We start from the raw sequence: 57,671 nt of genomic DNA on the forward strand, positions 1-57,671 counted from the left end.
TATCAATTTCAAATTAACAGGTTCATGCCTATGAATGATGGCGTTATCAATTTAGGACAAGGTGCTAACAAATGGAATACAGTTTTTGCTCAAAATGGAGCTATCAATACAAGTGATGTAAGACAAAAGAAAAATATTAAAAATTTATCGTATGGTTTAGATAAGCTAATGCAACTTAGACCAGTTAGCTTCGAATGGATAAAAGATGATGGTAGCGGGATGAAATTGGGGTTAATTGCACAAGAATTACAACAGGTGATTCCGGAAGTTGTTAGAGATTGGGATTGGGAAGAAGATGAACAAGGCAACCGCAAAAAAGTAGCTTCGTCTGTTTTAGGTGTGTATTACAGCGATTTGATTCCGGTGTTAATTAAAGCTACACAAGACCAACAGAATATTATTGAACAACAAAACAAAAAAATTGAAAGTCAGAAAAATGAAATAGAGTTATTAAAACAACAATTTCAAAAACAATATACGGATGTGTTGGAGAAAATAAAAAAATTAGAGGAAAGTAAATAATTGGAAATTAGTTTTAGTGGTTGATCCCCTTCTGGCGAGTGGTTTGCGGAAGGGGATCTTTTTTATATTAACTGAGCCATAAAATAACTTTTGTACCTATAGGTTTATTATTTTCATCTTTTAAATCGATAATTTCTAAAGTATATGTCAATTGATTTTGCAGATTAAAATTGTTTAATCGTTCAAGACTAAATTCAATTCCCAAAGAGTCTTTTTTAAAGGAGTTCATTTTGTTTTCTTTCGCTTTTTCTCGACCTATTCCATTATCTTGAATAAAAAGTCCGGTTTTATTATTATTGCTTATACATCCAATTTTTATCTCTTTATGACCCTCTTTTCGCATTAAACCATGCCAAATTGAGTTTTCAACAAAAGGTTGTAAAATCAATCCGGGGATTCTTTTTTCTGTCATTTTTGCATCATCCAATTTTTCAAAAATCAATGAAATAGCATTGTTAAAACGAATATTTTCGATGGTTAGATACAGTTCAATAACTTCTAATTCTTCCTTTACAGTAATGTATTCTCGTTTGGAAAATTCTAAAATATTCCGAATGAGTTTAGAAAACTTATTCAGGTAATACACCGCTTTTTCTTTATTGTTTTCGATAAAGTAAACTTTAATTGAATTTAAGGCATTAAAAATGAAATGAGGATTCATTTGACTACGTAACGCATCTAACTTGAGGTTTAGAATTTCATTTTCATATTGTGATTTCAGACGCTCAATTTTTTCACCTTCAGATTTTTCTAATGTAGAACGAAGAAGTTTTTCTTGTATTAATAATTTGTCTTCTAAGTCTTTTTGATGTTTTTCTTTTAGCTCATTAAGTTTGGTTTTCTCTAAGATAACGTTTTGTTGCATTATAATTTTTTCAGAATAGATGTTTTTAATTTTAAAGGCCAATGCTGTCATGAAAAGCAATGATTCAACAAAAACACCAATTAATAAATAGGTTATTGGTGCAATAGAGTAATCATTGATTAATGTTTTATACAATGCAAATAATACAAACACTGTGTAAATCAGTGTTCCGCAAAGCACTAACTTAGAAAGTGTATTTTTTATAACATAGACATTTTTTAAAAAATAAAGACCATAGATAGTAAGTAAAGGTGTAAATAGATATAAAAAATAATTCTTGATAAAAGCGGTATCGTGCAAAACAATCGAAAGAAAAAAAAGAAGGATAGCAATAATTAAATTAACAGTTAAAAATCTAACAAAATAGGTAGTTTGTTTTTTGTAATGGTTGTATAAATCCAACAGATGAATATAAAAAAACACCATCATTGTATTATATATGATTTGATTCATCCAATTAAGAGCAAAAAAACGACTATTGGCATACCAAGATATAATAGGTTCAATGTAAACCGTTTTTGTAGATAAGTAAAATAGTAAAAAAAGATTGTAAAGAGCGTAATATTTAAATGCTTTCTCTTTCGTTTGGTTGTAAATAATTAAACTTAATATAAAAAAAACAACTAATGCAGAAATGACAATATGCCATAAAATAAGTCTTGCTTCGTGCATTACAACTTGTTTAAAAGTTCATCTTTTTTCTGGCGAGAAACAGGAATAATCACATCATGATGTAAAACTACATATTGTTCCGATTTATTAAACTCAATCAATTTGTTCAAATTAATAATAAAACTGTTATGAACTCTGGCAAAAGGATAATTTAATAGTTTTTCCTCAACAGCTTTGAGATTATGATTAATTAATTTCTTTTTCGTTTTGTCAAAATAAATAAAACTATTATTGCCCTCGCTTTTTGCATATAAAATATCATCAGCATCGTAAAAAAACAATTTACTATCTGAATTAAAGCTTAATCGCTGATAATTTGGATTTGTTTTACTCGTAAAATCAAAAAGTATTTTTTCAATATCAATTTGTGATTTCTCTTGGTCTATTTCAAATTTAATTTTGTCAATACAATCCTTTAAATCATCACTGTCTATGGGTTTTAATAAGTAATCAAACGCTCTTTTTTTTATGGCTTGAATAGCATATTGGTCATAAGCCGTTGTAATAATTATTTTTATGCTTTTTTGAGGACAAAGATCAATAAATTGAAACCCATTTAAACCCGGCATTTCAATATCTAAAAAAACAATATCAATAGTGTTTTTTTCGAGATATTTTAAAGCGTCAAAAGGATCTGAGAATTGACCAACTACTTTTATATCAGTGCAAAAAGTTTCAATTTCCCATGCCAAACTTTTTAGGGCATTCAATTCATCATCGATTAAAATGGCATTCATACTGCTTAAAAAAGAGGATTAACTATGCAATATACTAAATAATGTATTTGGTTTTATTGTTTTGTATGGATGGTTATTATTAGGTGATAAATGACAGGGATAATAGTTTTTTCAGGGATTTAAATAATTAGCTTTAAGAGCAAGTAGTAAATCAAATTATCACAAATAACTGACCAATCAAGGTTGGTTTTTTGCCTAATTTCATTTTATGTTATTAAGATAGTATGTATATTTTGAAATTTGAAGTAAAATTTAACCACATTCATTACTAAGTCAAATTTGTTCAATTAGTCCATTATTCATATTTATGAGAATAATTAAGATAAGAAAAAATGTTGTGCTGTTTTTTTTGTTAGCTACTAGCAGCATTTTTGCTCAAGTAGGAATCAACACAACAGTACCCAATGCTCAATTAGAAATTAAATCGTCAAGCGAAACAAATCCGGCAAATACGGACGGAATATTAATTCCAAAAGTTGATGCTTTTCCATCAACCAATCCGGGAGTCGCTCAACAAGGAATGATGGTTTATTTGACCACAACTTTCGGCAGTAATCCGCCCGGATTTTACTATTGGGACAATGGGACTACAACATGGATGGCCGTAAAAGGAGCAGATGGAGGTACACTTGACCAAGCGTATGATTTTGGTGGATCCGGTGCAGGAAGAACAATAATTGCCGATAATGGAGCAGTTACCATTTCTGGAACGGATGGTTTTGTTTCAACAGGCGTTTTAAACAATGGGATTGTAGCACCTCTTGGTGGGGGGGTAAAAATGTATTGGAATCCAAGAAAAGCAGCATTTAGAGCTGGTAGTATAGGTAGTACTCAATGGAATGATTCTAATGTCGGAACGTATTCTGTAGCTTTTGGAAGAAGCACTATTGCGTCTAGTAATTCAACAACAGCATTTGGCGATAATACCGAGGCATCTGGATTGAATTCAACAGCATTTGGTTATCTTACACGAGCGTTAGCAACTAATTCAACAGCTTTTGGTAATAATACAACCGCGTCAGGTATTAATTCGACGGCTTTTGGACTTGATTCAACAGCTAGCGGAACAAATTCAACAGTTTTTGGACAAACAAACGGTGCTTTAGGAGCAGCTTCAACGGCATTTGGCAACGGGAATCTTGCTCAGGGCAGTAATACTATTGTTTTTGGAAATAATTCAACTGCAAATGGCGAATATTCAATCGCATATGGCTTTGAGAACAATTCCTTTGGGTATAAATCTATTGCTTCAGGGGTTTCCAATTCTACAGCCTCTTTCGGAGAAACTGTTTTGGGAGTTGGAGCAACGTCATATACTCCTTCAACTGGTGGTGTAGGTTTGTTTCGAACTGCAAATGCCACTGACAGATTATTTGTCATAGGAAATGCTATTGATGCAAACAACAATAATGTTGTTGATAATGCTGAACGCAGTGATGCAATGATTGTATTAAAAAATGGTTTAACTCGTTTACCTTCAACCACCAATGCCCTGATTGATGGATCTGACGGTAAAGCGGTTGTTACAAAGGAATGGGTTGAAGCAAATACAAACAATACGGCATGGAGCTTAACAGGAAATTCAGTAACTTCTACAGACTTTATTGGAACTACAAATAACCAAGACTTAGTGTTTAAGAGAAATAATAGTGAGGCCGGAAGAATATCTTTACAGAATACTTCATTTGGAATTTATACGCATGAAAATCTTTCCACAGGTTTATTCAATGTGGCTTTTGGTCATGAAGCAAGTCAAAATATTACAACGGGCTCCTTAAATACAGCAACAGGTTACGCTGCCTTAAACAACACGACTATTGGTGACTCAAATACTGCAGTAGGTAGTTTGTCAATGGCAACAAATACTTCGGGGGCATTAAATTCTGCCTTTGGCAGAGAGACTCTATATTATAACACTTTTGGATCTCAAAATAGTGCTTTTGGTGTATATGCACTTCATAGTAATACCACGGGTAATTGGAATGTAGCTATGGGAGCATTTGCACTGAATGATAATTCTACAGGTCAGAGAAATGTTGCAATAGGAAATAATGCATTAAACCAAAATACAATTGGTGGAAATAATGTAGCCATTGGGTTACGTGCTTTAACAAGTAATACAACGGCAAGTAATAATACTGCTGTGGGAACTTATTCTTTAGAAAACAATACTATAGGACAGAATAATGTTGCATTAGGAGTATATGCTTTACGTGATAACATTTCAGGTTCTTCCAATAGTGCTATAGGTAATAATGCATTACTTAATAATACGATAGGAAATTCCAACACTGCTATTGGGATTAATGCCTCTTATAACAATACAACTGGTATTGGAAATACTGCTCTAGGATTTAATACTTTATATTCAAATAGTATAGGAGGCGGTAATGTGGCTGTAGGTAATCAATCTCTTTTTTCTAATACGGGCGGTAATAATACAGCAATAGGAAACTTAACAATGTATGATAATACTACCGGTGCAAGCAATGTTGCAGTAGGTCTTGCGGCTTTAAATAATAATACTACTGGGAGTTCAAATGTATCTATTGGTAGTGAAAGTTTGTTATATAATACTACCGGGTCAAATAATGTAGGAATTGGCCAACATGCACTCTTATTTAATACCGCATCTGGAAATACTGCGGTTGGATTTAATGCATTGCGAAGTAATACTACTGGAGTAAATAATGTGGCATTCGGGAGTAGATCGTTATTTTCTAATGTAACAGGTAATGCAAATACTGCATTGGGATATGACAGTCTTACAGACAATAGAGCAAATAATAACACAGGAATCGGAGCAGGATCTTTACAGTATAATACCTTGGGAACAGGAAATACTGCTGTTGGTAGTTATAGCTTAAATCTTAACACAACGGGATTTCAAAATGTCGCTGTTGGAAGTGGAACGCTTAATTCTAATACAACCGGAATAAACAATACTGCGTTGGGTTTTAGTGCTCTAGTTTTTAATACTTCGGCCAGTGACAATGTGGCTGTGGGGTCATATGCTCTAGGAACAAATAGTTTAGGTGTAAGAAACACTAGTGTTGGAGCAGCCAGTTTGCGATTTAATTCAACAGGCAATAATAATGTAGCCTTAGGATATTTTTCAATGTATAGTAATACCACAGGCTTTAATAACGTTTCAATTGGTACTGAATCTTTGCGAAGTAATACCACCGGAATATACAATACAGCGATAGGAAATAATGCACTTTATGGTAATTCTACTGGGACATACAATACAGCAATAGGAAGTCAGGCCTTAGGGTCTAATACTACAGGAACCCAAAATACTGCAACAGGGACAAATGCACTTTTACAAAATACTACGGGTAATTACAATACCGCAAATGGAAATGGTTCACTACAATTAAACACGACAGGGTATAATAATGCTGCATTTGGTTCAGGCACCTTGTATAATAATACACTCGGATTTGAAAATACAGCGTTGGGTTACCAAAGTTTATGGTTTAATACATCAGGAAATAATAATACAGCTGTAGGTAATCAAGCGTTGTTTAATAATAGCTTGGGAACAAACAATTCAGCCTTTGGAAATGATGCATTAGGGAATAACACCGTAGGAACCTTTAACACAGGTGTTGGATATAATGCGGAAACAGGTACAACTAATTTAACGAACGCAACTGCCATAGGGGCGAATGCTTATGTGCAAACAAGTAATAGCATGGTGTTAGGCTCTATTGCAGGAATTAATAGTGCTACTAATAATACTAATGTTGGAATTGGCACAATAGCTCCAAATGCCAGATTACAAGTAGAAGGTGGTTCAATCTTTAACGAAACGGGAGCCGATGTCGATTTTAGAATTGAAGCTGACACGGAAATCAACATGTTTTTTGTAGATGCTAGTGACGATGCTGTAAAAATTGGCACCAATACCGGGACAGCAGAGCTCTTAAAAGTAGGTGATATTACCGGTGACGGCATTCAGATTGGATCTTTTGAAGTAATTGAAGACGGCGGTGCTTCTACTTTACAAGTAAATTCAAATTTTATTCCGGATGCCAATAACCTTTACGATATTGGTAACGGAACCAATAGATGGCAAGATATTTTTGCAACCAATGGCGTCATTCAAACTTCCGATAGAAATACAAAAACGAACATCGAAAACATGAATTACGGGTTGGAAGAAATTTTAAAACTTAGACCGGTATCCTTCAACTGGAAAGAGTATCCCAACGGTGCAAAGAAACTTGGATTTGTTGCACAGGAATTATTACCGATTTTGTCTGAAGTTGTTAAAACGGAAGACTTGGTATTACAAGAGGATGGGACTGTAAAAACCGAAAAATTACCCTACATGGGGGTTTATTATTCAGATATAATACCTGTTTTAGTGAAAGGAATTCAAGAACAGCAGGAAATTATAAAAAAACAACAGGACGAAATAGAACGACTTAAAAATGTTGAGGTAAAACTCCAACAAATTGTACAACGGTTAGAAGTTTTAGAAAAGAAATAAGTTTTGGAAGTTTGGTTAGTGGTTGTCCCTTTCGTTAGTGGTTTGCGAAAGGGATTTTTTATATTTTTTTTATTATATACGTTACTATGCCCCAAATGATTAATTGGTTTTCTTCCGTGATTTTGATGGGTTCAAACAGTTTGTTTTCCGGGATTAAAAAAACTTCTTTTTGGGTTACTTTAATGCGTTTTACAGTGAATTCACCGTCTAAAAAACAAACCGCAATTTTGTTGTTCTTTGGTTCCAAACTGCGGTCGATAACCATAATATCGCCATCATCTATGCCCGCACCAATCATTGAGGTTCCTGAAGCTTTTGCATAAAAAGTAGCTTCTTTGTTTTTGATTAAAACAGCATCCAAGCTAATTTTTGTTTCATCAAAATCCGCCGCCGGTGAAGGAAATCCGGCCTTAATCCCCGCTGTAATAAACGGAAGTTCAATCGGATTGTCCAGATCGGGACGAAAAAATATAAGTTTGGTCGTTGTCATAAATTAATTTTCAAATTGTCTAATTCTCCCTCATTGGCTAATTGACATATTATCCCATTGCCACATTAACCAATTTTCACCTTAAACACATCCCGAATATCCGTCGTATATTTCGGCGAAAGCAAATTTTGTTTCATTTTCCAAGTCCGTTGCAAATCCTGATTGGCCAATCGGATTTTGCGTTCGCCAGTTTTTTTATGAAAAGCATCCATCACTTCCATGATTTTTTGGTGTTTCGGATTTTCTTCTTCAAACAAATGAAATTGCTTTTGGTCTTGCGGAATAATTTGCGTGACAATCACTCCCGCTTTTTTATAAATTTCACCCTCTTCAAAAATTTCTTTCAACATTTTAACAACCAATGTACTTATTGTTAAACTGGAATTACTCGCAAAAGGCAAGGTTTCCATTCTATAAAAATTATATTTTGGTTTATCGACTTTGTATTTGTCTTTCCGCAAATATAAAATCACGCCATAACAACAGGAATTTTGTTTGCGAAGCTTCTCCGCACAAACGGAGGCAAAAGTAGAAACACGTTCTTTCATTTCATCAAACGTAGTAATGTTCCCATCGAAACTACGCGTGATAGCGATGTTTTTACGGTCTTTCGGCTCCTCGAGTTCTAAAACGGATTGGCCCAATAATTCCAATCGCAATCGGTTACCTACTACACCCATTTCTTTTTTGATAAATGCTTCGTTGTGTGGCAAGGTAAAATCATAAGCGGTATGAATGTTTTGGGCTTTCATCTTCTTGGTTAACCGAAAACCAATGCCCCAAACGTCTTCAATTTTAGTCCATTTTAAGCCTTTGATACGTTTTTCTTCGGTGTCAATCACATAACTTCCCATGGTTTGTGTTGGAAATTTTCTAGCAATTTTGTTGGCCACTTTTGCCAAAGCTTTAGTAGGAGCAAAACCCACGGAAACGGGAATGCTTAACCATTTCAACGTTCGCCTTTTTATTTCTAAACCATATTGTTGATAGTTAGTGATAGGTAGGCCGTTAAAGTTTAGAAAAGCTTCATCAATACTGTACACTTCTACATGAGGGGTGAATTGTCCTAAAACTGACATCACCCGGCTGCTCATATCGCCATACAACGCATAATTGGATGAAAAAACGGTGATGTTTTTCTGTTTGAGTTCTTTACGTACTTTAAATTCCGGAGCTCCCATCGGGATGCCTAATGCTTTGGCTTCGTCACTGCGAGAGATAATACAACCGTCGTTGTTCGACAAAACAACAATGGGTTTTCCGTTCAGTTGAGGTTGGAAAACACGTTCGCACGAAGCATAAAAATTGTTACAATCCACTAAAGCATACATGATGTAAAGTTAATCGATTCTTCTTTTTATAGGAAGCAAACGAATGTTAATATTGATAAGAATTTAGATATTGGAAGTTGGGAGTTTTCAGTCACAGTTTTTAGTCACCTGACAACCGACAACTCACAACACCTTCTCATACGCACGTCTCGGACTTCCTCTAAAATGTACAATACCACAAAATACAAAACCTGCTTTTTCAAAGATCTTCATCATGGCAAAATTGTCGTGGTTAGTGTCGGCTTTCAAGCTGTGTATGTTGTTGGTTAACGCAAAAGCTTCGATATGTTCGATCATTTTTTTGGATAAGTTTTGTCCGAGATAATCTTGAGCAATCGCTACCCGATGAAAAACGACAAAATCACTATTTGTCAACCATTCGCCTTGCAAGTTGTCATATTCCGGTTCGTCGTTGATTAAAACAGCAGTATAACCTACAACAATTTCACCATCAGTCAGTACATAACCAATTCCTTTTTCAATATCGGCTTGAATGATTTCCGGGTTGGGATAACCGTCTTGCCATTGGTTACTGCCGTCGACTTTTCGGCGGAGAATTGCGTTTTGTAGGATGGTCCAGATTTGTGAAGCATCGGTGTGAGCGGCTTTTCGGAAGTGGTTGTGCATTGTGCGTAGAATTCTGTTAAAGATTAAAGGTGTGAAATGGAGGCGGTTTTTAATAGTATCCTTTTTTTCCAATACCAATAGTCCAGAAAAATTCATTTCCTAGGTTATCCACAAGTTCTTGTCTCCAAAATGACAAGTCTAATTGTTTGAAAATAAAAGAGTAAGGGAGTTCTTCGTTGCTATGGTCATAATCCGTTTGATATGCTGATTTTACCTTTTCAATCAATTCCGGAACAGGTGTTTTGAAAACGTTTACATCATCTAAAAACACGTTTAGATGTTCGGCTTCGTTACCGTGAAATTCAAGGTATTCTACTTGTAAGTTGGCATCATAATGTATCTGAAATTCATTTTCAAAATAGGTGTCTTTGGCCGGATTGTCTATTTTGATGTCGTCAAATTCAAATACCGATGCTTCTTCAGTGTGAAATGGCGTTCCTAAAATGCTTCTGACGGTTTCTCTATCCATCCCGAAATGAATCTCGTTTGTTCCAGAATGTAGAACTATTTCAATTTTTTTAAACATTGCTTTCAATGGTTAGTTTTACAACCGTTTTTAAGATTTCGTTTTTATATCTGATGGCTTCATATTCAAAATCAAACTTCATCGTAATTTCGAGTTCGATAAAATCGTTTTCCAATTCTAGGAACTTCATTTCTGGTACATCCACCGGATTGTGAACATTTTTCAAATAGACCGAGCCGTCAATATAGCCATCGTTAGGATTTAAAGGAAAAGAAACGGTTTTTCCGATGTAGCTTGACAAAGTTTCGGGTAATTCAATCGCGTATAAATCCACAGAAGTAGAAACGATTTCATTATTCAAAACAAATTTTGAAACAGGCAGAATAATGTTATAATAATTCCCTTCTTCTTTGTTGAATTCTCCTTGCAGAAATTTCCATTTTGTCACCGAAAAATCAGCAGTCAAATCGGGATAATCATTTGGGTTTTCTTCTGGTTCTTGTAGATCGAGATAGGTTTTTCCGTTTTCAAATTCGGCAACAATGTCTTCAATATATTCAGTAGTTGGTTTGGCACCGTATTTCCAGAAAATTTCCATCATCCGAAAATCATCGGTATAAGAAGCCCATTCGATACCCGTGACATCATTGTTTACAATGGCATTGGCATCAAATCCGTTTTCTAAAGCGTTTTCAACGGCTTGGTAGTTTTGTTCTACAATGAAATTTAGTATTTCTTTAGGTGTCATTTTATTGTAATTTGTGTATTAAAAAGTTGGTAACATATTTAAATATAATTTTCAGAATCCTCTCTGTAATAACCTAATTTTTCTTTATACGATTTTAAATACTTATTGAGTTCAACAGAATCCAGTTTACCACCGTTTTCAACTTCCGATAACCAGTCCGACCATTCTATGGATGATAAGACTAATCCCATTATTCTTGTTGCGGCATAATATTCGGATTGAGTGAGTTCCGGAAAACGCTTTGCTACTCTTTTGGGGATTTTATGCTCTGATTCCCATGTTATATAATCAAATAGTTCAGGTAGAGAAATGTTTTTATCTTTGATTTTTAGTCCCTGACTTATAACTTCATCGCTCTCATCCGCTATTTCTTCTCCCCATTCAATCGTATCGACAATTTGCCACATTTCTTTAGATGTTGAGCCATGTAAAAGAAATCCAACTCTTAGGTTTTCAGAAGCATCTGCTAAATCTTCTTTTTTTGTTTTTTGAAGAGAATATTTTTTTAAAAAATGGATTAATACTTGTTTGCCGCTTGCCATTTTGTATGTATTTTTTATTCTGTTATTTCTTTCTTTAGTTGTTCCACACCAATTTGTGTGAGTTTGTTTTGGAGGTTATCAAAGGTAAATATAATTTTCACCTTATCGATATGGTAAAACAAACTCGTTACATTCCCGAAAAATGGATTTTTAATATTTCTTTTATCCTTTGGCTTTCCTGCTTTTTGCTCTATTTCTGCTAAACTGTCTTGGAACGTAACATCAAAAGGTAAACTGTCAAACACCTTTTCGGAAGCGTCATAGATGAAAAAATTGGTAAATACAGGCTTTCCTCCACGTAGAGGTTTTTCAGAATCACCTTCACGAATCATTCGTTCGTTGGTAAACCCCAATTCTAATTTAGAATCTTTGCATCGGATGAATTGAAGTTGGCTATTGTATTTAGTTGCATTAGGAAAATTTTCTGTTCTGAATTGTTCAAACTCAGGATTGGATAAGTATTTTCCAAAATAGTTAGTTAATTTATTCATTGAATGTATTTAATTCATTTTTTTATCAAAATGAGGATTCTAAATTGATGTAAAAATAATAAAATGACTACAAAGGCAACAGGTTTTTTGTGAAGCACTACCCTTGTGGGCACGCCCAAATTATTTTGCTGATTTTTACAATTTTTTAAATCTGCGGTCAAAAAAATAACGAACTGATGAATGGTGAATAACGAATGATGAAATAAAAAAAACGTCCCGATTGCTCGAGACGTTTACCATTCATTCGGTAATCTAAATAATTGTATATTATTCGATCACAGCTACTTGAGCTGCTACTTTACCTTTTCTTCCTTCTTCTTCTTCATACGAAACTCTGTCTCCCTCTCTTAGCTCTTCAGCTTTGATTCCGGTTGCATGAACAAAGATGTCTTTACCGGTTTCTTCATCAGTGATGAATCCGTAACCTTTTGACTCATTGAAAAATTTTACTGTACCTGTACGCATTGTGTAATAAAAAAAAATTAATAATGCCCAAAGGTAAACTATAAATAAATACGAATGTTAAAACAATGTTACTTTTTTGTGAAAATTATTGATTTTCAGTATTTTCAATGTTTTTGTTATCGTTTTTTAAAACGAAGTCGGTTAATTTCTTGTTTTTATAACGATGCCACAAAAAGAGCGGCATAAGTACCAATGCAATGATTAAAACTCCTATACCAACCCATTTATCCCCTTCATTTCCAGCAGCGTTTTTAATGTAGTAGCCATAACCAATAAAAGCTAAAGCCGTACAAAAAATGATTCGGATAGCAATTTTCATAACTTATTTCACATTTAGTTTGATGTGCAATTCCTGTAGTTGATGCTCATCAATTACCGATGGAGCATCTATCATTACATCGCGACCACTATTGTTTTTTGGAAAAGCGATGAAGTCACGTATGGTCTCTTGACCGCCTAAAATAGCAACTAATCTATCCAAACCAAAAGCCAAACCTCCATGAGGAGGAGCTCCATATTGAAATGCATTCATCAGGAATCCGAATTGATTTTCGGCTTGTTCGGGTGAAAAACCCAACAGCGAGAACATACTACTTTGTAAATCACGGTCGTGGATACGTATCGAACCGCCACCTATTTCATTTCCGTTTAACACCATATCGTAGGCATTGGCACGCACTTTTCCTGGTTCGGTTTTAATCAATTGCATGTCTTCCGGTTTTGGTGAAGTAAACGGGTGATGCATGGCGTGGTAGCGTTGCGTCTCTTCGTCCCATTCCAATAATGGAAAATCGACTACCCAAAGTGGAGCGAATTCGTTCGGTTTTCGCAAGCCTAAACGAGTGGCAACTTCCATCCGAAGTGCTGATAATTGTGTTCTGGTTTTATCGGCTTTTCCGGAAAGAATTAAAATTAAATCGCCCGGTTTTGCATTGGTGATTTCGGTCCATTTTTTTAAATCGGTTTCGTCATAAAACTTATCCACAGATGATTTCAAACTGCCATCCAATTCATATTTAACATACACCATCCCGGAGGCACCGATTTGTGGACGTTTGACCCAATCAATCAACGCATCGATTTCTTTTCTGGAGTAGGAAGCACATCCGGGAACGGCAATTCCGACTACTAATTCGGCTGAATTAAATACGGCAAAATCTTTATGTTGAGCCACAGCGTTTAACTCGCCGAATTTCATTTCAAAACGAATGTCCGGTTTGTCGTTTCCGTATGTTTTCATGGCATAATCGTAGGTAATTCTTGGGAATTTCTCTACTTCAACTCCTTTGATTTCTTTTAATAAATGACGCGTTAATCCTTCAAAAACATTTAAAATATCTTCTTGTTCAACGAATGCCATTTCGCAATCAATTTGAGTGAATTCTGGTTGACGGTCGGCACGCAAATCTTCGTCTCTAAAACATTTTACGATCTGAAAATATTTATCCATTCCGCCCACCATCAACAATTGTTTGAAGGTTTGTGGCGATTGCGGAAGTGCATAAAATTGACCTTCGTTCATGCGACTGGGAACGACAAAATCTCTGGCTCCTTCCGGGGTAGATTTAATCAAATAAGGTGTTTCAATTTCACAAAAACCTTGTTTTGATAAATAATTTCGAACTTCCATAGTCACTTTATGACGGAAAATCAGGGAGTTTTTGACTGGATTTCTTCGGATGTCTAAATAACGGTATTTCATGCGAATGTCTTCGCCACCATCTGTTTCATCTTCTATTGTAAAGGGAGGAAGTTGTGCTGCATTCAAAACGGTCAATTCCGAAACCAAAATTTCAATATCTCCGGTAGGAATATTTTTGTTTTTGGCTTCACGTTCGATAACTATACCTTTTACTTGAATCACAAATTCGCGACCAAGCGTTTTAGAAGCTTCAAAAACGGATTTTTCAGTGCGACTTTCATCAAATATTAATTGCGTAATACCGTATCGATCGCGTAAATCGACCCAATTCATAAATCCTTTGTCACGAGATTTTTGTACCCATCCAGCTAACGTTACTATCGTATTGATGTGTGTACTGTTTAATTCTCCGCAAGTATGACTTCTATACATGTTAATTCTAATTTTTTGAGTTGCAAAAGTACTATTTTGTTTGAAGATTTTTAGTTTTTTAAGACAAAAGGTAATTGGATGAGGAATAAAAGAATTCATCGATAATCGTTTCTTAATGTTAAGTTTTATTGTAATGTTACCAAATTGTTAAGCAAAAGTTTTTTTATTGTAAAATAATATGTATATTTGTTTAGTAATTGTTAACCTACTAAAAAGAAAGAATATGAAAAAGTTATTTGTTACAATGATGTTAGTGTTCTCAGGGGTTGTATTTGCTCAAGAGAACAATGCAAAACATGAAGTGGTTGACCAAATGGTTAAGTCAACGTTTTATCACGATAATGGTCTTGTGCAACAAGAAGGTTTTTATAAAGACGGAAAAGTACATGGTCAATGGGTTTCGTATGATGAAACTGGTAAAAAAGTGGCAATGGGTCAATATCAAGACGGAATGAAAATTGGTAAATGGTTTTTTTGGACAGGTACCGATTTAACGGAAGTTGATTATTCTGATAGCCGAATTGCACAAGTGAAAAAATGGTCGCAAGGGGCTATTGTGCAAGTGAATAAAAATTAACTATATCTAAACTCAACCTTAAAAGAGCTTCAATTTTGAAGCTCTTTTTTATTGTATTTTCTTTTTGTTGCGATTAAGTTCTTTAAAGGAGGAAATTATTTTTGCCATTTTTTCGGTGTGGTCATCTTTCCGCTTGAGCTCGGTCCAATTCACTATTTGATAATAATGTTCTTTTCCTTTGATAAAGCCAAGTTGGTAATAAACATTTAATCCGTCAACTGTTCCACTTACGGTCATTAGTTTTGCTTCTAAACCATTAATTTTAGTGCTTTCTAAGGGTGATAACTTTCCGTTTTTTATTGCTGCAGACAAGTTGTCTTTCAATAAATAAGCATATCCGTTTAAATCAGGAGAATAATTTCCTTTGAGTAGAAAATCAAACTTTACCATGTCGTTAAAGTCGGCAATAGGTTCATCAATCACAATCGTATAAAATTCGTTAAAAATATTTTGGTATTGCAACGAAGCATCTTCATGCAAATTATCGGCTTTGGAAAGTGTTTTGGGTAATTTAATTTCATATTGCCCTTTAATTTTGATGGATTGAATTTCTTCATTGGCACAACTTACTATCAAGAAGGAAATTAAAATACAACAGCTCATTCTGATTTTTTTCATATAAAAATTTTATGCAAGATAAAAAAAACCACGCTTTCACGTGGTTTAATTGGTTGATTTGTTTGTGGAATTAAAAATAGTTTATGAATGTTTTGGCGTGAACCCGTCATCACTTAACTCCTTATGCTCATAATCAGCAATCATTTCTTGAGCATAATCTGTTTTTTGTTTGTTTTTTCTGAACCTGTTTGTGATTCCTTCAAATACAGAATATACAACAGGAACAATAACAAGAGTAAGGAATAATGACGAAATAAGTCCTCCGATAATTACCCAAGCCAGTCCGTTGTTCATTTCAGCTGCAGCTCCTTTGGCAATCGCAATCGGAATCATACCGAAAACCATCGCAATAGTAGTCATCATAATCGGACGTAACCTTGCGTGATTCGCCTGAATAAGAGCTGTTTTTGTTGTCTCTCCTGCTTCTTTTCTGTGGTTGGTAAAATCGACAATCAAAATTGCGTTTTTGGCAACCAGTCCGATTAGCATAATCATACCCAATATAGTGAATATGTTTAGCGAATTATTTGTAAGTGCCAGAATTGCCATTACACCTATCAGAGCAAGCGGAATTGAAAATAACACCACAAACGGATGCACATAACTGTTATACAAAGCAACCATTACCAAATAAACCAAGATGATAGCAGCCAGTAAAGCAATTCCTAATGTTCCGAAACCTTCTCCTTGCATTTCCATATCTCCACCCCAAACATAGCTAACTCCTGTTGGTCTTTCTAATTGAGAAAATGCTTTTTCCCATTCTGCTGCCACGTCTCCAACAGCACGTCCGATAACTTGAGAACGAACCGTTACAGAAGGACTTTTGTCTCTACGTTCCAAAACACTTGGTCCTGAACCTTGTTTTACATCGGCAAATTGTTCTAAACGGATTTTTTCTCCGTCTTTATTGACAAATATAATATTGCTTACATCATCAATGTTTGAGCGGTTAAATTCATCATATCTGATGTTGATGTCATATTCGTATTCTCCTGCTCTGAATTTTGCATCAGTATTTCCTGAGAAAGCGGTTTGCATTGTCATACCGACTGTTGATAAATCCAGACCTAAACGGGACATTTTATCTCTATCTACTTTTACTTCGATTTCCGGATTTCCGTCTTCGACAGAAAGTTCTACTTCTGATGTTCCTGCAATTTTTAATAATTCTGCTTCTGCTTTTTTGGCAAAATCCATAGCACTTTCAAGATCAGAACCCACCACAACCAACTGCAAAGGTGCATCATCAGCTCCCATAATTCCGATAGGTACAATTGTGATTTTGGCATCAACTAAGTATTCTTGTAATTCTCTTTTTAGTTTGGCTGCATAAATAAACGTGTTTTCAGCTCTCAAAGATTTATCGACCAATTTTACGCTAACCTCAGACTTATAAGCAGTAGCTTGGGTAGAACCAAATCCTCCGCTTGTTTCTCCGACTTTGGTAATCATATTAACAATTTCGGGCTTTTCTTTAAGATACTTCTCTGTTCTTTGCGTAATAAAATTGGTTTGTTCGATTGAAGCATCTTTCGGAAGTTCTATCTGAACCAAGAATTCTCCTCTGTCCATTTTAGGGAAAAATTCTCCTCCTACAAATCCTCCTAATCCAAAAATAGAACCAAAGAATAAAAATACAGCTATCAATAATGTGGTAAGTTTGGTTTTCCAGCTTTTCAAGGCCCATTCCAATATTCCTGAAATCCAGTGTGTAAAAGCAGTAATTCTTGCTTCAAACCAAAGGATAATTTTTCCGAAAATGGTTTTGTCTGATACGTGTTCTAATTTTCCGAATCTTGAAGAAAGCCAAGGAACGAGTGTAAATGAAGTCAAGAACGAAAAAGCTGTTGCAATCATTACCGTTACCGCAAACTGACGGATAATATTTGATACCAAGTCGTTACTCAAAGTAATCGGTAAGAATACTACAATAATAACGAGGGTAATACCCACAACGGTAAATCCGATTTCGGAAGCTCCGTCATAAGCAGCACGAACCTTGTTTTTACCCATTTCCATATGCCTGTGAATATTCTCCAAAACCACAATAGCATCATCGACCAAAATACCTACAACAAGAGAAAGAGCAACCAAACTCATCAAGTTCAGGGTGAATCCCATAAAGTAGATTCCGATAAAGGTTGCAATAAGCGAAGCAGGAATCGTAATCATTACAATAAAAGCATTTCTTAAACTGTGTAAGAACAAAAGCATTACGGCAGCTACCAAGAAAATAGCCAGGAAAATGTCAAAAATTACGTTGTTGGCAGCAGTTAGGGTAAAATCACTTGTGTCATCTGCAATAGCTAATTTCACGTTGTTTACTTCGTAATCTTTTTCGATGCCTAAAGCTGTTTTTCTGACCAATTCACTCACGGCTACCGCATTGGCATCAGATTGTTTCATAACCTGAATCAAAATAGTATTCTGTTGGTTGTTACGAGCTAATTTTTCAACGTCTTTTTGAGTATCTCTAACTTCTGCTACATCTTTTAAACGAATTTGGATTCCGTTTTTTTCTTTGATAATTAAATTCTGAAGTTCCGTAACATCTTTGTATTTTCCAGCCAGACGAATAAGTGTTGTGTTTTCTCTTGTCTTAACATTTCCGGTAGGGAAGTCAAGATTTGAAGCCATCACGACCTGTCTGATTTCAGGTATAGAAAGTCCGAAACCTTCTAATTTTTCCTGATTGATGTTTACCTGAATTTCTCTTTCTTCTCCTCCGATAAGGTTCACCTGTGCCACTCCCGGAACACGAGAGAGTGCAGGCTGGATTTTCTTGTCGATTAAATCAAAAAAAGCAACTTCGTCCATATCTCCCGTAGCTGCAATTGTCATAATCGGTAAATCGTCCATTGAGAATTTAACGAGTGAAGGCGGATCAGCATCATCAGGTAAATCAGCCAAAATTGCATTTACTTTACGTTGAGCATCGTTCAAAGCATAATCGGTATTAGCTCCAGGATTGAGTTGAATCATTACAACCGAAATACTCTCAAATGATTTAGAATCAATTTTCTTGATGTTTTCTAACGAAGAAATCGCATCTTCAACTTTTTTGGTAACTGTATTTTCTATTTCAGAAGGAGATGCTCCCGGATAAACCGTAGAAATCGTAATCATATTGGTCTCGAATTTCGGGATAAGTTCGTAACCTAACTGATTGTAAGTAAAAAGTCCGCCCAATGTTAAAATCGTGAATAACACGACTATTATCGTGGGACGTTTTATTGATATTTCTGCTAATTTCATATATTTTTCTTTTTAGATGAAAGAAGAAAGAGTCAAGAAGAAAGACTTGTGTCTTTTCTCTTGTTTCTTATTTCTTTCCTCTTTGTTCTTATTTCACAATATTAATTTTTGCTCCGTCGGTAAGATTGATAATACCGCTTGTGATGACTATATCTCCTGCTTTTAGTCCATCAAAAACTTCAACCGTATCTCCGAAGTTTCTTCCTGAAACGATTTTAGTCAGATGGGCCACTCCTTCACGAGCTACAAAAACTTCGTTGTTCGCAATACTTCCAACAAAAGCAGTTCTTGGAACAACCGTAATTGGAGTTTGATTTTTTGATTTTTCTCCGAATATTGCAGAACCGTACATTCCTGCTCTCAAGTCGTTGTTTGGGTTGTTTAATACTTCTATCTCTACAGGAAAGTTTAGTGACTCATCAGCCATTGCAGCGATAAAAGTTACTTTCCCTTTAAACTCTTTATCAGGATAAACACTTGCTTTTATGCTAACTTCATCTCCAACTTTGATGTTGGCAACTTGGTTTTCGGTAGCATTAGCTTTTAGCTTTAGTTTTGAAACATTTACAACATCAAAAAGTGGAGCTCCTGGTGCTACAACTGTTCCAGGTTCAATATGTCTTTTATTTACAATCCCGTTGATTGTTGATTTTACATTACTGTCTCCCACATTGATCTTAGCTTGGTTCAGTCTTGCTTTAGCTGATTGTAATTGTAAATTCGTTTGATCGAGCTGCTGTTGGGTTACTCCACCGGTTTTATATGCACTTTCGAAACGTTGAGCATCTTTTTGGGCTGTCAGATAAGCGGCTTCAGCATTTTGTAATTCTACCGATTGCAGATCAGCTTTTATGACAGCAAGGTTTTGCCCTACTGATACTCTTGCCCCTTCTTGAACCAATACTCGAACTACTTGTCCGCCTCTTTCAGAAGATAATTTTAAATCCTGAAATGGTGCAAAATTTCCATTAGCTCTGTAGCTTGCATCAACAACTTCGGTTTTAATAGTGTCAACGCGGACAGCAACATAAGCACTTTGTTCTGCCACAATAGCTGTTTCTTCGGCTTGTTTTTGTTTGTTTCCGGCTAAAGTAAAGCCAGCCCAGACAATAAGGGCAATTACGATAAGGATATAGATTATTTTTTTCATTTTTATATGATTGAGGTTTGATATTGATTTTTGTTATCTTAAGGAATTAAGTTCCCCTTTTGACTTTATGAGTTCGATTTCTGCTACTTTATATTCTAACAAAGCATTCGAAAGATTGTTTTTGGCATCTGCCAGAGCATTTTCGGCTTCAATTAAATCTGTTAAAGTAGCCAGCCCGTTTACGTAATTGTTATTTGTATTGTCAAGAACTTCCTGTGCTAATTTTACATTTTCTTTTTGATTCTCTATGGTTATAACACTATTATTAATTTGCGTTTTAGCATTTTCAAAAGCGAGATTAAGAGCTTGTTCGGTTTCTTGCATATCAACTTCAAGAACATCCAGTTGGTTTTGAGCCTGACGAACCTGAGAGCGTGTACGGAATCCGCTAAAAATAGGAATATTTAAATTTAATCCGATTGTTGCATAATCTGTCCAGAATAATCCGTCCGCAGGCTTGGCTCCTGATAGAGGAAATTTTTCTCCCAACCCCTGATAGCTATAATTTCCTGTTAAAGACAAAGTTGGATAATAACCTGCTTTAAATGATTCCTTATTATAAATTAAAAGCTGCTTTTGGACCTCTAACGCTTGATACTGAGAGAGCTGTTTTACATTTGGATTTTCGAGTAAAACAGGAGTTATTTCAATTCTTTCTTCAATGAGTGTTATTGGATTTTCAATTTGCATTCCGATGAGAAACTTTAAAGAGTTTTCCTGAAGTTTGACCACATTCTCCAGTTGTTGCTTAGAAGATTTTAGATTAACAACTGTTACTTTAATTCTGTCTAAATCTACTTTTTTAGCTAATCCGTTATCAAATAACCCTTGAACAGTATTTTGAACCTTTGCAGTGTTTTCTAATGTTTCATCTACGGTTTCCAGTTTTTGCCTGGTAATGAAAATTTGGTAATAACTTTTAGAAACAGCTTCGATCACTTGTTCTTGAGTAAGTTGTTCGTTTACTTTATAAAACTCGCGGGTAGTCTTGGCAGCTTTCAGCCCTGTAAAAACTGAATAGTCAAACAAATTTTGTGAAAGATGGATCCCTCCGATAGCGGTCCATTTCTGCCCGAAAGCAACGAGAAGTGTCTGTCCCGGAAGCCCAACAATTTCCCCTGGCATTGCCATTTCCTGTAAAATAGCATTATACATTAAGTTTCCCTGAGCAGAAATTTGGGGCAAAGCTCTTGAACGGACTTCGCCAATTAAATGTTCACTGTTTTCTACGCTTAATTTGGCTTTTTTTGCATCTGCCTTATTTTCTAAAGCGTAATTTATGGCATCTTTAAGTGAAAGCGTTTTTGCTTCCTGTGCATTTACCGATAAAGTAAACGCTATTAACATTAAAATTACTTTTTTCATTGATTGATGATTATATATTGAGGTTAGATAGTTGATTTTCAAGCTCTTCAATGCCTTTTGGTGTCGATAATGCCCTTGTGTGGTATTCTAATGCTTTTAATTCCAATGCTGAGGTCTCTTTTTCAAGAACAGTAGATTCGTTGATCTGAAAAATAAGCAGATAATAAAATTTCGAATAGAGTTCAATATCTACCTCCGGTCGATATAAACCCTGCATAATTCCTTTTTCAATATTTGCTCTGAACCACACCTTGCATTCTTCAATCTGTCTGAAATATACCTTGTCGTAAATTTCAGGATAGTGCTTTTTTAACTGATATACCGGCGACGTTTCTGAGGATTTGAATAGCTCCTTAAACGTTTGTCTTATTTGAAAGTTCTCTTTAATGGCATTGTGTTTTTGCTGAAAAATTTCTGACATGGTATGGTTAATATCATTGTGAACCTTTTCAACGGTTTCTTCAATCAGGACTTCTTTGTTGCAAAAAAACTTGTAAATTGTTTTTTTTGAAATAGCCATTTCATTAGCAATGTCATCCATTGTAATACTTTTAAAACCTAATTTTAAGAATAGTTCAGCCGCTTTTTCAATAATTTTCGTTTTCATTTATTCATGATCAAATTTCGCCGGCAAATGTAAGAAGGAAACTTTTAACACCAAAATAGTTTCCAAAGTATTTGCATTTATTTAACATTTGTTTTTCGGTGTAATTATTGGTCTGGTTTCTGCATTCGGTTTTTTTTGGTTTTCTTTGTATTCCATTAAACTAAAAATTTTTTTTCCAATGCATTCTATTGCGGTTTATCAAGATCATTTTCTTGCTCATTTAGAAAATCAGAAAATTTTAAAAGAACCTAAAAATCTGTATGAACCAATAGATTATATTTTGCGTTTAGGCGGAAAAAGAATGCGTCCGGTTTTAACCTTACTATCGACCGAGGTTTTTGATGTTGATTTTAAAAAAGCACTTTCTGCGGCAACAGCTGTAGAAGTTTTTCATAATTTTTCATTAGTTCACGACGATATTATGGACGATGCTCCTTTGCGTAGAGGAAAAGAAACCGTTCATGAAAAATGGAACTTGAACACCGGCATTTTATCTGGAGATGCTATGTTGATTTTGGCTTATCAATACTTTGAAAGTTATGAACCAACAATCTTTAGAGCATTAGCAAAATTATTCAGCAAAACCGCTTTAGAAGTTTGCGAAGGTCAGCAATACGATGTTGATTTTGAAACACGTGATGATGTAACAATTCCCGAATATTTAAAAATGATTGAATTTAAAACCGCTGTTTTGGTTGGAGCTGCGATGAAAATGGGAGCAATTATCGCTGAAACTTCGGAAGAAAATGGTAATTTAATTTATGATTTTGGATTGAATTTGGGCATCGCCTTTCAATTACAAGACGATTATTTAGATTGTTTCGGAAGTCCGGAGACCTTTGGAAAACAAGTAGGTGGCGATATTATTGAAAACAAAAAAACCTATCTTTATTTAAAAGCGATTGAATTTGCAAAATCAGAAGAACGTGAGCAATTGCTACATTTATATTCCATTCAGCCGAGTGATAATTCCGAAAAAATTGAATCAGTAAAAGAATTTTTTAATCATACCGGAGCAGCAAAAGCAACACAACAAGCAATAGAAGATTACACGACAAAAGCTTTTGAAACTTTAACCAAAATGCAAATTGGCGAAGATAAAAAATTGGTTTTAAGAGCTTTTGGAGAAAGGTTGATGAAGAGGGAGGTTTAGTTTTTCAGTCTCAGTCACAGTTTTCAATTTTTTTGTCATTCCGCAAGATGACGAAGTCGGAATAGGACACGAGCTATGGCGAATTGGCGAAGCAATCTCCTGTTAGCAGGTAGTATATTGAAAAGTAGTTGTCATAAAATAAAGTCCATTTTCGTTTGCGAATAAAGAAATCATCTTAAATCCATTCAATCCAACCAATCCGAGTGCCATTAAAGATCAACAATCAGCAATCAAAAATTATCAATCGTTAATAAAATGTATCCCATTCCAACATCAACCGACCACTTATTAAACGTAGCAGAAAAAGAAAATCTTTACCTCAAACTCATTGAACAACTCAACAAAGATTTCAATTTTGCCAATGAACCGGTTGATTTTCCGTTAAGTACATCGCCAAACGAATTAAAAGTTCAGTTGCACGAAAAAATATATCGACTCATTCAATACAAATTTGCCGAATATTTGAATTTGCTTTATATCATCGATGTTTCGGAAGAAGAAGTCAAAAAACTCAACGGCGATGATATTGCCGAACTGGCTGAACAAGTGACTTTCCTAATTTTAAAAAGAGAATGGCAGAAGGTTTGGTTTAGAAATAAACTCTAACAAACGGCATCCAAGCCTCAGAATACACATTTCGATTGTTGTTGTGCAATACATTATAACGTAAACCAATGGTTACATTATTCGTTTGATAACCGGCTCCTAAAAACAGACCTGTGTTCCAAAAATTGTCTTTTACAGAATTGAAACTGTTTTCGTAAGTAGTATTTACACGCAATTGCTCTAACTCAGCAGAAAGTTGGATTTCCGGAATGGGATTTCCCAAAACAATCATGCTCGCACCATAAATATACGATTCAAAATAATTCTTTTGTTTTACATAACTTCCTTGAACACCAAAACCTAAACTGATATACTGATTAAAATCATAAATTGCTCCGGGAGCAATGGTAATATCAGTATAATTATTTCCAATCGCTAAACCCAAACCACCCCCAAACCTTACTTTTGACCAAAAGGTACTTTTTTTATCTGTAGAAGCAGATTGTTGAGACTGGGCAAATGTGTTTTCTACGTAAAAAATAAAGACGAAAATTAAAATTAAATGAAGTGATTTTACAACGTTTTTCATATCTATATCTTTTTAGCAATTTAAAACATAAAAGTATGTAAAAATAAATGAAAGATAATTGCAATTATTGTACTTTTGCAAAACTATTTTTAACAAATAAGGTTTATTACTACTAATTATGGATAGGTTTTCCTTTTTAAACGCTGCACATACTCAATTTTTTGCCGATTTATACGAACAATATACCATTAATCCGGATAGCGTTGAACCCAGTTGGAGAGCCTTTTTTCAAGGTTTTGATTTTGGTTTGGAATCTGCAACCGATTCTGAAGCAGTTGCCCAATTGGTCGATTTTTCTTCGGGAAGTCAAGACTGTAGTCTCGTTTCCGATAAATTACAAAAAGAATTTAATGTTCTAAAATTAATTGATGCCTACAGAACGCGAGGTCATTTATTCACCAAAACCAATCCTGTTCGCGAGCGTAGAGTATATGCTCCAACATTGGCTTTAGAAAATTTTGGATTAGCATCTTCCGATTTAGATACGGTTTTTGACGCTGCCAAAGTCCTGGGTCACGAACCAAAACCATTGCGAAACATTGTTAAGCATTTAGAAAATGTGTATTGTCAATCCATCGGAATTGAATACATGTACATCCGTAAACCGGAAGTCATCGAATGGATTCAAAGACGTCTGAACATCAACGATAATTTGCCAAATTTCACTGTAGATGAGAAAAAACATATTCTTAATAAATTAAACGAAGCGGTTTCTTTTGAGAACTTTTTGCACACAAAATATGTAGGTCAAAAGCGTTTTTCATTAGAAGGAGGCGAAAGCATAATTCCAGCTTTAGATGCATTAATTGAATCAGCTGCCGAAAAAGGTGTAGAGCAATTTGTGATGGGAATGGCTCACCGTGGTCGTTTGAACATCTTAGCTAATATTTTTGGCAAACCAACCCAAGACATTTTCTCAGAGTTTGATGGAAAAGATTACGATAAAGAATATTTTGACGGCGACGTAAAATACCATTTAGGTTTAACCGCCGACAGAAAAACAAAATCAGGTAAAAATATCAACATCAATTTGGCTCCAAACCCTTCGCATTTAGAAACGGTTGGTGCTGTAATTGAAGGAATTACCAGAGCAAAGCAAGACAAATATTTCCCGAACGATTTCTCAAAAGTATTGCCAATCGCTGTTCACGGTGATGCGGCTGTTGCCGGACAAGGAATCGTGTATGAAATTGTGCAAATGTCGCAATTAGACGGTTACAAAACAGGAGGAACAATCCATTTGGTAATTAACAACCAAGTCGGATTTACAACTAATTACCTTGACGCTCGTTCATCTATTTATTGTACGGACATTGCAAAAGTAACTCTTTCACCTGTTTTACACGTGAATGCAGATGATACGGAAGCAGTTGTTCATGCCATGCTTTTTGCATTAGATTTCCGAATGACATTTGGTCGCGATGTGTTTATTGATTTATTAGGTTATAGAAAATACGGTCATAACGAAGGTGATGAACCTCGTTTTACTCAGCCGGTTTTATACAAAATCATTGCCCGTCATAAAAATCCAAGAGATATTTATGCCGAAAAGTTGATTATTGATGGTATAGTTGATCAAGCCTATATCAATAAAATAGAAAGTGAGTACAAAGCAAAATTAGATCAGAATCTCGAAGCATCACGTAAAAAAGAATTGACAATCATCACGCCGTTTATGCAAAATGAGTGGGATGGGTTTGAGCAAGTTTCAGATGATGAAATGTTGAAGAAAGTTAAAACAACATTCGATAAAAAGAAACTAGATGTTATTGCCGAATCGATTTCAACGTTGCCAACGGATAAAAAGTTCATTAATAAAATCAGCAAAATCGTTACTGACAGAAAAACAATGTACGATAACGATACGATTGATTGGGGTACTGCCGAAACATTAGCTTATGGTACGTTGTTAATGGAAGGTTATGATGTCCGTATTTCAGGACAAGATGTCGAGAGAGGAACTTTTTCGCATCGTCATGCTGTAGTTAAAGTAGAAGACAGTGAAGAAGAAGTCGTTTTATTAAACGGATTAAAAGATAAAAAAGGAAAATTCAATGTGTTTAACTCATTCCTTTCTGAATATGGGGTGTTAGGTTTCGACTACGGTTATGCCTTAGCCAATCCAAATGCATTAACCATTTGGGAAGCCCAGTTTGGCGATTTCTCTAACGGTGCCCAAATTATGATTGACCAATACATTTCGTGTGGCGAAGATAAATGGAATAATCAAAACGGAATCGTTATGTTATTACCTCATGGTTATGAAGGTCAAGGTGCCGAGCACTCTTCAGCCAGAATGGAACGCTACCTGCAACTTTGTGCCCGTCACAATATGTATGTGGCCGACTGTACCACACCGGCAAACTTTTTCCACTTGTTGAGAAGACAAATGAAAACCAAGTTCCGCAAGCCGTTAGTTGTGTTTTCACCAAAAAGTTTGTTGCGTCACCCTTTGTGTGTTTCCACCAAAGAAGAACTATACAACGGAAGTTTCCAAGAAACCATCGACGACAATTCAGTTGACAAAAAGAAAGTAAAAACACTCGTATTTTGCACCGGAAAATTCTATTACGACATCTTAGCCGAAAGAGAAAATTTAGGTAGAAATGACGTAGCTTTGGTTCGAATCGAGCAGTTGTTCCCCTTACCGGTCGAGCAATTAAAAGAAATAATTGCAAGTTATCCAAATGCAGACGATTACGTTTGGGCACAGGAAGAACCCAAAAACATGGGTGCATACAGTTTTATGTTAATGAATTTTGACTTGGTAAAATGGCGATTAGCGTCCTTAAAAGCCTATGCCGCTCCGGCCGCCGGAAGTCACACCAGAGACAGAAGACGCCATGCCGATGCAATCAGAATGGTATTTGACAAAAATTTATTTAGATAATAATTCGTTTCAAGTTGAAAAAGAACTGAAAATTTAAACCTGAAACTTTTAAACCAATATTAGACATGATTTTAGAAATGAAAGTTCCCTCTCCGGGAGAATCTATAAAAGAAGTAGAAATCGCAACTTGGTTGGTAAAAGACGGTGATTATGTAGAAAAAGACCAAGCCATTGCTGAAGTTGACTCAGATAAAGCGACGTTAGAATTACCGGCCGAGGCAAGCGGAATTATCACACTAAAAGCTGAAGAAGGCGATGCAGTAGCTGTTGGAGCAGTCGTTTGTTTAATCGATACTTCTGCTACAAAACCAAGCGGTGATGCTCCAAAAGCAGAAGCTAAAACCGAAGCACCAAAAGCGGAAGAGAAAAAAGTAGAAGCTCCTAAAGCTGCTCCAGTTGCTGAAAAAACCTATGCAACACAAGCACCATCTCCGGCAGCTCGTAAAATTTTAGACGAAAAAAATATCCAACCTTCTGATATCGTAGGAACCGGAAAAGGCGGAAGAATCACCAAAGACGATGCTGTAAACGCAGTTCCATCAATGGGAACGCCAACCGGAGGAAACCGTGGTTCAGAAAGAACCAAATTATCAATGTTACGTCGTAAAGTGGCAGAAAGATTAGTTTCGGCTAAAAACGAAACAGCAATGTTAACCACGTTCAACCAAGTAGATATGACTGCAATCTACGATTTAAGAGCAGAATACAAAGATGCTTTCAAAGAAAAACACGGATTAGGATTAGGTTTTATGTCGTTCTTTACCAAAGCGGTAACGAGAGCATTACAATTATATCCAGACGTAAATTCAATGATTGATGGTCAAGAGAAAATTTCGTATGATTTCTGTGATATTTCAGTAGCGGTTTCCGGTCCAAAAGGATTAATGGTTCCGGTGATGCGAAATGCAGAAACACTTTCATTTAGAGGCGTAGAAGCTGAAATCAAACGTTTGGCCATTCGTGCCCGAGATGGTCAAATCACCGTTGATGAAATGACGGGTGGAACCTTTACGATTTCTAATGGAGGCGTTTTTGGTAGTATGTTATCAACACCAATCATCAACCCACCACAATCGGGTATTCTTGGCATGCACAATGTAGTAGAAAGAGCAATAGTACGAAACGGTCAAATCGTAATTGCACCGGTTATGTATGTTGCTTTGTCTTATGATCATAGAATCATCGATGGAAGAGAATCAGTAGGCTTCTTAGTAGCCGTGAAAGAAGCTTTAGAAAACCCAATAGAACATTTGATGGGTGGAAATGCTAAAAAAGCATTAGAACTTTAGTTATCCAATTTTAATAAAAAGTAAAATCCCGATTAGCAACTCTAATCGGGATTTTTTTATGAAATAAGTTTCTTATCTTCTTGAAATAAAATCATTTAATTCATCAGCACTAGATGAAAATGAGAACACATTGTTCACTTTAAAGTAGTTTTGAGGTTCTACACATGCATCATAAGCAAATTTAGCAAAGTCTAACTTAGTTTCTTCAAAACCAAAAATTTTACAGATTTCCACAATTTGATTCGTATTCAAACAATTGTTTTGGGCAATTTGTTTGGCGGTTTTGAGCCTTGACTCATCAAAACCTTGCTTTTTGATGGTTTGTAAGGCACTGTTAAAATTGCCATTATTCATAGGCCTTGCACCATAACAACCTTCTTGTATAGGCTCTTGAACTACAACTGCAGTTCCGCCACCGGTAGTTACCGTAGTGGTTTCAGTAATGGTAGTACTGCCAGTCATAATTGGGTCATTGATTGAAATGTTTACTCCAACACCGCCAACATTAACACCGGCGTTCACTCCTCCAGTGGTAGTAGTAGTGGTAGTAGTTTGTTGAACAACACCAACAGGGGCCGTTTGTTGCACAATCACTTGTTGAGTTGGTGCAGGTTGTCCCCAACGACGAACATAAACGTTAGATGGAGGTATATAACCATCTACAACCGGAATCATGGAGAAGAAATTTAATTTCATTTTTGATGGTTTGTTTTTATCCCGACGAATTTTATACGTCACATCCATAAAAGCACCGTCTACATCAGCAATTTGTAGATAATTTTTTGAAATTTCCTGACGAGTCTTGTCTTCAAAAATAATTTTGGCGTTGTAATAAGGTTGTACTAATTCTTCTACACGAAGGTTAGTTTGTGGTTCGTCATTCATGCGTTCTCCATTCAAAATCAAGTAGAATTTATCACCGTCTTCCGAAAAAATGGTTAAATGACCATAAGGTTGAATCTGCCCAATAGAAAGAGCAGAAGTCAAAAGCAATAAGCAAGTTAAAGTAGTTTTTAGTTTCATAAAAAATATTGTTTTAATGTCTTAAATATAGGTAGTTTAAAATGAGATTTTCAAAAATAATGCCAAAAAAATTGACTAATTATTTATTTTTTTACGAGTTTAATTGATTTATAACTATCATTACTTTTTAGTTTTACAAAATATACCCCAGCTATCAAATGACTTAAATTTAATACAATCTCATTTTGATTTATTTTATAGGAAGTTATTAATTGTCCAATAGCAGAATATAGTTGAATTTCGTCAATAGGTGACAATGCACTAATTGAAACTAAATCATCAAACGGATTTGGTATAACTTTTAAATTTTTTAATTGATTTTCATCAACCATTAATCCACAGTCTGTAGAAAATAATAAGCTTTCTGTTGACCATAAACCCTGTTCAAGTTCTGAACATCTATAACGTACTTGATACTTATAATTTGTGCATGGTAAAAGATTACTTATCTCTGTGGGGTTACTGTTTACGGTAATATAGGACGAGTTTGATTGAGCATTTTCAGACAATTCAGTAGTCAGAAAGATATCATATTGTTCTGGGTTGTAATCTGTTCCCCAACTCAATTGAGCGGTTGTTTCGGTACTGGAAATAAATTCTAAATTAAATGGCCAAAAAAAGCAACAATCCGTTGTGCAATTTGAAATTCCCGAAAAAATTATAGAATTTGGGTTTCCTTCGCCATAATTTTTTGTAAAAATTGTTAGATTGAATGAACTATTTACGCTTAGTTTGATTAGTTCAGGATTATTTCCGCCTTCATTCCAAACTAATTCAAAAGGAGAACCATCACATAAAAATACAGTGTCTGAAAACATACTTCCATCTACAAAATCAAGACCTATCGTTTTAATGGCTTCCCCATTTTGATAAAAAGACATAGAATTACCATGCCACCCCGAATTGTCTAAACTTTCCAGTACTACTGTATAAATACATTGGTCAGTAACATCACAAGTATTATTTTGTGCGTTTAATTGTAAAGAAAAGGTAAGTAGAAAAATAAGAATTAAACAAGTAATATGGTTTCCTTTCATCAGGATAGCGTTTGAATTAATCAAAAATAACACAATTAATTCAAATACAAACAATGATTATAGTAGTCGATAATTGCTTTGCCTTCCAACAAAACATCTGCTCCAATGATACCGTGTACGGGTTTGGCGTTGTATTGCGTTAAAGCCAAATTTACATGGGTTAAATCAAATATTACCAAGTGTAAATTTTTTGTTTTCCAACGACCAATTTTAAGTGTGATATTTTTTCCTATTTGCGTTTCCATTCCGGTAGCACCCGCACCTGCTGCTTTTGTTTTGGATGCTTTAGCCGTAATATTAAAATAATCCACTTGATCAAATCCGATGCAACTGTTCGAAGCCCCGGTATCCAAAATAAAATTACCTTTTACGCCATTAATAGTCGCTTTAATCAATAAATGTTGTGTTTTGGAAACTTTAAAAGCAATTTTTCTGTAACCTGAATCTTTTAAAAGTTCTTGTAAATTCTTCATTTTGCGATTTTGAAATTCAAAAGTAGTTCAAATTAAAGTCAAAACAAAGTACTAAAAACTATCTCGGAATTTCCTTAATTTTGCCACATGATTTTAACCGATACACACACTCATTTATATTCTGAAGAGTTCGATTTAGACAGAAGCGAGATGATACAAAGAGCCATTTCAAAAGGCGTAACCCGTTTTTTTGTCCCGGCAATTGATTCTACTTGTACAAAAGCAATGTATGAATTGGAAGCAAATTATCCTGAAAATGTTTTTTTAATGATGGGATTGCATCCGTGTTACGTGAAAGAAAATTATTTGGATGAACTAAAGCACATCGAAACCGAATTAGCCAAACGAAAATTCATCGCCATTGGCGAAATTGGTATCGATTTATACTGGGATAAATCAACGTTAGAAATGCAAAAAATTGCTTTCAAATACCAAATTCAGTTAGCCAAAAAATATAAATTACCTATAGTGATTCATTGCCGCGAATCATTTGATGAAATTTTTGAAGTGTTAGAATCGGAAAAGAGTGATGATTTGTTTGGCATTTTTCACTGTTTCACGGGGAATTTCGAACAAGCACAACAAGCTATTTCACTTAATATGAAACTCGGAATTGGTGGTGTAGTTACTTTCAAAAACGGAAAAATAGATCAATTTCTTCATCAAATTGACTTGAAACATATTGTTCTTGAAACCGATTCGCCTTATTTAGCTCCGGTTCCTTTTCGTGGAAAGCGAAATGAAAGTAGTTATATTTGTTTGGTTGCTGAAAAATTAGCTACTATTTATGGTGTTTCAATAGAAGAAATAGCCAAAATTACAACCGAAAACTCAAAAGCAATTTTTGGGATTTAACGCTAACCTACCATAAAAGTCACATTTTTTTTGTTCATTTGTGCATTAAATAGCTGATTAATGTCAAAATTTGATACGATTCGACCTTATTACGATAGTGAAGTAAACGAAGGAATTCGTTCGGTCATTCACCATCCGATGATGAAGGCATTGATGAATTTTACCTTTCCCGAAACGGAAGAAAATATTTGGTCAGATCAACTTCAAAAAACACATTCAATCAGAGATTTTCAGATTAATTTTGTCTATCATTCGGTTCAAAAAGTGCTTCAACGTAGTTCAGAAGGTTTAACTACTTCCGGCTTTGAAAAGCTAGAAAAAAATACTGCATACCTTTTTATTTCCAATCACCGCGACATTATTTTAGATACGTCTTTATTAAATGTATCTCTTTATGAACATGGTTTGGTCATGACTGCATCTGCCATTGGAGATAATTTAGTGAAGAAAGATTTTTTGCTGAAGCTATCTAAGTTAAATCGCAATTTTTTGGTACAAAGAGGTCTGCCTCCTAGAGAACTGTTGCAAAGTTCCAAATTAATGTCTGAATATATAGGTCAATTATTGTTAAGAGAAAATCGTTCGGTGTGGATTGCACAACGGGAGGGTAGAACCAAGGACGGAAATGATGCAACGCAACAAGGAGTGCTTAAAATGTTGGCTATGGGCACAGACGAAGCGAATGTTATTGACTATTTTAAAAAAATAAAGATTGTTCCTGTGTCTATTTCCTATGAATACGACCCTACAGATGCCTTAAAAATGCCTCAATTGATGGCCGCTGCTAATAATGAAGTATATACTAAGGTCAAAAACGAAGATTTTATTACTTTACTTAGCGGTATTATGGGTCAAAAAAAACGAATCCATATACATATAGGGGATGTTTTGACAGATGAACTTGATCAAATTAAGCAAAATGAAGACAATTCCAATCGTCAAATTCAGGCTTTAGCCCAAATCATTGATGATTCAATTTTGAGTTCATATAAACTTTGGCCAACCAATTTTATTGCTCATGACTTAATGCACAATTCCAATCAATATAGTCGTTTCTATACAGAAGAAGAAAAATCATTATTTGAAAGAAGATTGGAAATGAAAATTGATGCATCCAACCCAAAAATGGTGGAAAGTTTTCTTGCGATGTATGCTAATCCGGTGACCAATAAGTTGAAATACCAGAATGTATTCTAAGGCCAACATACTTTTAATTTACACCGGCGGAACCATTGGAATGATGAAAGACTTTGAAACCGGAGCGTTGAAGGCATTTAATTTTAAAAAATTGCTACAACGGATACCCGAGTTAAAGCAATTGGATTGTAATATTGAAACCATTTCTTTTGAAAAACCCATCGATTCTTCTAATATGAATCCGCTGAAGTGGGTTGAAATGGCACAAATTATCGAGGATAATTATACAAATTTTGACGGATTTGTAGTGCTTCATGGTTCAGATACCATGTCTTATTCTGCTTCGGCATTAAGTTTTATGTTTGAAAACCTTTCAAAACCAATCGTGTTCACTGGGTCACAATTACCGATAGGAGATTTACGGACTGATGCAAAAGAAAATTTGATTACAGCCATTCAAATCGCTTCGTTAAAGCAAAAGGGGAAACCTGTTTTTAAAGAAGTTTGCTTATATTTTGAATACAAATTATACAGAGGAAACCGAACCAGTAAAATAAATGCAGAACATTTTATGGCATTTGCATCACCCAATTTTCCTCCTTTGGCAGAATCAGGGGTTCACATAAAAATTAATAATGAATCACTTTTTCAAGCAAACACTTCTAAAAAGCTTATTGTGCATAAGGTTTTAGACTCAAATGTTGCCATTATCAAGATGTTTCCCGGGCTCAATGAAAATGTATTGGCATCATTGTTTGATATCCCAAATTTGAGAGGAGTTGTGTTGGAAACCTATGGTGCGGGTAATGCCCCAACGGAAGAATGGTTTATTTCTATTTTAAAAAAGGCAATAAAAAGGGGAATTTACGTTATTAATGTGACACAATGTTCAGGCGGGAGTGTAAATATGGGGCAATACGAAACAAGTACCTATTTAAAAAAAATAGGAGTAATTTCAGGGAAAGATATCACAACCGAAGCCGCAATTACTAAATTAATGTATTTGTTAGGGAAGAAAGTTTCAGCTAAAGTGTTCAAAACCATTTTTGAAACCTCTCTAAGGGGAGAATTGTCATAAAAATAACAAAATTAATTTTTTCAAATGAGTTTTTTTTTGTTATTTGGCACTCTTAAAATACGTTGTAAGCAATGAGGAGAGGTGTCCGAGTGGTCTAAGGAGCACGCCTGGAAAGTGTGTATACTCCAAAAGGGTATCAAGGGTTCGAATCCCTTTCTCTCCGCCATTTTTTTATAATGTGTAATTAATTAAAAATAAATTTATACCTTTAACCTGATTAACTAATTAAATTAAGAACAAAAGCAATGAAAAGATTATTTTCTATTTTGGCAATCACAGGTCTAATGACGTTTGGAACAGTTCAAGCACAAGAAGACACTACGCAAACAACTGAGCCAGCTGTTGAAGCAGCAGCACCAGCTCCTGCAGAAGAAGCAGCAACGGTAGAAACTGTTGCGGATGACGAAACTACAGCGGCTGACAAACCATTCACACAAGAGTTAAAAGAAAGATTTATTCAAGGGGGTCCCGGTTTCATGGGAATCGTTTTGTTGTGTTTGATTTTAGGTTTAGCTATTGCTATTGAAAGAATTATTTATTTGAATCTTTCTACAACAAATTCTAAAAAATTAATCAAAGACGTAGAAGATGCTCTTCAATCAGGAGGGGTTAATGCTGCTAAAGAAGTTTGTAGAAATACAGCCGGTCCGGTTGCATCTATTTTCTACCAAGGTTTAGACCGTATAGATCATGGCGTTGAATCAGCTGAAAAAGCGGTTGTTTCTTACGGTGGTGTACAAATGGGGCAATTAGAGAAAAACGTATCTTGGATTTCATTGTTCATTGCTTTAGCACCGATGTTAGGTTTCATGGGAACTGTAATCGGGATGATTCAAGCATTTGATAAAATTGAAGCAGCAGGTAATATGGACGCATCACTTGTAGCGGGTGGTATTAAAGTAGCGTTATTAACAACTGTATTTGGTCTAATTGTTGCGATGATTCTTCAAGTATTCTATAACTATATTATTGCAAAAATCGATTCAATCGTAAACGACATGGAAGATGCTTCAATCAGTTTGGTTGATATCTTAGTAGATTATAAAAACAAGAAATAATTTAAAATAACTATCAGTATGAACTTAAACAAGTTATCCAGATTAATAGTTATTGTATTGAGTATAATTTCTATTGTGTTTCTGGCAACGATAATGGCAGCTGACGCCAAAGATGGTGGGATGATTGAGCCATTCATTTATGTTGCCTACCTAACACTACTTATAGCAATTGTATTGGTATTGTTTTACACGCTTAAAAACCTTGCTTCAAAAGATTTGAAGAAAACACTTATCAGTGTTGGAGCATTTTTAGGAGTTATTCTTATTGCCTTTATTTTTGCTGATGGTACACCTGTGCCATTAAAAGACGGTGGCGAGGTTTCATCATTTGGTTCAAAAATGGTGAGTACAGGACTTAATGCCTTTTATATGTTGGCATTAGTGGCATTAGGATTGATGTTTTTCTCAGGATACAAAAGAATAAAAAAGTAAAAAATGGCTAGAAAAAAAAGAGCTGGTGCCCCGGAAGTGAATGCCGGATCGATGGCAGATATTGCATTCTTGCTGTTGATTTTCTTTCTGGTAACCACCACGATACAAACCGATCAGGGGATTAATAGGAAACTACCTCCGATTGAAGATGTTATTGATCCACCTGAAATCAAGGAAAAAAATATCTTTACGGTATTGATTAATAAAAACGATCAATTGTTAGTAGATGACAGACCAATGGATCTTAATGAATTAAGACAAGCCGCTATTGATTTTTTAGATAATGGTGGAGATGGAACATGTAGTTACTGTAAAGGAGCCAGAGATATTACATCTTCTGACAATCCGGATAAAGCGGTAATCTCTCTGCAAAATGACGCAGAAACGTCATACGAGGCTTACATTTCAGTTCAAAATGAATTAGTGGCAGCGTATTATTTTCTAAGAGACAGAGAATGTATGGCTCGTTATGGAAAAACGTTTCGTGAATTAGAAGCAATGTTTGACGACCCTAAGACCAAAGAAGCACAGCGAGAAAAGATTGAGCCTTTTATCAAAGAGATTCAATCTTTGTTTCCACAAAAGCTTTCAGAAGCGGAACCGAAAAGATAATTAATAATAAATTTTAGAATATGTCTAAATTTAAAAAGAAAAAAGGAGGCGATGTTCCGGCAATTTCTACAGCATCTTTACCGGATATTGTATTCATGTTGTTGTTCTTTTTCATGGTAGCCACCGTGATGAAAGACAATGATTTAATGATTCAGAACTCTTTACCTAAGGCAGATCAGGTTACGAAATTGGAAAAAAAAGACCGTGTGATGTTTATTTTTGCCGGGAAACCACATGAGAAATACCGCTCACAGTATGGTGAGGGAGCACGTATTCAATTAAATGACCGTCTTTCTGATGTTTCTGAAATCAGAAATTTTGTTTTAGCTGAAAGAGCTTCCAGACCACCGGAATTAGAAAACGTTTTAACCACTTCGCTCAAAGTTGATAAAGAAGTAAAAATGGGTCTTGTAACGGAAATTAAACAAGAATTAAGAAAAGTTGAGGCGTTAAAAATTAATTATACCACTAACCAAGGTAAGGTTACAAATTAATTCAATAAATTATAATAGTTAGGCCACGCAATAGCGTGGCTTTTTTTTCTAATTTTATATTTCATATTTGATTATTATGAAAGTTAGTTGTTTTCTATTGTTCTTCACTTGCTCACTCTTTGCACAAGATGCATTGTATTTTGAAAAAAAGATTGATTCACTTTACCGTGAAGATCAATTTTATTTTGGGGTAACCTATAATGTTCTACAAAATAAACCTGGCAGAGTTTCTCAGGATGGTTTTTCAACAGGACTTCACTTTGGTTTTCTTCGAGATATGCCATTTAATAAGAATAGAACAATGGCTGTTGCTGCCGGAATTGGAATGGCTTACCAAGCATATAACCAAAACTTACTTATTTCAAATGTAGATAATAACTTTACTTACACTGTCATCCAAAATGGTGTTTCATTCAAAAAAAATCAATTTTCGTTTATTAATATTGATGTACCTATTGAATTTAGATGGCGAACTTCCACACCGGAGAGTCATAAATTTTTTAGACTATATACAGGCTTAAAATTAAGTTATATGATTTTTAACGATTCTCGTTTTATTTCAGGTATAGGAGATATAAAAATCAACAATAATAAACAATTCAATGAGTTTCAATATGGAGTTTATCTTGCAACCGGGTACAATACCTGGAATTTTTATGCTTACTATGGATTTAATACCATTTTTAAACCGGAAGCAAAATTTGATGGAAGGTCAATGGAGTTAAGTACATTGAATCTAGGGTTACAGTTTTATATTCTATAGCCAAAAAAACCATAAACAAAATTGCGGAATCGCTCCACAAAAGAAACCTACTGTAAGTTCAAACAGTGTGTGGGCTTTCATATGTAATCTTGAGGAGCCAACAAATCCGTTTAATGTAATCAAACAAGCTATCGTATAAAGTAAAGAAATATCTACTTTTAAACTCAATCCCATAATAAAAAAGGTTAGTGCGGCTATCCCTAGCATGTGTAAACTTGCTTTTACTTTCAGGAAAAGCAATAAAATAGCTAAAATGGTACTCCAAAAAGCTCCAAAGAAGAAAAAGTACAATTCAGGAATTCGATCTAGAGTAATACTTTTTTGCGTAAGAATTAATAATAAAATACAATTTACTGTCAAAGGAATTTTTCGTTGCGATAATTTGGCAATCATTAAAGAGTCTACCTTTCCCAATGACAAAAGAAGATAAAACAACGAAATTGGAATCAGAACAGTTATAATTACAATCTGAATCATATACAGATAGATTTCTTGTAAGACAAAAAAGTCCCAAAACAAAGCAAAAAAGAGGGCGGCTGCATAAACCGATATAAAGAGCGGGTGGAAAAGATAGGAGAATATGGGGAGTATACTTTTCAATGCATCATATTTTTTTCCGCATTCGAGCAACGGGAATATCCAATTGCTCGCGGTATTTTGCAACCGTTCTACGGGCAATTGGATAGCCTTTTTCTTTAAGGATTTCAGCCAATTGATCGTCTGGTAGAGGTTTTTGTTTGTCTTCTTCCTCAATTACATTTTGTAGAATTTTTTTTATTTCCAAGGTAGAAACGTCTTCTCCTTGGTCGTTTTTCATTGCCTCTGAAAAGAATTCTTTAACCAATTTAGTGCCATAGGGTGTTTCTACATATTTACTATTGGCAACTCTGGAAACAGTAGAAATATCCAGTCCAATCATGTCGGCAATATCTTTTAGAATCATTGGGCGTAGTTTGGTTTCGTCTCCTTCTAAAAAATATTCTTGCTGGTAATGCATAATAGCATTCATTGTTACAAACAACGTTTCTTGTCGCTGTCTAATGGCGTCAATGAACCATTTGGCGGAATCTAATTTTTGTTTAATAAACTGTACCGCATCTTTTTGAGCATTCGATTTATCACTGGAATCTTTGTATGTTCGCAACATATCTTGGTAATCTTTGGAGACATGAAGCTCAGGAGCATTTCTACCATTTAATAAAAGTTCTAGTTCTCCATCAACAATTCGAATGGTAAAGTCAGGAACAACATGTTCTACGACTTTATTGTTCCCTGTAAAAGCCCCACCCGGTTTTGGATTTAGCTTTTCTATTTCTTCAATTGCCTTTTTAAGTTGCTCCTGCGAAACATTGTATTTATGTAGGAGTTTATCGTAATGTTTTTTTGTAAATTGTTCAAATTGATTCTCGATGATATCAAGAGCTAACTCAACTGATTCCGTTGGTGTTTTGTGCTTGAGTTGTAACGACAAACACTCTTGTAAATCACGAGCTCCAACACCGGCAGGCTCTAATTGGTGAACAATATGCAAAATTCGTTCAACAGTTTGTTCGTCTGTGTAAATTCCTTGTGTAAATGCCAAATCATCAACTATATCCACAATTGATCGGCGGATATAACCAATGTCATCAATACTTCCAACCAAAAATTCGGCAATTTCTTTATCTTCTTCTGAAAGAATAAATGTATTTAACTGATTGATTAAATCTTGGTGAAACGTAACGGGAGCAGCAAATGGTGTTTCCCGATCATCATCATCGTCACTGTAGTTATTGGCTTGTAGTTTGTAATCCGGTGTTTCATCATCACTCAGGTATTCATCAATGTTAATATCTTCGGCATCAATATGATCATTTTCATCTCCTTCAAAATCTTCATACTCCTCTTTTTCAAATTCATCTACATAGTCGTCTTCTTCTTTACCTCCTTCTAAAGCAGGATTTTCATTCATCTCTTCTTTCAAACGTTGCTCAAATGCTTGTGTTGGCAATTGAATTAACTTCATCAACTGAATTTGCTGAGGAGATAATTTTTGAGTTAATTTGAATTGTAGATTTTGTTTTAACATTGTTTAAATTTTTAACTTAGTTACACAGTAACTTTTTAAAATTCAGCATTTTGTGGTGTTCTAGGAAACGGAATCACATCACGAATATTTGTCATTCCGGTCACAAAAAGTACTAGTCTTTCAAATCCCAGACCAAAACCAGAGTGAACCGCCGTTCCAAATCGGCGAGTGTCCAAATACCACCACAATTCTTTTTCATCAATTCCTAATGCTTCCATTTTCTTGAGTAAAACGTCATGACGTTCTTCCCGTTGAGAGCCTCCAACAATTTCTCCAATACCGGGAAACAGAATATCCATGGCCCGAACAGTTTCTTTTCCTGGTTCGGTATTGTCATTCAAACGCATGTAAAATGCTTTTATTTTAGCCGGATAGTCAAATAAAATCACAGGACATTTAAAGTGTTTTTCAACCAAAAAGCGTTCGTGTTCACTTTGTAAATCAGCTCCCCATTCTTCAATTAAGTATTGAAATTTCTTGTTTTTATTTGGTTTCGAATTTCTTAAAATATCGATGGCTTCCGTGTAGGTTACTCGTTTGAAGTTGTTTTCCAAAACAAAGTTTAATTTTTCCAGCAAGCTCATTTCACTGCGTTCTGATTGTGGTTTGTTTTTTTCCTCGTCCAATAATCGTTGTTCTAAGAACTTCAAATCATCTTCATGTTTGTCGATAGTATATTTGATAACATATTTGATAAAATCTTCAGCTAAATCCATGTTGTCTGCCAACTCATTGAATGCTACCTCAGGTTCAATCATCCAAAATTCGGCCAAATGCCTAGATGTATTTGAGTTTTCGGCTCTAAAAGTTGGCCCAAAGGTATATACTTGGCCCAAAGCCATCGCATAGGTTTCTGCTTCCAGCTGACCGGAAACAGTTAAGTTGGTTTCTTTCCCAAAAAAATCAGCTTTGTAGTTTATTTTACCGTCTTCCGTTCTTGGGGTGTTATCGAAAGGTAAAGCAGTCACTTTAAACATTTCACCTGCCCCTTCAGCATCTGAACCGGTTATAATGGGTGTGTTGACATAGAAAAAACCTCTTTCCTGAAAAAACTGATGAACAGCAAAAGCTAATGTTGAACGAACACGCATAATTGCTCCGAAAGCATTTGTTCGAACACGCAAATGAGCATTTTCTCTCAAAAATTCTAAAGAGTGTTTTTTAGGTTGCATAGGGTATTTTTCAGCATCAGCATCACCTAGAATTTCTATTTTAGAAACTTGTATTTCTACTTTTTGACCAGCTCCTTTGCTTTCTGTCAATGTGCCGGTTAACGACACTGCAGCACCTGTTGTAATTCTTTTTAGGGTTTCTTCAGGTGTATTTGCAAAGTCCACAACGCATTGAATATTATTGATGGTAGAGCCATCATTTAGAGCAATAAATTGATTATTTCTGAATGTTCTAACCCAACCTTTTGTTGTTACTTCTGTTAGAATTGGTGTAACGGTTAATAGCTCATTAACCTTTGTATGCTTCTTCATTTTAATTAAAGTTTACTATGCAAATATACTAGTTTATAATTTTTTTGACTAAGGTTTAGATGGAGTTTCTTTGTCGTCTTCTTCCACCAAAATATCAATGGTAGGTTGAAGAAATTCTTCCTGATTTGCAATCGTTTTTTCTAACGATAACAACAAGGCAGGTAATAACAATAAGTTGGAGAGCATTGCAAAAAGTAGTGTTGCAGAAACTAATCCTCCTAAAGCAACTGTTCCACCAAAACTGGAAATCATGAATACTGAAAAACCAAAGAACAAAACAATTGAGGTATAAAACATACTTACTCCGGTTTCCCGTAAGGCATTAAAAACAGACTTTCTGATTTTCCAATTGTTTACTTGAAGTTCTTGACGGTACTTTGCTAAAAAGTGTATCGTATCATCAACAGAAATTCCAAAAGCAATACTAAATACTAAAATAGTTGAAGGTTTTATCGGGACACCCAAGTAACCCATTACTCCGGCAGTGATAATCAAAGGTAAAAGATTTGGAATCAACGAAATAAGAACCATTTTGAATGAACGAAACAAATAGGCCATAAATAGTGATATTAAGAAAATGGCAAACAACAAAGAAAGTACTAAATTGGTAACCAAGTAGTTTGTACCTTTTTGAAATACCAATGCTTTTCCGGTTAGGGTTACAGTATACCGATCAGGCGGAAAAACTTTGTTAATTTTATCCCATAATTTTTCTTCAATTTTTTCCATTTTATCCGTCCCAATGTCTTTCATAAAAGTGGTAATCCTTGCATATTGACCAGTAGAATCAACATAACTTTTCATGAAATTTTCATTTGTATTTTGGGTTGCTTTTTTAGCATAACTTAAAATGAATCCTTGTTCCTGAGCTGTTGGCAATTCATAATAATCCGGATTTTCATTGTAGTAAACTTGTTTCGAATATTTTACAACATTTACAATTGACATTGGATTTGAAAGTTCAGGAATTTCACTTATTATTTCTTGTACCTCTTCCATTTTTCGTAAAGTAGAAATTTTCATGACACCTTTTTTTCGTTTGGTATCTATCATAATTTCTAGAGGCATTACACCATCAAATTCTTTTTCAAAAAATAGAATGTCTTTAAAAAAACCGGCTTTCTTAGGCATATCTTCAATTAAACTGCCTGAAATCTTCATTTGATAAATGCCAATAATGCTCACAACAAGTAGTAGAATAGCCGTAAAATAAATGGAAATGCTTCTGTTTTTGACGGTTTTTTCAGTCCAATTTACAAACGTTTTAGTATAGGTTTTATTCAAATGTTCTAAATGTTTGTCTTTAGGCAAAGGCATAAAACTATAAATAATCGGAATCACCAATAAACACAGAATAAATAGTAAAACAATATTAATGGAAGCAATAATGCCAAATTCGGTTAGTAATTCACTATCTGTAACTATAAAAGTTGCAAAACCGGCTGCCGTAGTCAAATTGGTCATTAAGGTTGCATTGCCCACTTTTGAAATAACGCGTTGTAATGATTTAGCTTGATTACCGTGTTTCTTTACTTCCTGTTGGTATTTATTAATTAAGAAAATACAGTTGGGAATTCCGATTACGATAATCAAGGGAGGTATTATTGCTGTTAAAACGGTAATTTCAAATCCTAATAAGCCAAGTGTTCCAAAAGCCCACATTACCCCTATGATTACTACGCACATAGAGATGAAAGTTGCTCTGAAACTTCTAAAAAAGAAAAAGAAAATAAGCGACGTAACCAATAGAGCCGCCCCAATAAAAATACCAATTTCGTCAACGATATTTTTGGAATTCAGGGTTCGGATATAAGGCATTCCTGAGACTTTCAAATCGATGCTTGTTTCATCTTCAAAAGCGGATATGAGTGGAATTAATTTATGAACAACAAAGTCTCTTCGAATACTTGTATTTACAATTTTTTTATCTAAATAAATGGCTGTTCTGAGTGTTTGAGTGTTTTTGTTATACAACAAATGCTCATAAAAAGGCAATTTAGCATAAAGTTCTTCTTGTTTTTTATGTAGATAACCGGGCGCATTAATTTTAGTGGAATCAATGAAATTAACTAATTCAAATGTTTCAGAGGCATTGTTTTTTTTAAGTTTTTTTAAATTATCTATAGAGATAATTAAATCGACTTCTTTTGAATCTTTTAAGTTAGTTATTAATTTTTTCCAAGCATTAAATTGTTTTGTTGTAAAAAAAGTAGAATCTTGAACACCTATTATGATCAGGTTTCCTTCTTCTCCAAATTTATCTAAAAATTGATTGTATTGTTCATTAATTTCATGGTGATCCGGTAGTAAATTAGCTTCAGTATACGTAAAACGCATATTTTTCCATTGCAATGCCAAAAACAAGGTCAATAGAATAATGATGGAAAGTATAGTGATTCTGTTTCTAAGGATAATTCGGGCAATAGATTCCCAAAAACCTACGCTAAACCATTTAGCCATATGATAAATTTAACGGATGCAAAGGTAGTGAAATCAATACTAAATAGATAGGCTTAAGTACAATTTAATAAGATAGTGACAATTATTTAAATAAAGGGCTGGTAAAAAAATTATAACCCCAAATCAAGTAGAAATGTTATTTTAATTGCGATATTGTCTTCAAATCTACTGAATTGATTTGGACCATATCGGTAAAATCCGGCAAATCCGAAACCACTAAAAATTTGGTTTAATTCAACCCCGGATTCAAAAAATCCTTTGTTGAGGGTTTTGTAATCAATACCGACATGTTGTTCGGGTTTTTTCATGTCACCCCACACCATTCGAGAAACTAAAACTAAGGATGGCTTTACTTTTTTGAAGAGTTCCACGCGTTTAAACCCGTGTTTAAAATGTAGCATGACATATTGACTAGAGAAAAACTCATTGAATCGCATGGTTTCAAAGCTGTTTTTCCCGGCAACAGTTAGTCGTTGTAATAAGACTTCTCGATCCAAATTGTTTGGTGAGTTGTTGTATAAATGTGTAAGCGGTACATCTCCAAACGCATAGCCGGCTTGTACTAAAGCGGTTGATTTTTGTCCGTTGATGAATTGTTTTTCATATTCTGTCCTAATATCAATTTTTCCAAACTGAAAATCATTTCCTAAAAAACTCGGGATTGATTCCGTAAACTGAAAGGTAAATTTTGGGTATCGTTTCTCAATTTCAATTTTTCCGCCCGAAGTATGCATATATTCACTAAATGGATTCCACTGAATAGACACGGATGCAGTAGTCATTAAAAAACGGTTAAATAAATTTTCTCCGTCAAAAAAAGCATAATTAAATAAAGGGTTTATGCTAGAATGATTTATTTGCCAGATGCTTTCGGTATTGGGTAGAAAATTTGTCTCTACATAACCTTTCCAAGTTTGATGATGATAAAAAGTACTAACGTTTATGGGGCGAGGGTCATAAATTTTAAAAACTCTTTTGTCAATATTAAATTTTGTGCTACCAATTTCTTGTACATCATCAGTGAATGAAATACCCGCCCAAGTATTTGAAAAATTTCCAACTCGAGAAGACACACCTAAATGGTATTTGATATTTTGATCCTTTAACCCGTAAGCTGTATATCCGTCGAGTTTATATTTTTTGGAAAAACGCTCGTTGGTATTTCCGCCAAGACCAAACCTAAAACCTTCAAAGTTATTGTAGCTAACCAAATAACGAAGGTCAAAATCAAAAACTCCAAACGGAACGTACCCATTGATTATTTTCCTGCCAAAAAAAAGTTTCGCATTAATTCCTTTAAAAAAAGCTAGACTATCTTTAACAGCAAAGGTATTTCGGTCTCTTTTTGTTAATCGGCTTTTTCTGTTTTTTAACCAAAATGTAGTGTCTTTTTTTGCAATATCTTCACTGAGTTCTATCGCTACCGAATTTTTTTCAATCGTAAAAGAACCATTTATTTCCGTATCGTAAAAGAAAGTTTTGGAATGAAGATATGTATAATCAGATGTTTTTTTCTCACGTTTGGCACCCAATTCATCATATTCGCCTTCAAATTCAATTGTTCCGCCCAATATCTTTATTGGGTCATCGTTTTTTCCTTTAATAATTTTTAGTTCATACGTCGTTGGAAACCATATTTTTTCTGTCGATAAATAGTCAAATTCATAAATTGCAGTTAAATCAATTATTCCTCTTACACGCATAATAGCTTTGGCTATGGCAAAATTTTCTTTGTCTATATATAGTAATCCTTCTAATCCTTTTCTATTGATTAATTTTTTATTTTTAAAATAAACCAAAATGGTTTGTCTATTAGCGAGAGGAATGGTGTCTAACAGTTCAAAATCATAATCTGAGAGACCGGCTTTTGAAATAGGATTTACGTATTTTTTTTCCAATAGTTCGTAGCGAGGTTCATAAACAGAATATGATTGAAGATTAAAACCAATGATTTCATAAATCGGGCTTTTAAAACCGGACATCTGTGAACCTAAAACGGTTTCTTTGAATTTACCTTGGTCAAATTGAAACAAGGAAACTTTTTCTGTAACCAAAAGATGTTGTCTACTTATTAGTTTTTTTAATTTGTAATCAGTTGAATCAATTTTGATTTTTCTTGTTTTCTTAATGGTGTCAATTTTCCCTTTGATAGAATCTGCATAAGCTGAAACAACCATTTTGTTGTAACCTTTGAATTGAAAATTAGACAGAACTTTTTTAGGATTATTTTGCGATGTTAACGTATAAACTGTAGTCAATAATTTAGTTGATTGTTCTTTGCTTTGAATTACTTCAGAAGCGGTTAATTTTGGTTTAGCACTCAACAAAACGGAAATATAAGTAGACTTGTCAATAACAAAATCTTTACTGTAGAAATTTCGATAAGAAACACTCATTGTTTCACCGGCAGTTGAGCTAGTGTATTCAAATTTACCGGTTACATCAGTAATAATTATTCTCCCTGAAGATGCCTCAATGGTGGCAAAAGGTAAGGGTTTATTAGAGTTCTCATCTTTAACGATTCCCGTTACTCTGAATTGTGCTTGAGCACAAAAGGAGTAAAAAAAGAATAGAAAAATGAGGTGCTTCATATGATTTAAAAATACAAATAACAAATGTACTTTTTTAAAAACAAAAAATCCACTCGAAAGAGTGGATTTCAAATCAGACTTTCATAATTTCAGCCTCTTTGACGGCTAAATGGTCATCAATTTTTTTTATATATGAATCCGTTAATTTCTGAATCGTTTCTTCTGCCGTTTTACAGATATCTTCGGAAGTTCCGTTTTTCTCCTCTTTCTTAATTTCGGTATTGGCATCCTTGCGTGCATTTCGGATGCCTATTTTGGCATCTTCGGCTTCAGATTTGGCTTGTTTAACTAAGTCTCTTCTTCGCTCTTCTGTTAAAGGGGGTACAGAAATGATGATGTTATCCCCATTATTCATAGGATTAAAACCTAGATTAGCAATCATAATTGCCTTCTCAATAGGTTGTAGCATACTTTTTTCCCAAGGTGTAACGGTCAGGGTTCTGGCGTCTGGAACATTAATGTTTGCTACTTGAGAAAGTGGTGTTTGAGAGCCGTAATAATCAACAAAAACACCACCTAGCATCTGAGGAGTTGCTTTTCCGGCTCTGATGTTTAAAAATTCTTTTTCCAAGTGAGCAATTGAACCTTCCATATGTTCTTTTGCAGTATCAATGATAAAATCTATTTCTTCTGTCATGATAGGGTATTTTAGTTGTAATCAAATTTTCAAAATTAAACCAAATTATATGGTAACCGTTGTACCAATGGTTTCTCCGTTACATACTTTAAGCAAGTTACCTTCTTTGTTCATATCAAACACAATGATAGGTAATTTATTTTCTTGGCTTAACGTAAAGGCGGTGGTATCCATTACATTCAATCCTTTACTCAGTACTTCCTCAAATGAAATATAATCAAATTTAACAGCATCTTTATTTTTTTCTGGGTCTGCATTATACACTCCATCAACCCGTGTCCCTTTTAATATAACGTCTGCTCCAATTTCAACACCTCTTAATACGGCAGCGGTATCCGTTGTGAAATATGGATTTCCTGTTCCTGCACCAAAAATTACAATTCTCCCTTTTTCTAAATGACGAACGGCTCTTCTTTTAATATAAGGTTCTGCAATCGCTTCAATTTTCAAGGCAGTCTGCAATCGAGTTAACATTCCGGCCTCTTCCAAAGCTCCTTGTAATGCCATTCCATTGATCACGGTGGCTAACATTCCCATATAATCACCTTGTACTCTGTCCATTCCGTTACTGGCTCCGGCTACACCTCTAAAAATATTTCCGCCACCAATTACTATAGCGATTTCTACTCCTTTCTCATGAATTTGTTTTATTTCTTGTGCATATTCTGCTAATCGCTTTGGGTCAATACCGTATTGGCGTTCTCCCATTAAAGCTTCTCCACTGAGTTTTAGAAGTATTCTCTTGTATTTCATGAGTTGTTTTTTGTGTTGCAAATATAAATAAATATTGATTTTATACTTCTTAGTAACAAGCAAAATTCAATTAAAATAGTGATTTGTATTCTTCATAACTGTTTTTTGCAGCTTCATATCCTACTTGAAAAATAGTTTGCATTTTTGATTTATTCGTTTCAAAAGTGCTGTAACTGGATAGTTCTTCGGGTTCAATTACCCAGTCACAAAGGGTGAATTTTTGTAAAGTAGTATTTGCTGTCAATAAATCAAAAGCTCGGGAGGTGACGGCTTTTATTGAGTTTAAGTCTTTTGCCTCAATTTTTTGAACAGGACTCACATATACTCCAATAATAATATCGCATCTTCCTTGTAATATATCTGTTGGAAAATGGTTTAAAATTCCTCCATCACTGTACCAACTTTCATTTATAAGATATGGGGAAATAATTCCGGGAAAGGCACTTGAAGCTAAAACAGCATCAACTATTTTAGTATTTCTTTCAAAGATTTTAATTTTTCCCTTTACCATATCAGTTGCAGTGATGTGCAAAGGAATTTTTAAATCACCAATCATTGCTTCACCAAAAACATCGCTAAAATATTTTTTAAACGATTCGCTGTCAATGATTCCTGCTTTTGAAAAAGTGAAATGTTTCCAATGGAAAAAATAAATGGATTGAAAAAAAGACAATATTTCTTTCGGGTTTTTCCCAAAACTATACAAAGCAGCTACGATAGAGCCGGCACTTGTTCCGGCAATTTGAGATGGGTGAATTCCTTTTTCGTCCAAAAATTGCAACACTCCTGCATGAGCCAAACCTTTGGAGCCACCGCCCGAAAGTACTAATCCAACATGTTTTGAATGTGTTTCCATGTTTAATCAATAAGGTGTCAAAAATACTGTATTTTTAATGAAGTGTTATAATCGTTACAGAGTTAAAAAAAATATATATTACTTTTGCATCTTAAATTATTTATTATGCATGATTTAATAAGTCAAAGTGTTGAAAAAAGTATTACCTACTCCCAGTATAGAGCATTGGTTTCTAAGTTGTTAAGAGAAGGCAAATCTACCGGCAATGAACAATCAGATGCATTGACTAAATACAGCGAATTGAATGAAGTTCGTATGAATCGATTAGAAAAAACCATTCAAATTACAGAGGAAGTTTCGCAATCATTACAAAATTTGCAATCCCATTACATTTGGCTGGTTATTTCTGAAGGCTGGTGCGGAGATGCTGCTCAACTACTGCCAATCATACATAAAATGGCAGAACTTTCAGATCAAATCGATTTTAGAGTGGTGCTTCGTGATGAAAATGAAGTGTTGATGAATCAGTTTTTGACCAATGGTGGGAAAGCTATTCCCAAATTATTGATTTTAGATGCGGAAAGTTTAACTGTTTTAAGTGATTGGGGACCACGACCGGAAGGAGCTAAAAATTTAATTTTAGACTATAAGACTCAACACGGAATTGTGGATGAAACGGCCAAAACCGAACTGCAAAAATGGTATTTGCATGATAAAGGCATTAGTACACAAAACGAAATTATAGCTTTGGTTGAAAAAGCAGAAAAGCAATTAGTTTAACTTTCCAATAATTTTAATTTTATCTGAAGTAGAAATTCCACCCGGGTTGCAACCCATTTCACCCTCCGGAATTTCAACTTTTAAATTTTGATAATATTCCACCCAAGCCGCGAAAAAATCATTGCTTTTCGGTTGCATGAAGGTCATGGGTTTTAATTCAAAAAAGGGTTTTCCGTAAGCATTCAAAAAAGCATCATAAATCAACTCAGAGCAATAATATTTTCCGTTATTATATAAATAATCATCGTCATACGGAATACCAATTTGTTGTTTGGAAAATGAAATCACTTGCGGAATTATTTTTTTATATTTTGATTTTACTCTTCCAATGTACATGGTCGTTTCTGTATTTTTTGAAAATTGTTCCAATGTAACCTTTCGAACAGCATTTCCGGCAGCTTCGATAATGAAAACAGAATCCTTTTCGATAATAACTATGCCTAAATGACTAAAATCATTGCCTTGATAACCCTCAGTTACAGCATGAATGGCATCACACAATTCGCCACAATTCATTTTTTGAAACAGTAAATCGCCGGTTTTAAGTTTACTTTTTTGTGAAAACAAAACAAACGGAATCAGAAATAATAAAATAATGATGTATTTATGCATGAGTCGATATCTGAATTTCAAACTCTTCTGGTGAAGTTGCATTTTCAACTGAATAATCACCAATTTTTGTCCGTCGTAAAACGGTCAAATGAGCACCGGATTTCAAAGCTTTTCCAAAATCATGAGCTAACGAACGGATATAGGTACCTTTACTGCAAACTACTCTAAAGTCTACTTCGGGTAAATCTATGCGAGTAATTTCAAAATCATAAATAGTAGTTTTTCGACTTTCCATCTCAATTGTGACTCCCTCACGAGCGTGTTCATACATACGAATGCCATTTTTTTTAATTGCAGAAAAGACAGGTGGTTTTTGGTCGATTTCGCCAATAAATTGGGTTACCGTTTGATGAATCAAGGCTTTATCAATATGCTGAGTGGGAAAAGTAGCATCAATTTCAGTTTCTAAATCATACGATGGAGTAGTGGCTCCCAAAAGAAATGTTCCCGTATATTCTTTAGCTTGACCTTGAATTTCGGTAATGCGTTTGGTGAATTTACCGGTGCAAACTATCAATAACCCGGTAGCTAAGGGGTCAAGTGTTCCGGCATGACCAATTTTAAATTTTTTAGAAAGGCCTAAATGACGAATTAAAGCGTACTTGATTTTATTGACCGCTTGAAATGATGACCATTTTAATGGCTTGTCTATCAAAAGTACTTGTCCTTCTAATATTTCTTCAGCCGTTTTGCTCATTAGTTTAAAGAAAAATAAATCAACAAAAACACACCAACAATAATGCGATAATAACCCCACGGTTTAAAACCGTATTTTTTGATGACTTCAATGAATAATTTGATGGCCAAAACAGCCACCACAAATGCAATGGCATTTCCGATTAAAAAAAACTTGAAATTATTGCCTTCTAACAAGAGTTCGTAACCTTTGAGCTGACTTACTTCATAGGTTTTTAAAAATAAGGAATAAACCGTAACTGCCAACATTGTTGGAACGGCTAAAAAAAAAGAAAACTCAGCTGCCACAGCACGCGTTAAGCCTTGTTGCATTCCACCAATAATTGAAGCGGCACTTCTGCTTGTTCCCGGCATCATGGCTAAACATTGCCAAAAGCCAATGGCAACGGCTTTTTTTATGGAAATATCATTCTCTGTAACTACAGTAGGGTTTTGAAATTTAGAGTCTACAAACAGTAATACGACACCTCCAATAATCAAAACAATAGCAATGGGTATTGGGTTACCTAAAACGGCTTCAATCTTCTCATCAAATAGTTTTCCTAATACTAATGCCGGAACAACTGCCGCAGCCAATTTGATATAAAAATCGAATTTTGAAAAATTGAAAAATTTACGCCAATACAAAAAAACAACAGCTAGAATAGCCCCAAATTGAATGGAGACTTGAAATAATTTAACAAAATCATCTTCTTGAATGCCAAAAAAAGAACTCGTAAAAATCATATGAGCCGTTGAGGAAACGGGTAAATATTCTGTTAAGCCCTCAATGATGGCAATAAGTATCGCTTGTATTAAATCCATAGATTGTAAAAAAGTTAGTTTGTTCGATTATCCGCTACGCCTTTTTAGGGTTTTTTAATATCGAATAAATGACTACGCCAAACCCGGCCAACACAACCGTTGGAGCCAAACGAATTCTTCTAAAATCAAAAATAGCATCACTGAAAACTTTTGGATCATCACTACCTCCACCACTCATTAAGATAAAACCCAAAGTAATGATAGCAATGCCAATGAGTAAAATTTTATAATTTATTTTGTCAAACAGAAATTCCTGTTTTTGTTCGTTTTTATTGCTCATAATTTTAGTATAAATCGTCTGTTCTAAGGTTAAGGAATTTTTGTGTAGCGAAGAAAGTGCTGAACCAGGATATTAAAACGCCAACAATCAACACAGCCAGTAAAACCAATCCAATCATAAGATGATTTTCTAAAACTCCCAATTTTGGAAAATTTGCATCGATGTAAAATAAAACTCCAACAATTCCGATAATAGCCAGTAAGGCTCCAATAATTCCTAATTTAATGCTTCTCAGGATAAATGGTTTGCGAATGAATGATTTTGTAGCACCAACCATCTGCATGGTTTTGATAATAAATCGATTAGAATAGATAGACAAACGCATTGAACTGTTAATCAAAAGCACAGAGATTAAAGCCAAAAATCCGGTTATGACCAATATCCAAAAGGTTATTTTTTTTACATTGTCGTTTACCAAGTCTACTAAATGTTTATCGTAAACAATATCCGAAATCATCTTATTTTGTTTGAATTCCTGCTCAATTTGTTTGATACTGTCTGCCTGAACATAATCGGCTTTAAGATGAATATCATATGAATTTTGCAATGGGTTAAACCCTAAAAACTGCATAAAATCTTCGCCAATAATGTCTTTGTGTTTAGAGGCAGCTGTTTCTTTTGAAACAAACGTATCGGTTTTTACATAAATAGATTCTTTTAGCTTATCTCCAAAAGCTTTTAGTAGACTATCGTTTGCAGCATCTTTAAAATAAACCGACATCGGGATTTCTTCTTTGAAATCGTCAGATAACTTCTTGGAGTTTATCACAAATAAACTCAGCAAGCCTAACAAAAAAAGCACAAGAAAAACACTTAAAACTACTGAAAAATAGGAGGAAATGAGTCTTCTTTTTTGATACTTTTCGTAAGATGATGCCATAAAAAATAGTTTAAGCCGTAAAATTAAAAAAGAAATTGGTTAAACCACAGTTTATAACGATGAAAGTTTTGAGTTTAGTACAATAAACGTAAATTTGCTCTTTTAAAAAAAACCTTAGCAACTCAGAACCTTAGTTCTTCAGTACCTCAGAACATGAAATACTTCCACGAACAAATTGAAGCCAAGTGGCAAGAATATTGGGCTAAAAACCAAACCTTTGCCGCACAAAATAATTCCGAAAAACCAAAATATTATGTATTGGATATGTTTCCATATCCATCCGGAGCAGGTTTGCACGTAGGTCACCCGCTGGGTTATATTGCATCGGATATCGTGGCTCGTTACAAAAGACACAAAGGATTCAATGTGTTGCATCCGCAAGGATATGACTCATTCGGACTTCCGGCGGAGCAATATGCCATTCAAACAGGCCAACATCCTGAAAAAACGACTAAAGAAAATATTGCTCGTTACCGTGAACAATTAGATAAAATTGGCTTTTCATTCGATTGGAGTCGAGAAGTTCGCACCTCAAATCCGGAGTATTACAAATGGACGCAGTGGATTTTTATTCAACTATTTGAATCGTATTATTGTAAAGTAGCTGATAAAGCTTTTCCAATTTCAGAATTGATTAAAGTATTTGAAAAAGAGGGAAATAGCAATGTTGATTTGGTTTGTGATGATGGTGTTGAACTATTTTCAGCTCAAGAGTGGAATTCTTTTTCGTCAGAAAAAAAGCAAGAAATACTTCTTCAATATCGCTTAACGTATCTTGCCGAAACCGAAGTCAATTGGTGTCCCGCGTTAGGAACCGTTTTAGCAAACGACGAAATTGTGAATGGTGTTTCCGAACGTGGTGGTCATCCCGTCATTCGCAAAAAAATGACACAATGGAGTATGCGAATTTCTGGGTATGCCGAACGATTATTGCAAGGTTTAGAAACCATCGATTGGAGCGAAAGCATCAAAGAAAGTCAACGAAATTGGATTGGAAAATCAGTCGGAGCGTCTGTAAAGTTTCAAGTTTCAAGTTCTAAGTTTCAGGTTGAAGTCTTCACAACCCGTCCCGACACCATCTTCGGTGTCACTTTTATGACTTTAGCACCCGAGCATGAATTGGTTTCGCAAATCACTACACCCGAACAAAAAGCAGCGGTAGAAGCCTATGTGGAAGCTACTGCCAAACGTTCTGAACGCGAGCGAATGGCTGATGTAAAAACCATTTCCGGTGTTTTTACCGGAGCGTATGCTGAACATCCTTTTACGAAAGAACCGATTCCGATTTGGATTGGCGATTATGTGTTGGCAGGATATGGAACCGGGGCTGTGATGGCCGTTCCGTGTGGTGATGAACGGGATTATGCCTTCGCTAATTTCTTCAAAGGTAAAGAAGGAATGCCCGAAATTAAAAACATTTTCAATCAAGATATTTCTGAAGCAGCTTATGCTGAAAAAGGCGGATTTAAATTGGTCAACTCCGATTTCTTAAACGGATTGGATTATAAAGAAGGCACTAAAAAAGCCATCGAAGCCTTAGAGCAAATTGGTCAAGGAAAAGGAAAAACCAATTACCGTTTGCGTGATGCGGTTTTTTCACGTCAACGCTATTGGGGCGAACCGTTTCCTGTCTATTATGTAAATGGTTTACCACAAATGATTGAGGTGAAACATCTTCCCATTATTTTACCGGAAGTTGAGAAATATTTACCAACCGAAGACGGACAACCGCCACTTGGAAATGCGACGCATTGGGCATGGGATACCGAGAAAAATGCAGTGGTTAGTAATCAGTTGATTGATAATAAAACCGTTTTCCCATTAGAATTGAATACCATGCCGGGTTGGGCAGGAAGCTCTTGGTATTGGATGCGTTATATGGATGCTCACAACGAAAACGAATTTGCCGGCCAAGATGCCTTGAACTATTGGGAAAATGTGGATTTATACATTGGTGGTAGCGAACACGCCACCGGACATTTATTGTATTCTCGTTTTTGGAATAAATTTCTAAAAGACCGCGGCTTTATCACTCCTGAGGAACCTTTTAAAAAGTTAATCAATCAAGGGATGATTTTGGGGATGAGTGCGTTTGTTTACAGAGTTCGTGAACATAGAGCGACTTTACATGAAAGAAATAATGTTGCATATGGAGATTATAATTACAAAATATTTCTCTCTTCAAATGAATATAAGAATATTATTAAGGATGGTGAAATTGATGATAATTTAGCATCTGAAATTATAGACAAGATGAAAAGTAATTCCCTTTTATTGAATATGGTTTCATCTATAACATCAGAATCTAGTTATAATGATTTTTTTGAGCATAAACCAAATGGTAATTATTTTCCGCTAAATTTTAAAGATAATAATCTTGGAATAAAATCTTGGATAGCTTTTGACCCAATTCATGTCGACTTATCAATTATCAACGATATAACCAATGAATTAGATATCAATGCTTTCAAAAATCATCCTTTATACTCAGATTATAAAGATGCTGAATTCATTTTAGAAGATGGCAAATACATCGTCGGTCGCGAAGTCGAAAAAATGTCAAAATCCAAATACAACGTCGTCAACCCCGACGACATTTGCAACCAATACGGAGCCGATACTTTGCGTTTATACGAAATGTTCCTCGGTCCGTTAGAGCAAGCCAAACCATGGAATACGGCCGGAATTACCGGAGTTTCCGGTTTCTTGAAAAAATTATGGCGTTTGTATTTTGACGATAACGGTTTGATTGTCACCAACGACGAACCAACCGCAGAAATGTACAAATCGTTACACAAAACCATCAAAAAAGTAACGGAAGACATCGAGAATTTCTCGTTCAATACTTCGGTTTCACAGTTTATGATTTGTGTGAACGAATTGGCTCAGTTGAAATGCAACCACCGAAAAATTTTAGAACCGTTGGCTATTTTAGTTTCACCGTATGCTCCGCATATTGCTGAAGAATTATGGAGTCAATTGGGTCACGAAGGCTCAATTTCAACCGTTGCGTTCCCTATTTTTGAAGAGAAATATTTAATAGAATCCGAAAAAGAATATCCGGTATCCTTCAACGGAAAAATGCGATTTACCATCAAATTACCCTTGGATTTAACCGCTGCACAAATTGAAGAAATTGTCATGGCAGACGAACGTACGCAAGCTCAATTGCAAGGTAGAACACCTAATAAAGTGATTATTGTTCCGGGAAAAATCATTAATTTAGTAGGATAAATTTATAAAAAAAGTTAGCCACGAATTCGCTTATTTTAAAGGGAATTCGTGGTTTTTTTATGTACAATTTATAATAAAATCTTAAAATAATCGCTTATAGCATAAATCGTATTAATTTTATAAAAAATTAAATTTTAAAATATGAAAAATATCTTTTTTATCGCAACTGTATTGTTTACACAATTCACTTTTGCACAAGAGCAAGAAACGGTTTCGACCGATGAAAAAAAATGTGTTTTGCCTAAGGTGGATTTATACGTAGGTGTTGGTGGTGTTTTTTACAATGATTTTACATTGAACCAAAAAATTAAAGCATCCGGTATGCCGGAAATTAGAGAGACCATGCCCGAATTAATGCTTGGAATGAATGCCTTATGGGAAAAATATTCGTTTGACATGGATTTGTCTTCCAGCTATTCTAACAAAAAAAACAGCACAACAGAGAATAAATTAGCCAGCGGTACATTGCGACTTCGCGGACATTATAATTTTGTAAATAAATCCAGAATTTTATTATCCGGTGGATTAAATGTGGCGTATACCCACAATGATTTCAATCTGTATTCCAGAAATAATGACATCAACTTAAATGATTTGAATCCCGAAAATAATTCCGGTCACGTAAGTTTAAAAAATGATATATTTTATGCCGGACCCTCGTTGGCTTTCAATTTAAAACGCAAAGAAAAATTAAGCATTCGTTTAAATGTGGGTTATGAATTTGCTTTCACCAACGGAAAATGGAAATCAGATTATGCTAACGTATCCAATTCTGTGAAAGAAAATGGTCAAAACCGCTTGATGGTAGGAATCGTTTTCTTTTAAAAACCTGACAAAATTTCAGCAAAAACAATTCACACAAATTTGGCTTATAATTTGCTGTATATTCGTAACTTTATATTTTAAAAAGAACAAACAATGATAGGATATTATATTTTAATCGGAGCAATTGCCTTAGTAAGTTGGTTAGTGAGTCATCAACTGAAGAAGAAATTTGAATTTTATTCTAAAGTGCAATTGCGAAACGGAATGAGTGGGGCTGAAATTGCACAACGCATGTTAGAAGACCACGGCATTCATGATGTAAAAGTGATTTCAACTCCAGGAAGATTAACCGATCACTATAACCCAACAGACAAAACGGTTAATCTCAGTGAAGCAGTTTATAATCAACGAAACGCGGCGGCTGCGGCTGTTGCCGCTCACGAAGTAGGTCATGCTGTTCAACATGCAACAGCTTATGAGTGGTTGACTATGCGTTCTAAGTTAGTGCCGGTTGTAAGTGTTTCTTCCGGAATGTCCCAGTGGTTAGTCATTGGTGGTTTAATTTTAGGAGCCGCATCAGGAAGTACAATTGGGTTTTATGTAGCAGTAGCCGGTTTAATTATGATGGCGTTGGCTACAACCTTTAGTTTTATTACACTTCCAGTGGAATACGACGCCAGCAATAGAGCTTTAGCTTGGCTAAAAAAAGCAAATATGGTTGGACAACAAGAATATGAAGGTGCCCAAGATGCTTTAAAATGGGCTGCTAGAACTTATTTGGTTGCAGCCATTGGAGCCTTAGCTTCTTTGTTGTATTGGGCTCTTCAAGTATTTGGTTCTAGAGATTAAATGATAAATAATTGATAAGAATCCGTTACGAAAGTGACGGATTTTTTTCAATTATAGAGGCCTAACTCGAAGTAAAGCCCAATAAATTTTGCTAAACTTGAAAGCTGAGACAAAAAACTACAACTGAATTTGTCTCTCTATCTGTTGTTCCAATGAAATAAAGGTTTCTGTTCTCGAAACACCATCAATCGGCTGAATTTTTTTGTTAAGCAGTTGCATCAAATGTTCGTTGTCCTTGCAAATTATTTTGATTAAAATACTCCAATTACCGGTTGTATAGTGGCATTCTAATACTTCAGGTATTTTTTTCAATTCTCGCACTGCATCAGAATTACTCGAAGCTTTATCCAAATAAATACCTACAAACGCCATGGTTTTGTAGCCTAAAACTTTATTGTTAATTACAAATTTTGACCCCGAAATTACACCCGCATCTTCCAATTTTCG

The 57,671-nt window shown here is 34.8% G+C and carries 54 protein-coding genes and 1 tRNA gene (1 of these 55 running past the window's edge); 20 read left to right on the forward strand and 35 right to left on the reverse strand.

The annotated features are described in order from the left end of the window. On the forward strand, positions 1–522 hold a 522-nt coding region (locus tag R2782_RS10375), incomplete at its 5' end, for a tail fiber domain-containing protein (protein WP_371268173.1). Positions 523–589: 67 nt separating this feature from the next. Here the strand turns inward: R2782_RS10375 and R2782_RS10380 are convergent. Further along, positions 590–2,059 carry a histidine kinase gene (locus R2782_RS10380; protein ID WP_371268174.1) on the reverse strand — a complete coding sequence of 490 codons (1,470 nt, stop codon included), beginning with the start codon at positions 2,057–2,059 and terminating at the stop codon, positions 590–592. Beyond that, on the reverse strand, positions 2,059–2,796 hold the full coding sequence (locus R2782_RS10385) for a LytR/AlgR family response regulator transcription factor (protein ID WP_371268175.1): 738 nt from the start codon (positions 2,794–2,796) through the stop codon (positions 2,059–2,061). Before R2782_RS10385 ends, R2782_RS10380 begins: the two co-directional genes overlap by 1 nt. A 307-nt stretch (positions 2,797–3,103) precedes the next feature. On the opposite strand from R2782_RS10385, the gene R2782_RS10390 reads away from it, so the two are divergent. Further along, positions 3,104–7,297 (forward strand): tail fiber domain-containing protein, encoded by a 4,194-nt coding sequence (locus tag R2782_RS10390; RefSeq protein ID WP_371268176.1) that lies wholly within the window; start codon positions 3,104–3,106, stop codon positions 7,295–7,297. Between the two features lie 58 nt (positions 7,298–7,355). Here R2782_RS10390 and R2782_RS10395 read toward each other — a convergent pair whose 3' ends face one another. The 10 genes from R2782_RS10395 to aspS form a co-directional block, all read right to left on the reverse strand. Then, on the reverse strand, positions 7,356–7,787 hold the full coding sequence (locus tag R2782_RS10395; RefSeq protein ID WP_371268177.1) for a LexA family protein: 432 nt from the start codon (positions 7,785–7,787) through the stop codon (positions 7,356–7,358). 65 nt (positions 7,788–7,852) lie between these two features. Beyond that, entirely contained in the window at positions 7,853–9,118 is a 1,266-nt protein-coding gene (locus tag R2782_RS10400) for a Y-family DNA polymerase (protein ID WP_371268178.1), read from the reverse strand. A gap of 123 nt (positions 9,119–9,241) precedes the next feature. Then, positions 9,242–9,745 carry an N-acetyltransferase family protein gene (locus tag R2782_RS10405; RefSeq protein WP_371268180.1) on the reverse strand — a complete coding sequence of 168 codons (504 nt, stop codon included), beginning with the start codon at positions 9,743–9,745 and terminating at the stop codon, positions 9,242–9,244. Positions 9,746–9,794: 49 nt separating this feature from the next. Then, a complete protein-coding gene (locus tag R2782_RS10410; RefSeq protein ID WP_371268181.1) occupies positions 9,795–10,271 on the reverse strand; it encodes a hypothetical protein in 477 nt (158 codons plus the stop codon). Continuing rightward, a complete protein-coding gene (locus R2782_RS10415; protein ID WP_371268182.1) occupies positions 10,264–10,959 on the reverse strand; it encodes a hypothetical protein in 696 nt (231 codons plus the stop codon). The genes R2782_RS10410 and R2782_RS10415 overlap by 8 nt, the downstream gene beginning before the upstream one ends. Before the next feature lie 38 nt (positions 10,960–10,997). Continuing rightward, positions 10,998–11,501, reverse strand: coding sequence for a hypothetical protein (locus R2782_RS10420; RefSeq protein ID WP_371268183.1), 504 nt, complete (start codon positions 11,499–11,501; stop codon positions 10,998–11,000). 14 nt (positions 11,502–11,515) lie between these two features. After that, positions 11,516–11,992: a hypothetical protein gene (locus tag R2782_RS10425; RefSeq protein WP_371268184.1), complete on the reverse strand. Its 477-nt coding sequence runs from the start codon at positions 11,990–11,992 to the stop codon at positions 11,516–11,518. 267 nt (positions 11,993–12,259) lie between these two features. After that, positions 12,260–12,457: a cold-shock protein gene (locus tag R2782_RS10430; protein WP_129462785.1), complete on the reverse strand. Its 198-nt coding sequence runs from the start codon at positions 12,455–12,457 to the stop codon at positions 12,260–12,262. 85 nt (positions 12,458–12,542) lie between these two features. Next, positions 12,543–12,776 (reverse strand): hypothetical protein, encoded by a 234-nt coding sequence (locus R2782_RS10435; RefSeq protein ID WP_371268185.1) that lies wholly within the window; start codon positions 12,774–12,776, stop codon positions 12,543–12,545. A 3-nt stretch (positions 12,777–12,779) separates the two neighbouring features. After that, positions 12,780–14,531, reverse strand: coding sequence for an aspartate--tRNA ligase (aspS, locus tag R2782_RS10440; protein WP_371268186.1), 1,752 nt, complete (start codon positions 14,529–14,531; stop codon positions 12,780–12,782). A gap of 223 nt (positions 14,532–14,754) precedes the next feature. Between aspS and R2782_RS10445 the strand changes: the two genes are divergently transcribed. Continuing rightward, positions 14,755–15,108 carry a toxin-antitoxin system YwqK family antitoxin gene (locus R2782_RS10445; protein WP_371268187.1) on the forward strand — a complete coding sequence of 118 codons (354 nt, stop codon included), beginning with the start codon at positions 14,755–14,757 and terminating at the stop codon, positions 15,106–15,108. A 48-nt stretch (positions 15,109–15,156) separates the two neighbouring features. On the opposite strand, the gene R2782_RS10450 is transcribed toward R2782_RS10445, so the two are convergent. The 5 genes from R2782_RS10450 to R2782_RS10470 form a co-directional block, all read right to left on the reverse strand. Next, positions 15,157–15,726: a hypothetical protein gene (locus R2782_RS10450; protein WP_371268188.1), complete on the reverse strand. Its 570-nt coding sequence runs from the start codon at positions 15,724–15,726 to the stop codon at positions 15,157–15,159. 81 nt (positions 15,727–15,807) lie between these two features. Next, positions 15,808–18,984 carry an efflux RND transporter permease subunit gene (locus tag R2782_RS10455; RefSeq protein ID WP_371268189.1) on the reverse strand — a complete coding sequence of 1,059 codons (3,177 nt, stop codon included), beginning with the start codon at positions 18,982–18,984 and terminating at the stop codon, positions 15,808–15,810. An 88-nt stretch (positions 18,985–19,072) separates the two neighbouring features. Then, positions 19,073–20,134, reverse strand: a complete 1,062-nt coding sequence (locus R2782_RS10460) for an efflux RND transporter periplasmic adaptor subunit (protein ID WP_371268190.1) — start codon at positions 20,132–20,134, stop codon at positions 19,073–19,075. Between the two features lie 33 nt (positions 20,135–20,167). Continuing rightward, positions 20,168–21,499, reverse strand: coding sequence for a TolC family protein (locus R2782_RS10465; RefSeq protein ID WP_371268191.1), 1,332 nt, complete (start codon positions 21,497–21,499; stop codon positions 20,168–20,170). 10 nt (positions 21,500–21,509) lie between these two features. Then, positions 21,510–22,106, reverse strand: coding sequence for a TetR/AcrR family transcriptional regulator (locus tag R2782_RS10470; RefSeq protein WP_026712181.1), 597 nt, complete (start codon positions 22,104–22,106; stop codon positions 21,510–21,512). 178 nt (positions 22,107–22,284) lie between these two features. On the opposite strand from R2782_RS10470, the gene R2782_RS10475 reads away from it, so the two are divergent. Together R2782_RS10475 and R2782_RS10480 are read left to right on the forward strand one after the other, a co-directional pair. Then, the gene (locus R2782_RS10475; protein ID WP_371268192.1) at positions 22,285–23,259 is read left to right on the forward strand and encodes a polyprenyl synthetase family protein; all 975 of its coding nucleotides are present in this window, start codon (positions 22,285–22,287) and stop codon (positions 23,257–23,259) included. Between the two features lie 255 nt (positions 23,260–23,514). Then, the gene (locus R2782_RS10480; protein ID WP_371268193.1) at positions 23,515–23,865 is read left to right on the forward strand and encodes a hypothetical protein; all 351 of its coding nucleotides are present in this window, start codon (positions 23,515–23,517) and stop codon (positions 23,863–23,865) included. Here the strand turns inward: R2782_RS10480 and R2782_RS10485 are convergent. Beyond that, a complete protein-coding gene (locus R2782_RS10485; RefSeq protein ID WP_371268195.1) occupies positions 23,849–24,394 on the reverse strand; it encodes a hypothetical protein in 546 nt (181 codons plus the stop codon). The two genes, R2782_RS10480 and R2782_RS10485, sit on opposite strands and share 17 nt — an antisense overlap. Positions 24,395–24,512: 118 nt before the next feature. Here R2782_RS10485 and R2782_RS10490 point away from each other — a divergent pair, with 118 nt between their 5' ends. Together R2782_RS10490 and odhB are read left to right on the forward strand one after the other, a co-directional pair. Continuing rightward, positions 24,513–27,284, forward strand: a complete 2,772-nt coding sequence (locus tag R2782_RS10490) for a 2-oxoglutarate dehydrogenase E1 component (protein WP_371268196.1) — start codon at positions 24,513–24,515, stop codon at positions 27,282–27,284. Positions 27,285–27,349: 65 nt separating this feature from the next. Continuing rightward, the gene (gene odhB / locus R2782_RS10495; protein ID WP_371268197.1) at positions 27,350–28,573 is read left to right on the forward strand and encodes a 2-oxoglutarate dehydrogenase complex dihydrolipoyllysine-residue succinyltransferase; all 1,224 of its coding nucleotides are present in this window, start codon (positions 27,350–27,352) and stop codon (positions 28,571–28,573) included. 72 nt (positions 28,574–28,645) lie between these two features. On the opposite strand, the gene R2782_RS10500 is transcribed toward odhB, so the two are convergent. From R2782_RS10500 to R2782_RS10510, 3 genes are all read right to left on the reverse strand, one after another. After that, entirely contained in the window at positions 28,646–29,596 is a 951-nt protein-coding gene (locus R2782_RS10500) for a DUF4476 domain-containing protein (RefSeq protein WP_371268198.1), read from the reverse strand. An 83-nt stretch (positions 29,597–29,679) separates the two neighbouring features. Further along, positions 29,680–30,633 carry a T9SS type A sorting domain-containing protein gene (locus R2782_RS10505; RefSeq protein ID WP_371268200.1) on the reverse strand — a complete coding sequence of 318 codons (954 nt, stop codon included), beginning with the start codon at positions 30,631–30,633 and terminating at the stop codon, positions 29,680–29,682. A gap of 35 nt (positions 30,634–30,668) precedes the next feature. Continuing rightward, positions 30,669–31,106, reverse strand: a complete 438-nt coding sequence (locus R2782_RS10510; protein ID WP_371268201.1) for a retropepsin-like aspartic protease — start codon at positions 31,104–31,106, stop codon at positions 30,669–30,671. Positions 31,107–31,193: 87 nt separating this feature from the next. Here R2782_RS10510 and R2782_RS10515 point away from each other — a divergent pair, with 87 nt between their 5' ends. From R2782_RS10515 to R2782_RS10555, 9 genes are all read left to right on the forward strand, one after another. Beyond that, on the forward strand, positions 31,194–31,961 hold the full coding sequence (locus R2782_RS10515) for a TatD family hydrolase (RefSeq protein ID WP_371268202.1): 768 nt from the start codon (positions 31,194–31,196) through the stop codon (positions 31,959–31,961). Between the two features lie 60 nt (positions 31,962–32,021). Next, positions 32,022–33,158 carry a 1-acyl-sn-glycerol-3-phosphate acyltransferase gene (locus R2782_RS10520; RefSeq protein WP_371268203.1) on the forward strand — a complete coding sequence of 379 codons (1,137 nt, stop codon included), beginning with the start codon at positions 32,022–32,024 and terminating at the stop codon, positions 33,156–33,158. Further along, on the forward strand, positions 33,148–34,176 hold the full coding sequence (locus R2782_RS10525) for an asparaginase (protein ID WP_371268204.1): 1,029 nt from the start codon (positions 33,148–33,150) through the stop codon (positions 34,174–34,176). The genes R2782_RS10520 and R2782_RS10525 overlap by 11 nt, the downstream gene beginning before the upstream one ends. Positions 34,177–34,251: 75 nt before the next feature. Next, positions 34,252–34,342 (forward strand) — tRNA-Ser (locus R2782_RS10530). A gap of 79 nt (positions 34,343–34,421) precedes the next feature. Beyond that, positions 34,422–35,234 carry a MotA/TolQ/ExbB proton channel family protein gene (locus R2782_RS10535; protein ID WP_371268205.1) on the forward strand — a complete coding sequence of 271 codons (813 nt, stop codon included), beginning with the start codon at positions 34,422–34,424 and terminating at the stop codon, positions 35,232–35,234. A gap of 18 nt (positions 35,235–35,252) precedes the next feature. Continuing rightward, positions 35,253–35,666: a hypothetical protein gene (locus R2782_RS10540; protein ID WP_371268206.1), complete on the forward strand. Its 414-nt coding sequence runs from the start codon at positions 35,253–35,255 to the stop codon at positions 35,664–35,666. A 3-nt stretch (positions 35,667–35,669) separates the two neighbouring features. Next, entirely contained in the window at positions 35,670–36,278 is a 609-nt protein-coding gene (locus R2782_RS10545) for an ExbD/TolR family protein (protein WP_371268207.1), read from the forward strand. Positions 36,279–36,298: 20 nt separating this feature from the next. Beyond that, positions 36,299–36,772 carry an ExbD/TolR family protein gene (locus R2782_RS10550; RefSeq protein WP_371268208.1) on the forward strand — a complete coding sequence of 158 codons (474 nt, stop codon included), beginning with the start codon at positions 36,299–36,301 and terminating at the stop codon, positions 36,770–36,772. Positions 36,773–36,848: 76 nt separating this feature from the next. Then, positions 36,849–37,535: a porin family protein gene (locus R2782_RS10555; protein WP_371268209.1), complete on the forward strand. Its 687-nt coding sequence runs from the start codon at positions 36,849–36,851 to the stop codon at positions 37,533–37,535. Here R2782_RS10555 and R2782_RS10560 read toward each other — a convergent pair. The 8 genes from R2782_RS10560 to R2782_RS10595 all read right to left on the reverse strand — a co-directional run bounded on the left by R2782_RS10560 (position 37,530) and on the right by R2782_RS10595 (position 48,384). Next, entirely contained in the window at positions 37,530–38,012 is a 483-nt protein-coding gene (locus R2782_RS10560; protein WP_371268210.1) for a hypothetical protein, read from the reverse strand. The genes R2782_RS10555 and R2782_RS10560 overlap by 6 nt on opposite strands. A gap of 127 nt (positions 38,013–38,139) precedes the next feature. After that, a complete protein-coding gene (gene rpoN, locus R2782_RS10565) occupies positions 38,140–39,603 on the reverse strand; it encodes an RNA polymerase factor sigma-54 (protein WP_371268211.1) in 1,464 nt (487 codons plus the stop codon). Positions 39,604–39,638: 35 nt separating this feature from the next. Beyond that, on the reverse strand, positions 39,639–41,087 hold the full coding sequence (asnS, locus tag R2782_RS10570) for an asparagine--tRNA ligase (protein WP_371268212.1): 1,449 nt from the start codon (positions 41,085–41,087) through the stop codon (positions 39,639–39,641). A gap of 48 nt (positions 41,088–41,135) precedes the next feature. Next, positions 41,136–43,547 carry an RND family transporter gene (locus R2782_RS10575; RefSeq protein ID WP_371268213.1) on the reverse strand — a complete coding sequence of 804 codons (2,412 nt, stop codon included), beginning with the start codon at positions 43,545–43,547 and terminating at the stop codon, positions 41,136–41,138. Between the two features lie 110 nt (positions 43,548–43,657). After that, entirely contained in the window at positions 43,658–46,138 is a 2,481-nt protein-coding gene (locus R2782_RS10580) for a DUF5686 family protein (protein WP_371268214.1), read from the reverse strand. A gap of 73 nt (positions 46,139–46,211) precedes the next feature. Beyond that, complete coding sequence (frr, locus tag R2782_RS10585; RefSeq protein ID WP_371268215.1) at positions 46,212–46,775, reverse strand: ribosome recycling factor; 564 nt, start codon at positions 46,773–46,775, stop codon at positions 46,212–46,214. Positions 46,776–46,820: 45 nt separating this feature from the next. Further along, positions 46,821–47,528, reverse strand: coding sequence for a UMP kinase (gene pyrH / locus R2782_RS10590; RefSeq protein ID WP_371268216.1), 708 nt, complete (start codon positions 47,526–47,528; stop codon positions 46,821–46,823). Positions 47,529–47,598: 70 nt separating this feature from the next. Continuing rightward, complete coding sequence (locus R2782_RS10595; protein ID WP_371268217.1) at positions 47,599–48,384, reverse strand: patatin-like phospholipase family protein; 786 nt, start codon at positions 48,382–48,384, stop codon at positions 47,599–47,601. 105 nt (positions 48,385–48,489) lie between these two features. Between R2782_RS10595 and R2782_RS10600 the strand changes: the two genes are divergently transcribed. Then, the gene (locus R2782_RS10600; RefSeq protein ID WP_371268219.1) at positions 48,490–49,104 is read left to right on the forward strand and encodes a thioredoxin family protein; all 615 of its coding nucleotides are present in this window, start codon (positions 48,490–48,492) and stop codon (positions 49,102–49,104) included. Here R2782_RS10600 and R2782_RS10605 read toward each other — a convergent pair. From R2782_RS10605 to R2782_RS10625, 5 genes are read right to left on the reverse strand one after another with little or no spacing between them, the layout of a single operon-like run. Beyond that, entirely contained in the window at positions 49,096–49,716 is a 621-nt protein-coding gene (locus R2782_RS10605) for a YiiX/YebB-like N1pC/P60 family cysteine hydrolase (protein WP_371268220.1), read from the reverse strand. The genes R2782_RS10600 and R2782_RS10605 overlap by 9 nt on opposite strands. Next, complete coding sequence (truB, locus tag R2782_RS10610; protein ID WP_371268221.1) at positions 49,709–50,413, reverse strand: tRNA pseudouridine(55) synthase TruB; 705 nt, start codon at positions 50,411–50,413, stop codon at positions 49,709–49,711. The genes R2782_RS10605 and truB overlap by 8 nt, the downstream gene beginning before the upstream one ends. Beyond that, positions 50,413–51,216: an undecaprenyl-diphosphate phosphatase gene (locus tag R2782_RS10615; RefSeq protein ID WP_371268222.1), complete on the reverse strand. Its 804-nt coding sequence runs from the start codon at positions 51,214–51,216 to the stop codon at positions 50,413–50,415. Before R2782_RS10615 ends, truB begins: the two co-directional genes overlap by 1 nt. Before the next feature lie 34 nt (positions 51,217–51,250). Then, positions 51,251–51,496: a DUF3098 domain-containing protein gene (locus tag R2782_RS10620; protein WP_371268223.1), complete on the reverse strand. Its 246-nt coding sequence runs from the start codon at positions 51,494–51,496 to the stop codon at positions 51,251–51,253. 4 nt (positions 51,497–51,500) lie between these two features. Continuing rightward, positions 51,501–52,376, reverse strand: a complete 876-nt coding sequence (locus R2782_RS10625) for a cell division protein FtsX (RefSeq protein ID WP_371268224.1) — start codon at positions 52,374–52,376, stop codon at positions 51,501–51,503. 153 nt (positions 52,377–52,529) lie between these two features. Here R2782_RS10625 and R2782_RS10630 point away from each other — a divergent pair, with 153 nt between their 5' ends. The 3 genes from R2782_RS10630 to R2782_RS10640 all read left to right on the forward strand — a co-directional run bounded on the left by R2782_RS10630 (position 52,530) and on the right by R2782_RS10640 (position 57,224). Next, positions 52,530–55,610 carry a leucine--tRNA ligase gene (locus R2782_RS10630; protein ID WP_371268225.1) on the forward strand — a complete coding sequence of 1,027 codons (3,081 nt, stop codon included), beginning with the start codon at positions 52,530–52,532 and terminating at the stop codon, positions 55,608–55,610. Positions 55,611–55,751: 141 nt separating this feature from the next. Next, on the forward strand, positions 55,752–56,435 hold the full coding sequence (locus R2782_RS10635) for a hypothetical protein (RefSeq protein ID WP_371268226.1): 684 nt from the start codon (positions 55,752–55,754) through the stop codon (positions 56,433–56,435). A gap of 93 nt (positions 56,436–56,528) precedes the next feature. Next, on the forward strand, positions 56,529–57,224 hold the full coding sequence (locus tag R2782_RS10640; protein WP_371268227.1) for a zinc metallopeptidase: 696 nt from the start codon (positions 56,529–56,531) through the stop codon (positions 57,222–57,224). A 117-nt stretch (positions 57,225–57,341) separates the two neighbouring features. On the opposite strand, the gene R2782_RS10645 is transcribed toward R2782_RS10640, so the two are convergent. Beyond that, on the reverse strand, positions 57,342–57,671 hold the 3' portion of the coding sequence (locus R2782_RS10645; protein ID WP_371268228.1) for an Lrp/AsnC family transcriptional regulator. Its footprint extends 141 nt past the window's final position; only the last 330 of its 471 coding nucleotides appear in the window; the start codon falls outside the window, past its right edge — the gene reads right to left on this strand; its stop codon occupies positions 57,342–57,344.

The sequence above is a fragment of the Flavobacterium sp. genome (genome assembly GCF_041392085.1).
Taxonomy (GTDB): Bacteria; Bacteroidota; Bacteroidia; order Flavobacteriales; family Flavobacteriaceae; genus Flavobacterium.

Excerpts from the sequence above, each read along its gene's own strand:
- R2782_RS10615 (WP_371268222.1), bottom strand. The coding sequence starts at position 51,216 with ATGGATTTAATACAAGCGATACTTATTGCCATCATTGAGGGCTTAACA.
- R2782_RS10380 (WP_371268174.1), bottom strand. The coding sequence starts at position 2,059 with ATGCACGAAGCAAGACTTATTTTATGGCATATTGTCATTTCTGCATTA.
- R2782_RS10390 (WP_371268176.1), top strand. The coding sequence starts at position 3,104 with ATGAGAATAATTAAGATAAGAAAAAATGTTGTGCTGTTTTTTTTGTTA.
- R2782_RS10605 (WP_371268220.1), bottom strand. The coding sequence starts at position 49,716 with ATGCATAAATACATCATTATTTTATTATTTCTGATTCCGTTTGTTTTG.
- R2782_RS10465 (WP_371268191.1), bottom strand. The coding sequence starts at position 21,499 with ATGAAAAAAGTAATTTTAATGTTAATAGCGTTTACTTTATCGGTAAAT.
- aspS (WP_371268186.1), bottom strand. The coding sequence starts at position 14,531 with ATGTATAGAAGTCATACTTGCGGAGAATTAAACAGTACACACATCAAT.
- R2782_RS10525 (WP_371268204.1), top strand. The coding sequence starts at position 33,148 with ATGTATTCTAAGGCCAACATACTTTTAATTTACACCGGCGGAACCATT.
- R2782_RS10630 (WP_371268225.1), top strand. The coding sequence starts at position 52,530 with ATGAAATACTTCCACGAACAAATTGAAGCCAAGTGGCAAGAATATTGG.
- R2782_RS10470 (WP_026712181.1), bottom strand. The coding sequence starts at position 22,106 with ATGAAAACGAAAATTATTGAAAAAGCGGCTGAACTATTCTTAAAATTA.
- R2782_RS10400 (WP_371268178.1), bottom strand. The coding sequence starts at position 9,118 with ATGTATGCTTTAGTGGATTGTAACAATTTTTATGCTTCGTGCGAACGT.
- R2782_RS10555 (WP_371268209.1), top strand. The coding sequence starts at position 36,849 with ATGAAAGTTAGTTGTTTTCTATTGTTCTTCACTTGCTCACTCTTTGCA.
- R2782_RS10455 (WP_371268189.1), bottom strand. The coding sequence starts at position 18,984 with ATGAAATTAGCAGAAATATCAATAAAACGTCCCACGATAATAGTCGTG.
- R2782_RS10395 (WP_371268177.1), bottom strand. The coding sequence starts at position 7,787 with ATGACAACGACCAAACTTATATTTTTTCGTCCCGATCTGGACAATCCG.
- R2782_RS10560 (WP_371268210.1), bottom strand. The coding sequence starts at position 38,012 with ATGATTCAGATTGTAATTATAACTGTTCTGATTCCAATTTCGTTGTTT.
- R2782_RS10490 (WP_371268196.1), top strand. The coding sequence starts at position 24,513 with ATGGATAGGTTTTCCTTTTTAAACGCTGCACATACTCAATTTTTTGCC.
- R2782_RS10520 (WP_371268203.1), top strand. The coding sequence starts at position 32,022 with ATGTCAAAATTTGATACGATTCGACCTTATTACGATAGTGAAGTAAAC.
- frr (WP_371268215.1), bottom strand. The coding sequence starts at position 46,775 with ATGACAGAAGAAATAGATTTTATCATTGATACTGCAAAAGAACATATG.
- R2782_RS10500 (WP_371268198.1), bottom strand. The coding sequence starts at position 29,596 with ATGAAACTAAAAACTACTTTAACTTGCTTATTGCTTTTGACTTCTGCT.
- R2782_RS10620 (WP_371268223.1), bottom strand. The coding sequence starts at position 51,496 with ATGAGCAATAAAAACGAACAAAAACAGGAATTTCTGTTTGACAAAATA.
- R2782_RS10535 (WP_371268205.1), top strand. The coding sequence starts at position 34,422 with ATGAAAAGATTATTTTCTATTTTGGCAATCACAGGTCTAATGACGTTT.
- R2782_RS10485 (WP_371268195.1), bottom strand. The coding sequence starts at position 24,394 with ATGAAAAACGTTGTAAAATCACTTCATTTAATTTTAATTTTCGTCTTT.
- R2782_RS10515 (WP_371268202.1), top strand. The coding sequence starts at position 31,194 with ATGATTTTAACCGATACACACACTCATTTATATTCTGAAGAGTTCGAT.
- R2782_RS10460 (WP_371268190.1), bottom strand. The coding sequence starts at position 20,134 with ATGAAAAAAATAATCTATATCCTTATCGTAATTGCCCTTATTGTCTGG.
- R2782_RS10420 (WP_371268183.1), bottom strand. The coding sequence starts at position 11,501 with ATGGCAAGCGGCAAACAAGTATTAATCCATTTTTTAAAAAAATATTCT.
- R2782_RS10410 (WP_371268181.1), bottom strand. The coding sequence starts at position 10,271 with ATGTTTAAAAAAATTGAAATAGTTCTACATTCTGGAACAAACGAGATT.
- R2782_RS10480 (WP_371268193.1), top strand. The coding sequence starts at position 23,515 with ATGTATCCCATTCCAACATCAACCGACCACTTATTAAACGTAGCAGAA.
- R2782_RS10545 (WP_371268207.1), top strand. The coding sequence starts at position 35,670 with ATGGCTAGAAAAAAAAGAGCTGGTGCCCCGGAAGTGAATGCCGGATCG.
- R2782_RS10540 (WP_371268206.1), top strand. The coding sequence starts at position 35,253 with ATGAACTTAAACAAGTTATCCAGATTAATAGTTATTGTATTGAGTATA.
- R2782_RS10510 (WP_371268201.1), bottom strand. The coding sequence starts at position 31,106 with ATGAAGAATTTACAAGAACTTTTAAAAGATTCAGGTTACAGAAAAATT.
- R2782_RS10635 (WP_371268226.1), top strand. The coding sequence starts at position 55,752 with ATGAAAAATATCTTTTTTATCGCAACTGTATTGTTTACACAATTCACT.
- pyrH (WP_371268216.1), bottom strand. The coding sequence starts at position 47,528 with ATGAAATACAAGAGAATACTTCTAAAACTCAGTGGAGAAGCTTTAATG.
- R2782_RS10450 (WP_371268188.1), bottom strand. The coding sequence starts at position 15,726 with ATGAAAAAAATCAGAATGAGCTGTTGTATTTTAATTTCCTTCTTGATA.
- truB (WP_371268221.1), bottom strand. The coding sequence starts at position 50,413 with ATGAGCAAAACGGCTGAAGAAATATTAGAAGGACAAGTACTTTTGATA.
- asnS (WP_371268212.1), bottom strand. The coding sequence starts at position 41,087 with ATGAAGAAGCATACAAAGGTTAATGAGCTATTAACCGTTACACCAATT.
- R2782_RS10430 (WP_129462785.1), bottom strand. The coding sequence starts at position 12,457 with ATGCGTACAGGTACAGTAAAATTTTTCAATGAGTCAAAAGGTTACGGA.
- R2782_RS10595 (WP_371268217.1), bottom strand. The coding sequence starts at position 48,384 with ATGGAAACACATTCAAAACATGTTGGATTAGTACTTTCGGGCGGTGGC.
- R2782_RS10640 (WP_371268227.1), top strand. The coding sequence starts at position 56,529 with ATGATAGGATATTATATTTTAATCGGAGCAATTGCCTTAGTAAGTTGG.
- R2782_RS10435 (WP_371268185.1), bottom strand. The coding sequence starts at position 12,776 with ATGAAAATTGCTATCCGAATCATTTTTTGTACGGCTTTAGCTTTTATT.
- R2782_RS10575 (WP_371268213.1), bottom strand. The coding sequence starts at position 43,547 with ATGGCTAAATGGTTTAGCGTAGGTTTTTGGGAATCTATTGCCCGAATT.
- odhB (WP_371268197.1), top strand. The coding sequence starts at position 27,350 with ATGATTTTAGAAATGAAAGTTCCCTCTCCGGGAGAATCTATAAAAGAA.
- R2782_RS10580 (WP_371268214.1), bottom strand. The coding sequence starts at position 46,138 with ATGAAGCACCTCATTTTTCTATTCTTTTTTTACTCCTTTTGTGCTCAA.
- R2782_RS10405 (WP_371268180.1), bottom strand. The coding sequence starts at position 9,745 with ATGCACAACCACTTCCGAAAAGCCGCTCACACCGATGCTTCACAAATC.
- R2782_RS10385 (WP_371268175.1), bottom strand. The coding sequence starts at position 2,796 with ATGAATGCCATTTTAATCGATGATGAATTGAATGCCCTAAAAAGTTTG.
- R2782_RS10505 (WP_371268200.1), bottom strand. The coding sequence starts at position 30,633 with ATGAAAGGAAACCATATTACTTGTTTAATTCTTATTTTTCTACTTACC.
- R2782_RS10550 (WP_371268208.1), top strand. The coding sequence starts at position 36,299 with ATGTCTAAATTTAAAAAGAAAAAAGGAGGCGATGTTCCGGCAATTTCT.
- rpoN (WP_371268211.1), bottom strand. The coding sequence starts at position 39,603 with ATGTTAAAACAAAATCTACAATTCAAATTAACTCAAAAATTATCTCCT.
- R2782_RS10600 (WP_371268219.1), top strand. The coding sequence starts at position 48,490 with ATGCATGATTTAATAAGTCAAAGTGTTGAAAAAAGTATTACCTACTCC.
- R2782_RS10445 (WP_371268187.1), top strand. The coding sequence starts at position 14,755 with ATGAAAAAGTTATTTGTTACAATGATGTTAGTGTTCTCAGGGGTTGTA.
- R2782_RS10415 (WP_371268182.1), bottom strand. The coding sequence starts at position 10,959 with ATGACACCTAAAGAAATACTAAATTTCATTGTAGAACAAAACTACCAA.
- R2782_RS10625 (WP_371268224.1), bottom strand. The coding sequence starts at position 52,376 with ATGGCATCATCTTACGAAAAGTATCAAAAAAGAAGACTCATTTCCTCC.
- R2782_RS10475 (WP_371268192.1), top strand. The coding sequence starts at position 22,285 with ATGCATTCTATTGCGGTTTATCAAGATCATTTTCTTGCTCATTTAGAA.
- R2782_RS10425 (WP_371268184.1), bottom strand. The coding sequence starts at position 11,992 with ATGAATAAATTAACTAACTATTTTGGAAAATACTTATCCAATCCTGAG.